We start from the raw sequence: 55117 nt of genomic DNA, 5'->3' as shown, positions 1-55117 counted from the left end.
GTGCTGGAAGTCCGCGAGCAGGGCGGGGGTGTTGCGCACCGCGCGAGGGGTGACTCGGTGCGCCAGGCAGAAGTCCGCGAGCGCGCCCGCGACCTCGCCGACGTTCCACTCGACCGGGTGCAGCCGGTGGGAACCGTTGGTGATGTGGGTGGTGCCGATGTTCTTGCCCGCGGGGAGCAGGTTCTCGACGCGCTGGGGGATGAGCGCGCCGAGCGGGATCTCGAACGGGCAGCTCGCGACGTCGAGGTAGTTGTCGCCGCCGGTCGAGGGGTGCAGGTCGATGCGGTACATGCCGACACCCACGGCGTCGGCGTGCTGCACGGCGCCCTTGTCACCGCGCACGGCGAGCGACAGGTCCTGCTCGACGATCGTGTACTCGGTCCTCATCCGCCGCGACTCGCGGATGTAGGGCGCCTGGGCCAGCCCGTCCGCGCTGCCCGTGACGTCGCCGCGCAGCCGCAGTCCGGGAAAGCCCGTGCCGCCGTCCGGGCGCGGTGCCTCGGTCTGCAGCCAGTACAACACCGACTTCGACAGCTCACGGGCCGCCGCGATGTGCGCTTCCGCGTCCGGGACGTCGATGACCGGCGACTCGAAGTAGTCGATCATCGGCCAGTTGACCAGGCAGATGTCGCTGTCGTAGGCGCCCTCGACGAAGTTGCGGCGCGCGGCGATGCGGCGGAACGTCCACAGGTTGCTGTCGCCCGCGCTGAGCCGCTGGTCGGACAGCACGCTCAACGGGTCGTCGTCCGGGTTCGGGGTGAACGTGCGCTCGGCGATGTCGAGCGTGCGCGGGTCGGGGGAGCGGAACGACAGCATCCGGTCGCCCCAGTACTCCGGCTGGTACTCGCGCCAGAAGTCGTAGCGCGCCGGCCTGTCGATCGTGTGATCGCCGTCGACGTGGTCGATCGCGAAGCACACCGACATCGCCTGCATGTTCGCCGGCTGGGCGGTTTCCGGTGCGCTGGGCTCGCCGGTGTCCAGTGTGGACTCGAAACCGGTCACGTACTCGGTGCCGGACAACGGCAGCAGATCGCCGGTCTCGGTGGCGTCGAGGATGTACGGCGCGGCCAGCTCGACCTCGGAGCCGTGGTGCTCGACGGTGACCGACACGATCCGGTCGCCGTCGGTGCGCGCGGAGACAGGCCTGGCGGGCTGCAGGACGGTGAGCCTGCCGCTGCCGCGGTACGGCGCGAGCATCTCGTCGATCACGGCCACGGCGACGCGGGGCTCGTGGCACAGGCGGCTGACGTTGCCCGCGCCGGGGTTGAGCTCGCGCCACGCCCGCGCCCTCGGGGTCAGCGGATAGTTGCGGCGGTAGTGGTCGCGGATGCCGTCGCGCAACGCCCGGTAGCTGGCCGTGACGCCGAAGCGCTCGACCCAGCTGTGCTCGTCCGGTGGCACGGCCTGGCTGGTGAGCTGCCCGCCGAGCCACTCGAACTCCTCGGTGAGCACCACCCGGCGGCCGGCGCGCAGCAGCGCGAGGGCTGCGGCGACGCCGCCGAGTCCGCCGCCCACGACGACGACATCTGTGTTGTGCGACAACAGGTTCCTCCAGATCAACGGCGGGGCGCGCCGAGGGTGGTGCCTTCGACGAACTCGCAGGCCAGCAGCTCCCGCGGGGTGGTGCCGCGTTCCAGCACCTCGGTCAGCGCCTGCACCGCCCGCCGCCCCATCTCGCGGCGGGGGATGCGGAAACCGGTGAGCGCCACGTCGTCCGGCGCGGGCCGGGTGGCGGCGCCGAGCATGAGCACGGACAGGTCGCCGGGGACCGACAGGCCGCGCTCGCGGGCGGCGAGCACGATCGCGGCACCGTCGGAGACCTCCTCGGACAGCACGGCCGTGATGCCCGCGTCCCTCAGCCGCTCGAGCCCGGCGAACGGCAGGTGCGTTCCCCGAACCCCGTGCGCCGCAACGGCTTGCTTGAAGCCGCGCAGCCTGTCGGCCGACGACTCCGCACCCTTTCCGGCGCCCACGTAGGCGAACTCGCGGTGGCCCAGCGCGACCGCGCGGTCCACCAGGTCCCGCACGGCCGAGACGTAGTCGGCGCCGACGTGCGGCACCGGGCCGCCCGCGTCGTCGCGCCGGCCGATCGACACGAACGGGATGCCCTCGCTCACGAGTTGGGCCAGGTCGTCGCGGTCGACGGAGCGACCGAGCAGCACGCACCCGTCGGCCAGCCGGATCCTGCTGTCGTCGCTGAAGATCCGCCGCTTCCCACCCGCCTTGGCGCTCGTGAACAGCAGCAGGTCGCACCCGACCTCCTCCGCCTGCTCCTCGATGCCCTCTAGGAACGGCTGGTAGAAGTCGGCGCGGGTGCTCGGGAAGACGGCCTCGTAGGTGAAGACGCCGAGGATGCGGTTGCGCTGGTCGTGCAGCCTGCGGGCGATCGGGTTCGCGACGTAGCCCGTCCTGCGGATGACCTCCAGCACCCGCGCACGGGTCTCCGGCGCGATCCGGACGCCACCGTCGGTCCGGTTGTTGAGCACCAGCGACACGGTGGCCTGGCTGACGCCGGCCATCCGGGCGATGTCCTGCTGGGTGAGCCTCTTGGCCATGACCACCTGCCAATTCGAATTGGCACGGAGTCTGCGACAGCACCCGTGCTGCCGTCAACCCTGTAATAATTCGAATTAGCATCTTGACGGTCCGCCACTGCGGGAGCGAGGGTGCTCCGCCAAGGAGGTAGGCCCGTGAACGCATTCAGCCGTCGCAGCCTGATCACCGGTGCGACCGCGGCAGGACTGCTCGCCGCGCTGCCCGCCGGAGCGCTCGCCCTGCCGGCGCCCCCGCCCGTCACCCCGGACCGCCGCGCCTTCGCGCCTGACGAACAACGGTTCGCGTCGTACCTGACGGCCGTCGCGCCGATGGTCGCCGACACGGACTCGACCGGCTTCTTCGGCGGTGGCTGGTGGCGCAACCCGAACGCGTCGTACAACGCCCGCGTCCAGGAGCACGTCTACACGCTGGCCTGGTTCGCGACGCAGTCCCGTACGTGGAACCCGTACCGCGGCAACGCCAGGGTGATCGCCGCGCTCGACGCCGGGCTCGGCCACTACCTGGGGCTCCAGCACGCCAATGGCTCGTGGCCCGAGTACTCGCGCGACCAGTACTCGCTCGCGGCGACCGGGTTCGCGATGGGCTACCTGAGCAAGACCAACGCGCTGCTCCGGCGCGCCGGCGTGCTGCCGTCGCGGCAGGCGCAGATCTCCGCGGCGCTGCGCAGGGCGATGACCTGGTTCCTCGACGGCTCCAACGGCGTGGTCTGGCAGTCGCCGCTCACCTGGGCCAACCAGACGACGTCCGGGCTCGCCGGTGCCGCGCTCGCGTTGCGGCAGGACCCGGACGCGCAGCTGAGCCGCCGGCTGACCGAGGCGTTCGCGCGCCTGGCGCGGGTGGGCCAGAGCCCCGCCGGCTTCTTCCACGAGGAGTCCGGCGCGGACACCAACTACAACTTCGAGGTCATGCTGCCGGAGCTCGCCGACGCGTGGCGGCAGTCGGGCGACCCGAACCTCGTCGCGATGACGAGGAAGTACACCGACTGGCTCGGCTACAACCTGCTGCGCGAGCCGGACGGCTCCGGCTGGTTCGCGAACATCGCCACGAACTCGCGCACGTCGTCCCGGTTCTACGCCGACGTGCGGCCCGACCCCGAACGGACCGCGCTCAACGCCCAGTTCGTCTCCGAGGTGCCGGACCTCGCCGCGTTCGTGTCGAGTCGCGAGGACCTGGCCGTCGCGCGCACCGCCTGGGCCGCCTCGTCGGCGCCGGTGCCCGCGTTGGTCAAGCAGGACACGTCACCGCGGATCCTCGCGCACGCGATCTACGGCGAGCGCTACCCGAGCCGTGCGCAACGGACAGCGGCGATCGCGCGGTTGCCGTACCAGCGCGCGCATTTCACCGAGCGCCGCAGCGACCAGGGGCAGGACTTCCTGTTCGTCCGCCGGCCGAAGTGGTACGTCGGCGGCTACTTCGGCACGCGGCGCGCGACCTCGTTGGCGCGCACCGGTTTGACGTTCCTGTGGCACCCGCTGGCGGGGACGCTCGTGCAGTCGGTGAACAACAACAGCCATGCGTGCTGGGGCACGGTGTTCCCCGGTCAGGTGGTCGACTCGAACGGGCCGCAGCAGGCGGAGTTCCTCGGGGGAGAGCCCTACCGGTTCCGCTACCGCACGGCGTCCGGCTCGGTGGTGACCGAGGTGACCGTCGGCGACCGGATCGTGCGCTCGGTGCGCGCGCAGTCCGCCGCGACCGAGCAGATCCCTTTGGTGGTACGGGATTCCGACACCCTCGCGCTGGACTCGCGCGGCCTGACGCTCACCCGCGGCAGGACGGTGGTCCGGTTCGACTGGGGGCGGCCGCTCGAGCCGCGGCTGCGGACGGCCTCGTCGATCACCTACCCGGGCCGCCGGATGGAGATCCTCACCGTGCCGCACGACGGGGAACTAACACTCGTGGTCACGGCGCGTTAGTCCACAGAGGACGGACGGTTTCACTCTTATGTCGCAACGTCAACGCGCATGTTCTCGCAGGTCGCGGGGTATTCGATGATCCCAAACCCCAGGTCCCCCGTCCGGGTGGAATGACCGGACGCGTGCGGCCTCCGCGCGGTCGTGAGGAGTGGTTGTCATGGCACACCTGCGTCGTCTCGTCGACGTTCGAACCGGTGACGAGTTCGATCAGCCTGTTCCCTTCGGCCTCGTCTACCCGGTGTGCAACGCGGACGGTTCCGCACCGCCCAGCCAGCGCGGCCGCACGTGGGAGCACCTGGTCGCCTGCGACCGCGAGCTGCGACAGGTCTCGTGAAATCCGTGTGAAGGGGCACTCGATCGGACACTGCTGACGCGCGGAGCAGGAGTTGCCGCACGCCCAGGCGTACCAGCGCGGCCGTGAGGACGCCTCGCGGGTCGGTGCCGGACCCGTCGTGCGGGAGCCGGTGACCGCGCCGGTGCCGGTGGCGAGCCGGACGCCTACCGGCGCCCAGGTGTCGCGGACGACCCGGGTGCTCGGCACGCGGAGGCCCGGGAAACGCTGAACCCCTGAATCACGAACGAGGCGCGTCCCACGGGGTGCGCCTCGTTCTCATGCGAGCTTCGGAAGGGCGTGGAGGTCGTCGGGCAGCGGCTTCACGTGGTGCGGGCGCAAGCCGGCACACCGCCGTGAGCCGGACGCCGAGCCGGCCGTGCAGCTCGAAGATCCACTGCCGCGCGCTCTTCTCGCGCCAGGTCGCACGTGTGCCCGCCACCGTGGCGGGGTTCGCCGAAGTGCCGGTTTCGGGGCGCTCGAAGGGGGTACTCGGGCCCGAATGCGTCAAGCAGTCGGCGCCGACACCCCTCGGCTGTGAAGGCGGGAGCTGACCGTGACCACCGAACTCGACCCCGCGTCGATGCACCACCTGCGCACCACCGCGATGCAGAAGCTCGACAACGCCGTCTGCACCGCACTGGCCAACGTCGAGGGTGATGCCGCGCGAAGAGGTATCAAAGAGGCGCTCGCGGCGTGCACGGACGCGGGCGCCGTCGTGTCCCCGCAGGTGCTGGGATGTGTCACGGCCGCGGACGAGCACCTGCGCTACAACGAGCGGATGGAGGCGCGGATGCTGCTGACCGTCGCCCACCGCCTGCTGTCGCGCGTGCGGCCGCCGATGGTCGTGCCCGGTCCGTCCGCTCCGAGGGACGTCGTCCTCGGCCGATGATTGGCCCGCCGCCACCCCGGGTATCTCGAACGGGCGTTCGAGTGAAAGGGGACGGATGTGAACCGCACGCCGGAGAAGGACCCGCAGGACTGGACGACGGGCGACGAGCCCATGACCGGTCCACAGGAGTCGTACCTGAGCACCCTCGCCCAGGAAGCGGGGGAGGAGGTGCCGGCCGAGCTCACCAAGGTCGAGGCGTCCCAGCTCATCGACCGGCTCCAGGAGAAGACGGGCCGCGGCACCTGATCGCGTCCCGTTTGCTCTGCGTGATCGCGGGTAGCCGCACGAAGTGGACATCAAGCACGAAGAAGTGACCCAGACCGAGTCGTCGCTGCTGGCCAGCTTCCCGGACTACCTCGGTGCCCAGCGGCTCGTGGACCGGATGTCGGACGACGGCTTCCCGGTCGAGAGCGTGCGGATCATCGGCGACGGTGTCCGGACGGTCGAGCAGGTGACGGGGCGTTTGACGCGTGGCCGCGCCGCACTGGCGGGCGCGGCCAGCGGCGCCTGGTTCGGTGTGTTCATCGGCCTGCTGTTCGGGCTCTTCACGACGGGCACCGCGTGGGTGTGGTTCGTGCTCATCAGCCTCGTGGTCGGTGCCTTCTGGGGTGCCGTCTTCGGGTTCGTGGCGCACTGGAGCACGCGTGGCCGCCGTGACTTCGCGAGCGTCATGACGCTGCAGGCGAAGCGCTACGAGGTGCACGTCGACCGGGCGCGGGTCGCCGAGGCAGCGAAGTACGTGCTCTGACCCATGCAGACCTTCTTGCCGTACCCGGACTTCGCCGCGTCAGCCCGCGTGCTGGACCGGAGCCGGCTCGGCAAGCAACGGGTCGAGACCATCCAGGTCCAGCGCGGGCTGGTGGTGCCGGGCTACGGCTGGCGCCACCACCCCGCCGTGAAGATGTGGACGGGCCACGAGGAAGCGCTCGTGCGCTACGGCCTCGACGTCTGCGCGGAGTGGCGGCTGCTGGGGTTCACCGACTCCTGCGAGGCGACGATGCGCGCGGACCTCGCCCGCGCCAGGGGCATCACGGTCGTGCGCACGCAGGACGAGCTGGCTGCCGCGGGGGAGCTCCCCGGCTGGCTGGGTGACCCGGACCTGCACCTCAGCCACCAGTCCGCGCTGGTGCGCAAGGACCCCGGGCACTACCGCCGGTTCTTCCCGGACGTGCCGGACGACCTGCCCTACGTCTGGCCTCCGACGCTCACCCGCACGGTGAACCCGTCGGCCTCGCGTCCCATGGACACGTAGTCGCACGTGCGGTGCAGGATCCACAGCCCGAGCCCGGCGGACAGCGTCTCGGTGGTCGGCACCAGACCCGCGAGCGGATCGGACGGCCCCTGCCCGCGATCGGTCACCGCCACCAGGACCCGCGCGCCCTCCGCCCACAGCCGGAACCGGACCGGCGCGACACCGTGCGTCAGCCCGTTCGTGACGACCTCGCTGGCCGCGTAGACGACGTCGTGCGCTTCGTCCTCGGACAGGCCCATCCCGTCGATGGCCGCTCCCACGGCCTCGCGCACCGCGCCCGCGGTCGGGTCGACGAGCTCGAGCCGCGGAACGCCCCGTTCGAGCACGTCCGGGACCGGCGCCGACGCGGGCAGGCCCTCCCGGTAACCGGGGTTGACCTCGTGCGTGCCGGGGGAGGTGGCGATGTTCGGGTGCGTGTGGACCACGTCGGCCAGCACCTCGGCCGGGGTCGTCCTGGTGTCGTACGGGCACAGCCCCCACACCGGGAACTCGGCGTACGCCTGGTTCGCCGCCGCCTCGTACCGCGCCCACCAGTCCCAGCGCGCGCCGACGCCGGGATGCGGGACGTCCCCGACCACGCGCATCTGCCGCGCGCCGTCCGCGGTGTGCTCGCGGAAGAGGTCGCGGAAGGTCGCGATCGACTCGGACGGCCGGGAGTACTGGTTCGCGCCCGGCCGGTACAGCACGGCGGTGTCGCCCAGCGCGGCGCGCAGCAGGGCGGTGTTCCACTCCGAGCACGCGACCACCGACGGCTCCCCTGCGCGCAGGCCGTCCTCGAGGAACGGGACGGCGTGAGCGAGGAAGTCGTCGTCGGAGCCGTAGAAGGCGGTCTCGTGGAAGAAACCGGTCACGACAACGCATGCTACGCGCGCTTTCCCCAGGCCATCCCGGGCAACCGGCACTTCGCGGATGTTCGGACCGTCGCGCCGCGGTGACCGGTGCACTGCGCTACGGTCGTCGAGGGTTGAACAGCCAGCCTTTCTGACGGCCGATCGCGCCGTCAGTTGGAGGATGCCGCGTGCCCACCGACGGTCGAGTTCCCTTCCACACCGCCCGCGAGAGCGTGGGCGCCGCCGTCCTCGTGCACATCGCCGGCGAGATAGACCATTCCACAGCCCCTGAACTGGCCGAATGCCTCGGCGAGGCGGTCAGGGCCGTCACCGCCCCCGCCCCCGTCGTGGTCGACCTGACCGCGGTGCGGTTCCTCGGTGCCCAGGGCATCGGCCTGCTGCTCGACCACCAGGACCACTGCGTGAGCCGGGGCAGCGAGTTCGTGGTGGTCGCGAACACGGCGGCGGTGCTGCGGCCGCTGCGGGCTCTGGAGCTCACGACCACGCTGGGCGTCCGGTCGTCGGTGCCGGACGCGATGGCGAGTCTTTAGCCGCGTTCGGACGCGCTGCGCAGCACGCAGAACTCGTTGCCCTCGGGATCGGCCAGGACCGCCCAGCCGGTCCCGTCGGGGTTGCGGTGGTCGCCGACGAACGTCGCGCCGAGCCCGAGCAGCCGCTCGACCTCCTCGTCGCGCGTGGTGTCCGGGCGCAGGCAGAGGTGCAGGCGGTTCTTGACGGTCTTGGGTTCCGGCACCTGGTTGAAGAACAGCACCGGGCCCTCGGCCATCAGCACCTCGGTCTCGTGGTCGCCGGGCTTGTCGTCGGGGTGCATCGGGCGACCTGTGACCTTGCTCCAGAACAGGGCGAGCTCGTAGGCGTTCGCGCAGTCGATCGCGACGTTCTGCAGCACCGATGTCATGCGCGCCAGCGTATTCGGCGTGCTAGAGCATCGGGGGCATGAGCCGGTAGCTGTCGGAGTAGTAGTCGCCGGTGCGCGTGCGGGAGCCCTCGTGGTCGTCCGCGTCGTACTCGGGCGCGTTCTTGATCTGCTCCTTGGTGCGGTCGACGTGGACCTTGCGTTCGGCGTGGTCCACGTGGCGCACGGTGCCGACCGGGAGCACGACCTTGCGGCCGAAGATCCACGGTCCGGTGTCGACCATCAGGCAGTCGTGCGGCACCTTCGCGTTGTCCTCGTCGACCTTGCCGATGCCGCCGTCGGTGGCCTCGACCTCGTAGCCGATCAGGCCGGTGTCGGGGCGGTCGTCGAGGTCCTGCCGCGGTTCCTCGGTCCACGAGGGGTCGCGCCAGACCCATGGGATGAACGGGATCGGTTGCACGTCCGCCTCCTTCAGTCGTTGCGGGTGACGCCGTCGACCACGAGCGACAGGCCGATGCCGAGCATCCAGACGTCCTTGGCGAGGCCGATGCCCTGCTCGGTCGGCCAGATGCTGCCTTCCCGCCGCATGCCGGGGGTCTTCGCGTAGAGGCCGAGCAGCGCTCCGGCGAACCCGGTGAGCACGGCGCCCGCGACGGCCGCCGGCACGACGGGCAGCAGCAGTGCGGCACCCGTCGCGATCTCGCCGGCGGCCAGCAGCTTGGCGAATCTGCGGGCGTCGATGCCGCGCAGCACCGGGTACGTGCTCGACGCCCAGCCGTGCAGCTGTTCGGCCGTCTCCTGGTCGGCGCCGCGCTTGCCGAGTCCTGAGTGGAGCACGAACGCGCCGGTGACGACGCGGGCGGGCAGTTGCCGCAGCAACGAGCGGCTGACCATGTCCTGACCTCCTCGGTGGCTGGGGCCACCGAGTACCCGCTAGACCTTGCCGAGGAACGTCTTCATCATCCCGATCTGCGCGGTGCGGGACTTGTCGATCCGGTCGGCCAGGGCCTTGACCTCCTGGTTCGCGCCGCTGCCCGTCTCCCACCGCGCCATCTGCACGGCGTCGTCCTGGTGGGCGATCATCACGTTGAGCAGGCGCTGGTCGAACTCCGCGCCGCGCAGCGCGGACAGGCGCCCGACCTCCTCGGGATCGGACTCGCGCATGCCGCCGTGGCCCGCGTGGGAGTCCGGCGGTGCCGTCAGGGGCTCGCCCCACGACGTCAGCCAGTTCCTCATCGTCTCGGCCTCGGTCGCCTGGGTCTGCTCGATCGCGGCCGCCAGCATGCGCAGGTCCTCGTTCTGCGCGCGGTCCTTCGCGAGCGCGACCATCTCCACTCCCTGCTGGTGGTGGGGGAGCATCATCTGCAGGAACATCACGTCCAGCGGATCGCCGCGCAACACGGCGTCCGGCTGCGTGGTGGCGCAGCCGGACACCATGAAGGCGAGCACCAGCAACAAGAACCGCATCAGAGGCGTCGCCACAGGGCGGGCGTGTTCGGCGGTTCCCAGCCGGCGAGGGCGGTGTGCGCGAGCTGGCACTCGTAGTTCACGCCGCCGTAGGTGACGCGGTTGCCGACGGAGTACGTCGTGCCCGCGGCCCAAGTGCCACCGGCCGGCGGGGGAGTCGTCGTGGTGGTCGTGGTCGGCGGGGGCGTGGTGGTCGTCGTGGTCGGGGGCGGCGTGCTGCCGCCGCCGAAGTCGACGTCCGAGCACGTGTAGAACGCCTCGTTGCTGCCGACCACGCGCTGCCAGATCGAGTAGATGATGTGACGGCCAGAGCGGCCCGGCAGGTTGAGCGTCCAGTTCGTGAACGTGGACGGGTTCTGGTTGTTGAACGTCTGCAGGTGCACGAGGTCCGACCAGCGCAGCGGCATGGTCGGGTTCCAGCCGTCCCTGGTGATGTAGAACTCGAAGTTGCTGTTCGAGTGCGGTGCCGACGCGTGGTAGGTCACGGTCAGCGGCCCGGCGGAGACGCGCTTGGCGGGCCAGTCGGCGCGCTGCAGGTCGAGCCCGCGGTACTTGTCGCGGCCCGCGCTGCACAGCTTGCCGTCGGGGATGAGCTGGCGGTGGCGCCCGCCCGCTTCGAGCAGCGACACCTCGTTCCAGTCGTAGTAGGCCTGCGTGCCACCCGCGGCCACGGCCGCCTTGCACGCGTCGGACTTCGGGGTCTCCGGACCCTCGTTCTTGCACGTGTACACCCGGCTGGCCGGATCGGACATCGTGCCGTGGGCGATCGCGGGCGTCGTGGGGACGAGGAACGCGACGACCACCGCGGCGGTGGACGTGAGGCTCGCTAGGGCAAGCCGAGTGCGTGTCTTCACTGCGCCTCCTGGCAGGCGGAGGTGGCGACCGCTTCCGCAGGGGGAGGTGGTCGCGTGACGGGTCGGCGGCCCTGTTCACAAGCGTAAACAAGTGGTTGAACCATTTCATGCGACCAATCGGACGAATCACCCGTCGTGCCGATGAGTCCCGCTGGAGTGGTACGGGGTGTTCTTCGGCCGCGCGGCGGACGAGGTCATCGGCGAGGAACACCTCTGGCAGGTGGGGGAGAACGCGTACGTCGTCCTCGACGCCCGTGACGTGCGGGCGGCGCGCGTGGGCGGCTCGATGCTCACGTTCGGGGTGGCGATGAGCGAGTTCGACGGGGCGTTGGAACGGCTCGCGGCGCACGGCGTGGATCACGGGCCCGTCGAGACGTACTCGAACGGCGTGCGGCACGTCGAGGTGCTCGACCCGGACGGCAACAGCCTCTCGCTGGCCGCGCTGCCGTGAGGGGATGGCCGTAGAGTCGGGCAGATGAGCGACGAGAACGTGCTGGGCCGCATCGGCGAGCTGGTCGACGAGGAGCACAAGCTGCGTCAGCAGCTCGCGTCCGGCGAGATCTCCACGGACGAGGAGCACGCCCGCCTGCGGTCGCTCGAGGAGGCCCTCGACCAGTGCTGGGACCTGTTGCGGCGCCGCCGGTCGGCGCGGTCGCAGGGCGGGGACGCCGAGGACGTGCCGGCGCGTTCGGTCGGCGAGGTCGAGGGCTACCTGCAGTAGGTCAGGCCTTGGTGTCGCGGAAGATGACCCACCGCATGCCGCTGTACATGAACGCGGCCTCGCACGCGCCCGCGACGATCCGCGACAGGTGGTACTGCAGGCCGAGTTCGGTCAGCGCGCTGCCGACGCCGAGGATGAACGCCAGGTAGTTGATCGTGATGGCGACGGCGTAGAGCCCCGCCTGCGGGCCGACGGGCGCGTGCGAGCGGAAGTTCAGCGCCCGGTTGAGGACGAAGCTCAGTCCGAACGCGAGCACGTAGGCGATCGTGAACGCGAGCGGCACCGGCAGGCCGAGGCCGCTGCGGAACGCCGTGAGCAGCAGCAGGTCGACGCCGAACGTGAACCCGTTGATCAGGGCGAACCCGAGGAAGCTCGGCGCGACGACGCGGGACAGGCGCCCCGGCAGCCACCCCACCACGACCTCCATCAGGTCGTGGAACCTCGCGCCGAGGTCTCTTCCGCTGTCGCTCAAGGTGGGCGTCCCGCCGGTCATGGTCACGACAGTGCCACGGCCGGGAGGGACGGAAATCGCGAAAGACCTGGTGGGCTCCAGGCCGTCCCCAGGAGTTCAGCGGGTGTTCAGGTGGTTGAACCTCCGCCAACGGGTGGGGCTCATCCCGTGCAGCTTGCCGAACGTCCGCGCGAAGTAGCCGGCGTCGGTGATGCCGACCCGGCGGCCGATGTCGCCGACCGGCAGGTCCGTCCCGGCGAGCAGGCGGCGGGCCTGGACCATCCTGCGTTCGGTGATCCACTCCTGCACCGTGCGGCCGGTCCGCCTGCGCACCGTCGAGGTCAGGTGGCCGGGGGAGATGCTGACCGCGGCGGCGACCTCGCGCAGCGACAGCGGTTCGGCGTAGCGCCGCTCGATCACGTCGAACACCTCGGCCAGCAGCGGTTCCGCGTTCTCGCGCAGGTCGCCGACGACGTCCGCGGCCAGCCTCGACACCCCGACCAGCAGCAGCGTGAGGTGCGCCGACACGGCCTCGCGGTAGCCGTCGCGGCCGTGCTGGAGCTCGTCGTGCAACGCCTCAACGCGCGAGGTCCACCCCGGCCGTTGCTCCGGCGGGACCTTGAGCCGCAACGCTCCGGTCGCGCCGCCGTGGACGAACGGGAACAGCAGCGGGTGGGTGCGCCACGCGAGATGCGTGCCCGGCGTGTCCCTGCCGAGCGCGTCGGCGGTGAAGAAGACGCCCCAGCCGTGCGCGCCGAGCAGGTCGTCGCTGCGAGCCCTGCCCATCACGTCGCCGGGCGCGATGACGAACAGGTCGCCCGCCTCGACCTCCCTCGCCTGCCTGCCGTGCCGGACCACACCGCCCGCCGTGCCGAAGTAGGCGATGCCGGGGAAGTCGTGCGAGTGCGCCTCGTGCGCACCGTCGAAGTCCGCGCCGTGGCCCAGCCGGAGCGCCATGACGGGCAACTCGCCGGGGGCGGGCCGCCAGGCGTACCGGGCGGGCTCGTCGCCCTTCAGGGGCGTTCGCTGGGTTCGCACCGTCAAATCGTCCCATTCGAACCGTGGATCGACACAGAAATCCATGCGTTGCCGAGGACACAATCAGTTCATGACCGAAATATCGTCCCAGGAGCGCGACTACCTGCCCGGCATGGGCAAGCACTACCTGATGCCGTTCTACGACCTGCTGCACCGCGTCTCCGGTCTCGCCGCCGTGCACGACGACATGGTCGGGCTGGCCGGTCTCCGTGCCGGACAGCGCGTGCTCGACGTCGGCTGCGGCACCGGGAACCTGTTGCGGGCGACGGGGAAGCGGCACCGGGACGTCGAGCTGGCCGGGGTGGACCCCGACCTGAAGATGCTGGCGCGCGCGGAGGGCAAGCTGCGCCGGGCGGGACTGGGGGCGAGGCTCGACAGGGGGTTCGCGCAGGAGCTCGCGTTCGCCGACGACTCGTTCGACGCGGTCTTCTCCAGCCTGATGCTGCACCATCTCGACGGCCCGTCGAAGGGGGAGATGCTGGCGGAGGTCCGGCGGGTCCTGAAGCCGGGAGGGGTGCTCGTGCTCGCCGACATCGCACAGCACGGTCACGTCGCCGAGGGGATCGCCGCGGCGGGGTTCACCCTGGAACTGACCCGGACCCGGAAGCTGCGGATGTTCGGCGAGGTCGGGATCGAGGTCGCGAAGGTCCACTAGGGACAGGTCCATTGTCGACCGATTGAACGGGCACGATGTTGCTTTGCTACCAAGTGAATTGAATTCGTCAACGAAGTTGCCGAAGCCGTGCGGGTGAGAGCGCGCTCCCATCTATGCTGCGCGCCGTGACAGATGCGACGGGAAGTCTGGTGGCGCAGCGCTACCGGCTCGTTCAGGTGATCGGCACCGGCGGCATGGGCCGGGTGTGGCTCGGCCGTGACGAGGTCATCGGCCGTGAGGTGGCCATCAAGGAGCTGCTGCTGCCCGCCGGGCTCGACGCGCAGCAGCGGGCGTTGCTGTGCCAGCGCGCCATGCGCGAGGCGCAGCTCGCCGGCCAGCTCAACCACCCCGGCATCGTCACCGTGCACGACGTCGTCGAGTACAACGGCACCCCGATGATCGTGATGGAGTTCGTCCGCGGCGGGTCGCTGTCCGACGCGATCAAGGCCCAGGGTGCGCTGCCCCCGGACCAGGTCGCCTACGTAGCCACGTCGATGCTGAGCGCGCTGCGCGTGGCGCACCAGGCCGGCATCGTGCACCGGGATCTCAAGCCCGCCAACGTGTTGCTGTCCGGCGACCGCGTGGTGATCACCGACTTCGGCATCGCGCGGCTCACCGGCGACGTCCCGCTCACCACGGACGGCTCGATCGTCGGCACCCCGGCCTACATGGCGCCCGAGCAGGGCACCGGCGCGCCGATCACGCCCGCGACGGACCTGTGGTCGCTCGGCGCCACCCTGTACGCCGCCGTCGAGGGCAGGCCGCCGTACCAGGGCCAGGACTTCATGACGACCCTGTCGATGCTGCTCACCCAGGACCCGCCGCCCCCGCAGCGCGCAGGGCACCTCGCGTCGCTGCTGGGCGCGTTGCTGCGCAAGAACCCCGCCGAGCGCGCCACCGTCGACCAGGCCCTCGCGATGCTGGCCGGCGCACCCGTCGTGCTGCCGGTGGTGGCCAAGCCCGGCGTCCGCAGGCGCACGGCACTGCTCGCGGGCGTCGGCGCCGTCGTGGCCATCGGCGGCGGCACGGCCTGGTGGCTCAGTTCGAAGAACGACACCAGCGGTGACGGGGCCCAGCTGCCGTCCACCGGTGACAACAAGGCGGCGGCGGACAAGGAGGGCGGCTCCGAGCAGTCGACCACGTCGCCGGTGACCGAGCCGGGAAGCCCGGAGGAGTTCACCGAGCACGTCCAGCTGGTCGACCACAAGGCGTCGGTGTCGTCGGTCGCGTGGAGCCCGGACGGCAAGATCCTCGCCAGCGCCGAGGACGGCCTGGGCGACGGCGGCGCGCTCGTCCGCATCTGGGACACGACGACGAACAAGCTCATCGGCACCGTCCAGAACCCGGACGGCCCCGGCGGCGCCTCGGCGTGCGCGGTCGCGATCAGCCCGGACGGCAAGGTCCTCGCCGCGGGCGGCAACCGCACCGGCGACTTCACCACGTACCTGTGGAACATCGCCGACCGCTCGATGATCGGCGGCCTCGACGACAGCCGGTCCATCATGAAGACCCTGCGCTTCCACCCGGACGGCAAGACCCTCGTCGGCGTCACCCACACCGGCCGCCTGCTGGTCTGGGACGTCGCGACCCGCAAGGTCAAGATCGGCCTGACCGAGGCCCGCGGCAGCAGCGAGCTGTCGTTCACCCCGGACGGCAAGCTGCTGGCCTACGCGGGCACCAAGTACCAGGAGATCAGGATCGTCGACCCGGCCACCGGCAAGACGGTCAAGACCATCACCGACTCCACCGGCGACGGCGGCTCGTTCTCGCCCGACGGCAAGACCCTGGCCGTCGTCGACGGCGACGGCAAGAACAGCATGCAGCTCTGGGACGTCGAGTCCGGGCAGAGCAAGGCGGTCTTCCCGCGCGCCGACGACGACCTCACGCTGTCGAGCGCCCTGTTCCACCCCGACGGCAAGACGGTCGCGGCGTGGGGGCAGGGCAACTTCGTCCAGCTGTGGGACGTGAAGTCGAGGAAGATCCGCGCCACCGTGATCGGTTCGGGTGGGCAGATCCAGACGGTGGCGTTCTCGCCCGACGGCAAGCGGATCGCGGCGGGTGGCGACGACAAGACCGTGCGGATCTGGAAGATCTAGCGGCTTCGGAACGGACATCGCTCCGAAGCCGTGCCGTCAGAGCCCTTCCAGCTCGAACACGTCGATCCCGTGGCGTTCCAGCGTGTCCGCGAACGCCTCGATCACGTGGTCCAGGATCCACTCGCAGCGCGCCTTCAGCACCGACCCCTCCGGCGTCCTGAACGCCGGGAGGGTCGCGGTGAGGCGCACAGCCGTCGGCCACTCGTTGTCGTACTGCCACAGCTCGGCGGCCGGGGTCAGGAAGATCCCGGCCTCCTTGACCACCCCGGGGTGAGTCGCGCTCGGCGTCCTCGCGGCCAGCACGAGCCAGCCGGACGCGATCCGCACCTTCTGGCCGCCGACCGTGTCGTGCAACGTGTGCTCGGCGGGAACCTGGTGGTTCGTCAGAAGGACGACGACCTTGCGCGCCCACTCCGAGATCGTCGCGGCCCGCGCGGCCCACGTCTCGGCGGCCGCCTCGTCGTCGAGCCTGCGCTGCTTCATGAAGGTCACAAGGTCGTCCACAACTGGTGAACATAGCGTCATCGTCCCGACACGAACGGCATTATCGCAGGAAACGATGACTTCTCCCTCGTCGATCCTGTCCATCTCGGTCTACTTCGGACTGTTCGGCGCGGCGGTCCGGCCGTGCTCGCCGCTGCTCGCGGTCGTCACGCGCGGCCGGTTCCACCTGCGCCGCACCGACGACGGCGTCGCCGAGCCGATCCTCGACGAGGACGGCAACCCGAGCGGCACGCGGTACGACTGCGTGGTGTGCGGGGAGTCCTACGAGCGGCCGGAGGTGGTGGCGAGCGCGCAGGGCGGCGAGATCTGCTCGCCGTGCCTGAGCGCCGACCGTGAGGGGCGCCACGTGCTGCCGGCGACCTGACCGGCGTGGCTGCGCGGGCGAGGTCCGTCCTGATCAGACAGACTGCGGGTCATGCAGGAATGGGCCTTGCTCGCGGTCACGGCCGTGCTGATCATCGTGGCGGTCTCCTACTTCGCCCCCAGGCTCGGCGTGGCGGCACCCGTGCTGCTCGTGCTCGTCGGCATGGGCTGCAGCCAGATGCCGGGAGCACCGCACCTGGTCGTGGAGCCCGAGTGGATCCTGACGATCGTGCTGCCGCCGATCCTGTACTCGGCGGCGGTGAACGTGCCGGTCGTCGACTTCCGCCGTGACTTCAGGTCCATCGGCGCGCTGTCGGTGCTGCTCGTGGCCGTGTCCGCGTTCGGCACCGGCCTGCTGATCTGGTGGCTGCTGCCCGAGATCGGCTTCGCGGCGGCACTGGCGCTGGGCGCGGTGATCAGCCCGCCGGACGCCGTGGCCGCCACGTCGATCGGCAAGAAGCTCGGCCTGCCGCCCAGGCTCGTCACGATCCTGGAGGGTGAGGGCCTGGTCAACGACGCGACGGCGCTCGTGCTGCTGCGCACGGCCGTCGTCGCGATCACCGCCAGCGTGTCGTTCGGCAGCGCCCTCGGCGACTTCGCGTACGCCGTGGCCGTGGGCGTGGCGATCGGTGCCGCGGTCGGCATCGTGTCGGTGTGGACGCGGTCGCGGATCCAGGGCCAGCCGGTGCTGACCACCGCGATCTCGTACGTGGTGCCGTTCCTCGCGTTCATCCCGGCCGAGGAGGTGCACGCGTCCGGCGTGATCGCCGTCGTCGTGGCGGGCCTGATCACCGGTCACCAGAGCGCGCGCAAGTTCACCGCGCACGACCGCATCTCCGAACGCACCAACTGGCGCACCATCCAGCTGCTGCTGGAGAACGGCGTCTTCCTGCTGGTGGGCTTCGAGCTCACCTCGGTCGTCGGCGCCGTGGCGGACGACGGCCTGGCGCGCACGCTGGTGATCGGCGTCCTGGCCACGCTGGCGCTGGTCGTGCTGCGGGCGGCGTTCATGATCCCGGTGATAGCCCTGCTGCGCCGCCAGCAACGCCGCGCGGACGCGTTCACCGGCAAGCTCGACGCCTTCGCGGACAGGTTCACCGCCCGTGGCCCCCGGCCCGGCGAGGAGAAGCGCTACGAACGCGGCATCCGCATGCTGCAACGCAAACAGGCCGACGTGGCCTTCTACGCGAGCGAGGGCCTGAGCTGGCGCGGCGGCGCGGTGCTCGCCTGGTCGGGCATGCGCGGAGTGGTGACGGTGGCGGCCGCCCAGACCCTGCCCGAGGACCTGCCGCACCGCGACGAGCTGATCCTCATCGCCTTCACGGTCGCGATCCTCACCCTGGTCGTGCAGGGCGGCTCGCTGCCGCTGGTGATCAGGTGGCTGGGCATCCGCGGCAACGACGAGGAGCACGAACGCCGCGAGTACGCCCGCCTGGCGAGCGAGCTCGTGACGGCGAGCCGGACGTTGCTGGAAAGCGACGCGCTGTGCCGCGAGAACGGCGAGCCGTTCGACGAGCACCTGCTGGAGCAGACCCTCGAACGGGTCGTCGCCATGAGCGAGAACATCGAGAAGAAGCTGAGCGAGGAGGCCTCGGACCTGGCGCTGCGCCAACGCCTCGAACTGCAGCGGATGATGGCGGACGCGCAGCAGAACGCCCTGCTGGACGCACGGGCCAGCGGTACCTACGCCTCGCACACCCTCGAGAAGGCGCAGAACTTCATCGACAGCCAGAGCGCCCGGTTCCTGTGATCAGAAGGGGTCGCCGCCGACCTTCGCCCGCACGTCCACGGTGCTGCGCGGCGACGCCCCGAGCGTCAGCCGCGACACGATCTTGTACCGGTCTCCGCGGTAGATCGAGTGCACGTACTCGACCTGCCGCCCCTGCGCGTCCGTCGTCAGCCGCTCGAACAGCAGAGCCGGTGCCAGTTCGGGAACTCCGAGCAGCGCGGCCTCGGACTCGTTGACCACGGTGGGCTCTATCGACTGCACTGCCTCGGACACGTGCACGCCGTGCTCGCGGAGCCGTTCGTAGAAGTCGCCGGATTCCATGTCGTGCAACGTCAGTCCGGGCGCGACGGCGGCGGGGACGTGCAGGTATTCCAACGCCATCGGCTCGTCGTCGACCAGCCGCAGCCGTGCGATGTAGTGGATGTCGGCGGCGGGTGAGAGGTGCAGGCGGCGGCCGACCCGTGCGCCGGCCGGGATGCGGGCGTGTTCGAGCACGCGGGACGACCACGTGCCCGAGGCCTGGGGCAGGGACATGGAGCCGGTGCCGGAGACCATCTCCTGCGTGATCTTGGCGCGGGCCACGAAGGTGCCGCGGCCGTGCTGGCGGACCAGCAGGCCGGTGTTGACCAGTTCCTCCACGGCCGAGCGGACGGTGGGACGCGACACGGAGAGCCGTTGGCACAGCACGCGTTCGGCGGGGATCGGGGCGCCTGCCGGATGGGTCTCGATGAGTTCCAGCAGGTAGTCGCGGACCTGCTCGCGCTTGAGGATCGCTTCGGCCATGCCCCTCCGCTCGGTCGGCGGCCAGTATGGCATACCACTGGTAAGTAACCAGTCCGAGTGAGCGCGCGGCCAGCCTGGTGGAGATCGGGACCGCTCGCACGCGTCCAAGCAGGGGATTGACCTGACAAGTGGTCTATGCCACTTTCTATCCACTCCATCGGACCTGACCAATTGGTCACATCCCAGCGAGAGGTGAGTCGTGTCGCGCTCCGCTGCCTTACTCGTCCTGGCCCTCACGTTGTCCGCCTGCGGGACGTCCGCCGGTGGGGGAGGTGAGAAGCAGGAGATCACCGTGTGGCTCATGAAGGACACGGCCACCGAGGAGTTCGTGTCGAAGTTCGAGAGCGAGTTCGAGAAGGAGCACTCGAACCTCGACGTGAAGATCCAGATCCAGGAGTGGAACGGCATCACGCAGAAGGTGACCAGTGCCCTGGCCAGCACCGACCCGCCCGACGTGATCGAGGTCGGCAACACCCAGGTCGCGCAGTACGTGGCCAGCAAGGGCGTCACGGACCTCTCGGACAAGAAGGCCGAGCTGAAGGGGGACGACTGGATCCCCGGCCTGTCCGAACCCGGTGCCGTCGACGGCAAGCAGTTCGGCGTGCCGTTCTACGCGGCCAACCGGGTCGTGATCTACCGCAAGGACCTGTTCGAGGCCGCGCAGGTCACGCCGCCCAAGACGCGCGAGGAGTGGCTCGCCGCCACCGCCAAGCTCGACCAGGGCGAGCAGCAGGGCATCTACCTGCCCGGGCAGAACTGGTACACGCTGTCCGGGTTCGTCTGGGACGAGGGCGGCGACCTCGCGAAGCAGGACGGCGGCAGCTGGAAGGGCTCGCTGAACACGCCGGAGGCCTTGGCGGGCATGGACTTCTACCAGCGGCTCCAGGCGCTGGGCGACGGCCCGAAGGACTCCGACGAGGCCAAGCCGCAGCAGACCGACGTCGTCGCGGGCGGCAAGGTCGCGCAGTTCATCGCGGTGCCCGGTGCGGCGAAGCTCGTGGAGAAGGCCAACCCGGAACTCGCGGGCAAGATCGGCTTCTTCCCGATCCCCGGCAAGACCGCGGACAAGCCCGGCGCGGTGTTCACCGGCGGCTCCGACCTGATCATCCCGCTGGCCTCCAGCAGGCAGGAGGGCGCGTACGAGGTCGTCAAGGCGCTCGCCGGCGAGAAGTGGCAGGTCGAGCTCGCGAAGGCGATGAACTACGTGCCGAACCGCAAGTCGCTCGCGGCCTCGGTGGGCGGTGACCCCGGCACGGCGGCCATGGCGCAGGGCGCCGCCAACGGGCACGCCACCCCGAACTCGCCGAACTGGGGTGCGGTCGAGGCGCGCAACCCGATCAAGGAGTTCCAGACCGCGGTCCTGACCGGCACCGATCCGAAGACGGCCGCGGCGAAGGCCGACGAAGTGATCACCCAAGCGCTGAACTCCGGCAAATGACGATCCTCGCCGAGAGGCCGGTGCAGGCGACTGCACCGGCCCCGCCGAAGCGCCGCAGGCGGCCGGTGCTGCCGTACCTGCTGATCGCTCCGACGCTCCTCACCACCGCGTACCTGCTGTTCTACCCGCTGGTGCGCAACGTGATCATCTCGCTGCAGGAGTACGGGCTGCCGCAACTCGTGCGCGGCGACGCGAAGTTCGTGGGGTTCGCGAACTACGCGAAGGTGCTGTCCGACCCCGAGTTCTGGTCCGTGGTCAAGCGGACGCTGTGGTTCACCGCGATCAACGTCGTGCTGATCATGGTGCTGTCCACCCTGGTCGCACTGCTGCTCGTGCGGCTCGGCCGGTGGCTCCGGCTGCTGGTGATGGGCGGGCTCGTGCTCACCTGGGCGACGCCGATCATCGCGGCGACCACGGTGTTCCAGTGGCTCTTCCAGTCCCGGCTCGGGATCGTGAACTGGGCGCTCGTGTCGCTGGGCTTCGAGGAGTACCGCGACTACACGTGGTTCGCGGACGGCGACGCGACGTTCGGCATCCTCGTCACGCTGATCGTCTGGCAGTCGATCCCGTTCGCCGCGCTGTCGCTGTATGCGGCGATGGTCACCGTGCCACAGGAGCTGTACGAGTCGGCGCGCATCGACGGCGCCGGCGCGTGGCGGGTCTTCACCACCATCACGTTCCCCGTGCTGCGCGCCATGTTCGGGCTCATCACGTGCCTGGAGGTGATCTGGGTCGTCAAGGCGTTCGTGCAGATCTGGGTGATCAGCCAGGGCGGACCGGGCCAGGCCACGACGACGCTGCCGGTCTACGCCTTCCAGGTCGCGCAGTCGTTGCAGCGCTACGACCTCGGCGCCGCGGTGTCGATGCTCATGGTGCTGCTGCTCGTGCTCGCTCTGCTCGCGTACTTCCGCCAGCTCTACCAGCAGGAGCAGGATTCATGATCGGCCGGATCTCGCGCACCACGGCGGCGCTCGTCATCTTCGTGATCTCCGTGTTCCCCGTCTACTGGATGGTGCTCACGGCCTTCAAGCCCACCAAGGACATCCAGAGCGCGACACCGACGTTCCTCCCGATCCCGATCACGTTCGACCACTTCGGCACCGCGATCGCCGCGAAGGGGTTCTTCTCCTTCTGGCGCAACAGCCTCCTGGTCGCGGGCGGCGCGGTGCTGCTGGCGTTGCTGGTCGCCCTGCTCGCGTCGTTCGCGATCGCGCGCCTGCGGTGGAAGGGGCGCAGGGCGTTCGTGCTCATGGTGTTCATCGCCCAGATGACGCCGTGGGAGGCCTTGCTCATCCCGATCTACGTGATCGCCCGCGACACCGGCATGCTCGACACGCTGTGGATCCTCACGCTGGTCTACTTCATGATGACGCTGCCGTTCACCATCGTGACGTTGCGCGGGTTCCTCGCCGCCATCCCGGTCGACCTGGAGGAGGCGGCGCAGGTCGACGGCTGCACGCGCGGCCAGGCGTTCCGCAAGGTCGTGTTCCCGCTGCTCGCGCCCGGCCTGCTGGCGACCTCGCTGTTCGGGTTCATCACCGCGTGGAACGAGTTCGCCTTCGCCAACGTGCTGATCATCAAGGACCAGGACGACCGCACGCTGCCGGTCTGGCTCTCCTCGTTCAACAACACCTTCGGCACCGACTGGGGGGCCACCATGGCCGCGTCGACGCTGTTCATGCTGCCCGTGCTGCTGATCTTCATAGTGTTGCAGGGCCGGGTCACCACCGGCATTGTCGGAGGGGCGGTGAAGGGGTGATCGTCCCGCTCCCGACGAGGATCGTGCGCCGCAGCAAGGGGTTCACGCTCGACAGCGACACGAGTGTCCGGGTCACACCGGGTGCCGAGCCGGTCGCGCGACTCCTCCGCTCACTGCTCCGGCCCGCCACGGGTCTCCCGTTGCCGATCAACGACCAGGGCCAGGTCCTGATCGCGCTCGACGCCAAGCTCGTCGGGCTCGGCGCCGAGGGGTACGCGCTGACCGTCAACGAGCACGGCGTCATGCTGCGCGCGGCGACGAAAGAAGGCCTGGCGCACGGCATCCAGACGATCAGGCAGCTCCTGCCCGTGCAGGCGCTGAGGTCGTCCCGGGTGTCCGATGTGGACTGGACGCTGCCCGGCGTCGACATCCGCGACGTGCCCAGGTTGCCGTGGCGCGGGTTCATGCTCGACGTCGCCCGGCACTTCCAGCCGGTGCCCGTGGTCCGCCGGTTCATCGACCTGATGGCGTTGCACAAGCTCAACGTCCTGCACCTGCACCTGACCGACGACCAGGGCTGGCGCATGCCGGTGCCCGCACACCCGCGGCTGACGTCGGTCGGCGCCTGGCGCACCGAGACCAACGGCGACGGCGTCCCGCACGGCGGCACGTACACCCGCGGCGAGCTGGAAGGCCTGGTGGCCTACGCGGCCGAACGCGGCGTCCGGATCATGCCGGAGATCGAGATGCCCGGCCACGCCCGCGCCGCCCTGGCCGCCTATCCGGACCTCGGCGTCGCGCCGGAAGCGCTGTCCGTCTGGACCCGCTGGGGCATCAGCGACGCGGCGTTCGGCCTGCACGCCCTGGGTTTCGTCCGCGAGGTGCTGGACGAGGTGCTGGACGTGTTCCCCGGCGAGCACGTCCACCTCGGCGGCGACGAGTGCCTGCTGCCGGAGGACGTGCACGGTGAGTTCCTCCGCCAGGTGAGCGAGTACGTGCTCGACCAGGGCCGCATCCCGGCCGCCTGGGAACCGACCGGCGACCCGCGCTCGGTCGTGATGCCGTGGAAGGACGAGACCCAGGCCGCCAGGGCGTTGGAGCGGGGCCAGCCGGTCGTGATGACCCCGCACACCTCCACCTACCTCGACTACCCGCGCTCGGACGGCGCGCACGAACCACCCGGCCAGCCCGGGTACGTCGTCACCAGCCGCGACGTCTACCACGTGCCGCTGCCCGACGGCGTGCTCGGCGCGCAGTGCCAGCTGTGGACCGAGCACGTCCGTGCGAAGGACCACCTGGAGTACCTGGCGTTTCCCCGACTGGCAGCGCTGGCCGACACCCTCTGGTCCCAGCGCCCCGAGTGGGAGGGCTTCACCACCAGGATGCGCCTCCACTCGTCCCGGCTCGCCGCCCTGTCCATCCCTGCCGAAATGAGGAGAGAACGTTGCGAGCACTCCTAGCCGCGTCCTGCGCGGCGCTGGCGGTGGCCGCACTGGCCGTCGCACCGAACGCGTTCGCCGCCGACGCGATCACCGCCCAGTACCGGACCAGCGCGTCCGGTGCGACCACCGACCAGGTCGAACCGTGGTTCAAGCTGGTCAACTCCGGCACGACGAGCGTGCCGCTGTCCGAGGTGAAGATCCGCTACTACTTCAAGAGCGAGACCCCGGACGTGGGCTACCGGTTCGCCTGCTCGTGGGCCGTGCGCGGTTGCGGCAACGTGACCGGCCAGTTCGGCACGCTCACCGGCGGCCCGGCCGACCGCTACCTGGAGGTCGGCTTCACCTCCGGCGCCGGCACGCTGAACCCCGGCGCCGACTCCGGTGACCTCCAGCTGCGCTTCTACCGCACCAACTGGGGCTCGATCACCCAGACCGACGACTACTCGTTCCGCGCCGACAGCAGCTACTCGGCGTCGAACAAGGTGACGGTGTACCGCGGCAGCACGCTGCTGTGGGGCACCCCGCCCGGCGGCACCCCGCCCACGACCACGACGACCAGCTCCACGCCGCCGAACCCCAACGGCCCCAAGATGTTCGACGACTTCGCGTACAACAACTCGAGCGACTCGCGGATCAGCCAGCGCGGCTGGACCGTCCGCTCGGGCGCCGGCGGCCCCGGTGTCCCCGGCGCGGAGTGGGACGCCTCGCGCGTCACGTTCCCGACCGTCGACGGCCAGAAGGTCCTGCGCCTCGACTCGTGGAACAACGGCTCGGCGGCGAAGCAGACGGAGCTGTTCCACCAGCGCAAGTTCTTCGAGGGCACCTACGCGGCGCGCGTGAAGTTCAGCGACGCGCCCGTCTTCGGCCCGGACGGTGACCACGTCGTGCAGACGTTCTTCACCATCACCCCGCTCGACGCGCCGATGGCCCCGAACTACGGGGAGATCGACTTCGAGTACCTGCCGAACGGCGGCTGGGGCGAGCAGGGCAACATCATGTACGAGACCACCTGGGAGACCTACCAGAACGAGCCCTGGGTCGCGGACAACATCCACAACGAGCAGCGCCAGAGCTACAACGGCTGGCACGACCTCGTGTTCCAGGTCGCGAACGGCCGCGTGAAGTACTACATCGACGGCAACCTCGTCGCCGACCACGGCGACAAGTACTACCCCGAGACGCCGATGTCGATCAACTTCAACCTGTGGTTCATCTCGGGCGGCCTGCAGGGCAGCAGCGCCGAGCGCGCCTACCAGCAGGACGTCGACTACGTGTACTTCGCCAAGGACCAGGTGCTGAGCCCGGCCCAGGTGAAGACGGCGGTGCAGGACTACCGCACCGCGGGCGTCACGCACGTCGACAACGTGTGATCCCCGGCGGGCGCCCCGGAACTCCCGGGGCGCCCGCTCTTTGGCAAGATCGCGCACGTGCGCGTGCTGATGCCCCTGCCCGACCACGGCTTCGACGTCACCGAGGTGGCCGTGCCGTGGCGCCTGCTGACCGACGCGGGCCACGAGGTGGTCTTCGCGACCGAACGTGGTGGCCCGGCGCAGGCGGATCCCCTGCTGCTCACCGGTGTCCTCTTCGGACAGCTCGGCGCCGGGGAGGAACCGAAGCGGTTCCACACCCAGCTCCTGGAGTCGGCGGCCTACCGCGCGCCGATCGCGTGGGAGGCGATCGATCCCGCCGGGTACGACGGACTGGTCCTGCCGGGCGGCCACGCACCGGGCATGCGCCAGTACCTGGGTTCACCGTCGTTGCAGGGCACAGTGGCCGCGTTCTGGGCGCTGGACCGCCCCGTCGGCGCGATCTGCCACGGACCGCTGGTGCTGGCGCGGGCGGGCGTGCTCGCCGGTCGCCGCACCACCTGCCTGCCGAAGTACATGGAGCGCTCGGCCTTCTACCTCACGGCGTGGCGGCGCGGGCGGTACTACCGCACCTACCCGGCCTACGTGCAGAACGAGGTGGTGGCGTCCGGGGCCGTGTTCGAACGCGGCCCCGTCGAACTGACCCGCCGCGGCACGGCGACGGACGACGCGCCGGCGTTCGTGGTGCGCGACGAGAACTACGTGTCGGCCCGCTGGCCGGGTGACGCGTACCTGTTCGCCAGGACGTTCGCCGGCCTGCTGGGCTGAGCTCAGGAGGCGGTGACGGTCTCGCAGTTCACCGGCTGACCGGGCCCGCCGGTCGCGGCCGCCAGTTCCTTCACACCGTCGAGCAGGATGCGGCACGACAGCACCTGGTCGCCCTTCGGCGTGGCGGAGACCTGGGCCTTCTCGCCCGCGTTGATGATGACCTCGACCGTCCACGGCAGCGGGTTCTCGGCGGTGACGGTCTGTGGTGTCTCCTTGCGGTTGCGGTCGGGCGACTTCGCGTACGTGAGGTCCACGAGCGTCTGCGCGGGTTCGGCCTCGACCTCGTAGGTGATGGCCCACGCCTTGCCGACGAGCGTGTTCCAGCCGCCGAAGTGGTTCACCAGGGCGACGGTTCCGCCACCGACGACGGCGAGCACGGCAAGGACCACCACGAGCGTCTTCATAGGACGGACGGTAGTGGTGACCGCGTGCACCGGCATCGTTCGGTGGAGTGACTCTCGGGTCATCCCGCGGAACTAGGGCCTGTGTCGAGGTTCGATCCGCGACAGCCGAGCCCGGGGCGGCCCCTGGCGGAACGCCCGTGGTCGCCCTTGCCCACGACGAGCTCCAGACGGCCGCGGGACAGCTGGTCGACCGTCGCGTGGTCCTCGGCGATCCGCAGCGGGTCGTGGATCGACAGCACGGACACGCCGGTCTGGACCCGCACGCGGCTCGTGGTCGCCGCGATGGCCCCGGGCAGCACGGAGACGCCGCTGCTCAGGAACGGTCCCGCGTGCCGCTCACCGAGTGCCACGGCGTCGTGGCCGAACTCCTCGGCGTACCGGGCGGACGTGAGGGCCTGGGCGTAGCGCTCGTCGGTGCGGACCTGCCGCCCGGTGACAGGGGTTCGTGAGGTTCGGCAGGATGTCCAAGACCTGGAACTCCATCTGGTGACTCCGCGGTGAGGACGGATCACGCCGTCCGCGGCGCTCGTCCCGGCGGAACTCAGCGGGGACGGCCCGCGTTCCCCGCACTCAGCCGTCCCGGCATCGTGGTCACTTGAGCAGCAGGCGCACCGTCAGCTCGAGGCGGTTCGCCACGTCCGTGGCCGTGGCGCGGCGCGTCACCCAGGCGACCAGGTTCGACAGCCACACGTCGCTGATCACGCGGGCGATGGCCTTCTGCTCGTCCGTGGACGGTTCGTCGCTCATCGCCTTGGTGAACATGGACTCCATCAGCAGCGATACCCTGTCGATCTCGGCGCCCGCGGAGGCGTCGGCGAAGGTGAACGCGCGCGTCATCGCCTCGGTGAGGTGCGGGTTGCGCTGCAGGCCGCGGGTGATGCGGCCGAGGACGAACAGCACGCGCTCGTACGGCGACTCGCCGGGAACGGTGGTGCGGTCCATCTTCTCCTGGGCGCGCTCCAGTTCCACGGCGAGGCTCGACACGAGCAGGTGGACCTTCGAGGGGAAGTAGCGGTACAACGTGCCCAGCGCGACGTCCGCGCGGTCGGCCACGGCGCGCATCTGGACCGCGTCGAACCCGCCCTTGGACGCCAGCGCGATGGTCGCGTCGACGATCCGCTTGCGACGCTCGCGCTGCGCGGCGGAGCTGAGCTCGTCGCCCGCCATGAGCGCGTCCGTGCGCGACTTCGAAGGTGACACGGAGATGATCCTCCTGAAACGTGTTGCAGCTGCCTCCGCATCATACTCGATCGGTTTCCCGGCCATGATCTGTTGCTCGAAATAGAACACGTTCTATAAACTTCTTCACGTCCTGTGAGGAGGCCGCATGCCGATCGCCACGACCGGGGAACAACGAGCGCTGCGCGACAGCGTGGACGCCGCCAAGGGTGAGTGGGCCGATCTCGTCCGGGTCGGGTTCTTCGAGGTGACGCGGGAGGGCGGCACGGTCGCCGATCTCGCGGTGATGCTGGAGCGCGCGGCCGAGAACCTGGTGCCGGGGCCGTTGCTGCCGACGGCGCTGGTGTCGGTGCTGCTGCCCGATTTCGAGGGGATCGCCGGGTTCGGGTTCTCGTCCCGGCACGTGGTCGGCGCCGCCGAGGCGACGCACCTGTTGCTCGGACCGGACAGGTGGTCGCTGGTCGCGGCGGACCAGGTCTCGGTGACGCCGCTCGAGGCCGTGGACCACACGCGTTCACTCGGGTCGGTCGTGGTCAACGGACCTGGGCAGGCCGTCGCGGACCCGACGGACCTCGCGATCACGTTGATGGCGGCCGAGGCGAGCGGGGTGGCGGCGTGGTGCCTGAACACCGCTGTCGAGTACGCGAAGCAGCGTCAGCAGTTCGGGCGTGTCATCGGGTCGTTCCAGGCGGTGAAGCACCTGTGCGTGGAGATGCTGTGCCGGGCGGAGCAGGCCTCGTCGGTCGCGTGGGACGCGGCACGATCCTTCGGTGAGGACGAACACCCGCTGGCCGCCGCGGTGGCGGGTGCCGTCGCGTTCGACGCGGCGGTCCGCAACGCCAAGGACTGCATCCAGGTCCTGGGCGGCATCGGGTTCACCTGGGAGCACGACGCCCACCGCTACCTGCGGCGGGCGTTGGCGTTGCAGCAGCTCGCGGGAGGCGTGGCCTTCTGGCGCCGGCGGGTGGCGGACCTGGCGCTGGCGGGTGAACGCCGTTCACTGGCTGTCCGGGTCGAGTCCGATCCGGACGTGCGGGCGTTCGCGGAGCAGATCGCCGGACTCGACGCCGCCGGGCAGCGGGAACGGCTGGCGGACAGCGGGTTCCTGGTCCCGCACTGGCCGGCGCCGTACGGCCAGGACGCCGATCCGGCGCGGCAGATGGTGATCGACGACGAGTTCGCGCGCGCAGGGGTGCGCAGACCGGACCTGGTCATCGGCGGCTGGGCCGGGCCGACGATCCTGCACCACGGCACGCCCGAGCAGCAGGAGCGGTTCGTGCCGCCGACGTTGAGCGGCGAGCTGACCTGGTGCCAGCTGTTCAGCGAACCGGAGGCGGGGTCGGACCTGGCGTCGTTGCGCACCAGGGCCGTGCGCGTGGACGGCGGCTGGAAGCTCACCGGGCAGAAGGTGTGGACGTCGCTCGCGCACCAGGCCGACTGGGCGATCTGCCTGGCCCGCACGGACTCCGGCGTGCCGAAGCACAAGGGCATCACGTACTTCCTGGTCGACATGCGGTCGCCGGGGGTCGACGTGCGGCCGTTGCGGGAGATCACCGGCGACGCGCGGTTCAACGAGGTGTTCCTCGACGACGTGTTCGTGCCGGACGACTGCGTGGTCGGCGCCGTGAACGACGGCTGGCGCCTGGCCCGCACGACGCTCGCCAACGAGCGCGTCGCGATGGGGTCGTCGCTGGGCGAGCCGCTGGAGCAGGTACTGAAGTCCCCGGCGGCTCACGACCACGCCGAACGGCTGGGTGCGTTGGTGGCGCAGGGACTCGCGGTGTCGGTGCTGGACCTGCGGGCGAGCCTGCGGGTGCTGAGCGGGCAGGGGCCGGGCGCGGAGTCGAGCGTGCGCAAGCTCCTCGGCGTGCGGCAGCGGCAGGACGTCGCCGAGTTCGCGGTCGAGCTGCTCGGGCCGGACGGTGCCGTGGACAGCGGCGAGATGTACGAGTTCCTGCTGTCGCGGTGCCTGAGCATCGCGGGCGGGACCACGCAGGTGTTGATGAACCTGGCAGGCGAGCGGATTCTCGGTCTACCCAGGGAAATCTGACGCAGTGAGCCCTGGATGGATTTCCAGCTCGACGAGACCCAGCGGGAGTTTTCGCGGAATCAGGAGCCCTGATGGATTTCCAACTCGACGAGACCCAGCGGGAGATCGCGCGGTTGGCGGCCGATGTGCTGGGCAGGGAGAGTGGCACACCCTGGAAGGCGTTGGGGGAGGCGGGACTGCTGGCCCTCGCCGTGCCGGAACGGCTCGGCGGTGACGGGCTCGGCGTGCTGGAGACGGCCGTGCTGCTGACCGAGGTGGGCCGGCGGGCGGTGGACGTGCCGGCGCTGGCCACGCTCGCGTTGGGCGTGCTGCCGATCGCGCGGTACGGCACGGACGAGCAGCAGGACGCGTTGCTGCCGTTGGTGACCGAGCAGCACGCGGTGCTGACGGCGGCGTTGAGCGAGCCGTCGCGGCCGTTGCCCGCGGTGCCGGAGACGACGGCGGGCCCGGACGGCATCCACGGCGTGAAGATCAACGTGCCGTACGCCGCCGAGGCGCGGCGGATGCTGGTGAGCACGAGCAGCGGTGTGTTCGTCGTCGACCCGGCGCAACCGGAGGTGTCCGTCCTGGACGGAACCGTGCGGCTGGAGGGGGCGCGGGGGGAGATCCTAGAAGGTGCGGACGAGGGGATCCGCCGGTTCGCCCTCGCCGGTGCCTGCGCGGTGGCCGACGGCGTCCTCGCCGGAGCGCTCGACCTCACCGTGAAGCACGTCGGCACCCGCCACCAGTTCGGCAAGCCCCTGGCCACCTTCCAGGTCGCCGCCGCGCTGGTCGCGGACGTCTACATCGCCTCCCGCACCCTGCACCTCGCCGCGCTGACGGCCGCCTGGAGCCTCGACGACCACGACCTCGACACCGCCGCGTACTGGCTCGCGGCGGAGGCGTTGCCGGCCGTGCACACCTGCCACCACCTGCACGGCGGCCTCGGGCTCGACATCACCTACCCCCTGCACCGCTACTACGGCACGGCCAAGGAGCTGACGCGGTTCGTCGGCGGAGTGGAGCACCGCTTGGGGGCCATCGATGTTCATTGACCTCACCACCGAGCAGCTGAAGCTGCGCGACGAGCTGCGCGAGTACTTCGCGACCGTCATGACGCCCGCCGAACGCGAGGCGATGCTCACCGAACGGCACGGCGAGACCTACCGCGAACTGGTCCGCAGGCTCGGCCGCGACGGCAGGCTCGGCGTCGGCTGGCCGCGGGAGTACGGCGGGCTGGGGTTCGGCCCGGTCGAGCAGCAGATCTTCGTCAACGAGGCTGCGCGCGCCGACGTGCCGCTGCCGTACGTGACGCTGCAGACCGTCGGGCCGACGCTGCAGTCGTACGGGACGCAGGAGCAGAAGGACTTCTTCCTGCCGAAGATCCTCAGCGGCGACCTGCACTTCGCCATCGGCTACACCGAACCCGACGCGGGCACCGACCTGGCGGCGTTGCGCACCAAGGCCGTCCGCTCCGGCGACGGTTACGTGGTCAACGGCCAGAAGACGTTCACGACGGGCGGTCACGACGCCGACTACGTGTGGCTGGCTTGTCGCACCGGGGCGCCGGACTCGCGGCACAAGGGCATCACGATCCTCATCGTGGACACGGAGGACCCCGGCTACTCGTGGACGCCGATCATCACCTGCGACGGCGCGCACCACGTCAACGCCACCTACTACAACGACGTCCGCGTGCCCGAGTCCCGCCGCGTCGGCGAGGAGGACAAGGGCTGGCGGCTCATCACCACCCAGCTCAACCACGAACGCGTGATGCTCGGCCCGTCCGGCCGCATCGGCGCGCTGGTGGAACGCGTCCACGGCTGGGCTGCGGAACGGCAGCTGCTGGACGAACCGGACGTGCGGCGGGCGCTGGCCGAGGCACGGGCCGTCCACCGCGTGAACGAACTGCTCAACTGGCAGGTCGCGAGCGGTGAGCTGGAGGTCGCGGACGCCAGCGCCACCAAGGTCTTCGCCGCCGACCGCACCCAGCGCGTCGGCCGGCTGCTGGAGGAGGTCGTGGGACGGCACGGCGCCCCGGCGGACCTGGTGCACTGGCTCGACGTGCAGGCGCGCCGCAACCTCGTGCTGACGTTCGGCGGTGGTGTGCAGGAGATCCAGCGCGAACTGATCGCGAACATCGGGCTCGGACTACCGCGGGTGGTGCGATGATCGACATCGAGAAGGAGGCCGCCCGCATCGCCGAACAGGGCGAATGCGCACCGCGGCTGGCACGCGACCCGGTCAACCAGCCGATGATCAACAACTGGCTGGAGGCCCTCGGCGACGAGCATCCCGGCTACGACGGCGTCGCGCCGCCCGCGATGGTCCAGGTGTGGACGATGGCCGGACTGCACGGCCAGCGGACGCTCGACGACCCGCTCGGTCAGATGATGACGATCCTCGACGAGGCCGGGTACACGTCCGTGGTCGCGACCAACTCCGACCAGACCTACCACCGGTACCTCGAGGTCGGCGAGCACCTCTCGGTGACGACGAGCCTGGAGGACGTGACCGGGCCGAAGCGGACCGGGCTGGGGGAGGGGTGGTTCGTCACGACCCGGAGCACGTGGTGGGTCGGGGACGAGGCCGTGGCGGAGATGCGCTTCCGGGTGCTGAAGTTCAAGCCCGCGCAGAAACCCGGACCACGACCCGAGGCGCCGAAGGCACAGGCCATCCGCCCCTCCGTCAACCGCGACACCGAGTACTTCTGGGAGGGCACCCGGCAGCACGAGCTCCGCATCCAGCGCTGCGGCGGCTGCGGCCTCCTGCGCCACCCGCCGGGTCCGATGTGTCCCGAATGCGGTGCCACCAAACCGAAGTACCTCGTCTCCGACGGCAACGGCGTGATCTACAGCTACGTCGTGCACCACCACCCGCAGGTGCCGGGCAGGCAGACCCCGTTCGTCATCGCCCTGGTCGAACTGGACGAGGGCGTGCGCGTGCTCGGCGAGTTCGACGGCGAACCCTCGATCGGGCAACGGGTCGAGGTCGTGTTCACGAAGGTCGACGAAGAGTTGACGATGCCGAGCTGGAGGCCCCGTGCGGATCGGTGATTCCCTGCCCGAGTGGCACGTCGAGGCCACGCCGACGTTCGTGATCAGCACCGCCCTGGCCACCCGCGACTTCCAGGACGTCCACCACGACCGGGATCTCGCGGTCCAGCGCGGGTCGAAGGACATCTTCATCAACATCCTCACCACGACCGGGCTCGTGCAGCGCTACGTCACGGACTGGGCGGGCCCGCAGGCGCTCGTGCGGCAGGTGAACATCCGGCTCGGCGCGCCGTGCTTCGCCTACGACACCCTGAAGTTCTTCGGCCAGGTCGTCGGACGCGAGCAACAGGACCTGACCATCGAGGTCGTCGGCCGGACCGCGCACGGCGACCACGTCACCGGAACCGTGAAGATCGAGGTGCCCGCGTGAACGCCGCCATCGTGGGGATCGGCGCGACCGACTTCTCCAAGGACTCCGGCCGCAGCGAGCTCCAGCTCGCCGCGGAGGCCGTGAGGGCCGCGCTCGAAGACGCCGGGCTGACACCGTCCGATGTGGACGGCCTGGTCAGCTTCACCATGGACACCAACGCCGAGATAGCGGTGGCGAGAGAACTCGGCATCCCGGAGCTCACGTTCTTCAGCCGGGTGCACTACGGCGGCGGGGCGGCGTGCGCGACCGTCCAGCAGGCCGCGATGGCCGTGGAGACCGGGGCGGCGGAGGTCGTCGTGTGCTACCGGGCCTTCAACGAACGGTCCGGGCACCGGTTCGGGCAGGTCCAGACCGCGGCCGCGGCGAACATCGACAACAGCTGGTCGTACCCGATGGGGCTGGGCACGCCGGCCGCGATGGTCGCCATGTTCGCGCAGAGGTACATGCACGAGTACGGGGCCACGTCCGAGGACTTCGGCCGGATCGCGGTGATCGACCGCAAGCACGCCGCCACGAACCCGCACGCCTGGTTCCACGAGCGGCCGATCACGCTGGACGACCACCAGTCGTCGCGCTGGATCGCCGAACCGCTGAGGCTCCTCGACTGCTGCCAGGAGAGCGACGGCGGGGTCGCGCTCGTGGTCACCTCGGCACAACGTGCCAAGGACCTGCCCAACAAGCCCGCCCACGTCAAGGCGGCGACGCAGGGCAGCGGCGCCGACCAGTTCACGATGACCAGCTACTACCGCGACGACCTGACGCGTCTGCCCGAGATGGGCGTGGTGGCGCGCGGACTGTGGGAGAGGTCGGGCATCACGCGGTCCGATGTGGACGTGGCCGTGCTCTACGACCACTTCACCCCGTTCGTGCTGGTCCAGCTCGAAGAACTGCGCTTCTGCGGCCGGGGCGAGGCCAAGGACTTCATTCGCACTGGCGCGCTCGAACTCGACGGCGACCTGCCGCTCAACCCGCACGGCGGCCAGCTCGGCGAGGCCTACCTGCACGGGATGAACGGCATCGCCGAGGGGGTGCGGCAGATCCGCGGCACCGCGGTGAACCAGGTCGCGAACGTCGGCCACGTCCTGGTCACCGCCGGCACCGGCGTCCCGACCAGCGGTCTAATCCTCGGCCAGCTGTAGGACGGCGTCGGAGAGCACGGGACGGTCCCCGGCCGAGGTCGACACCACGAGCCGGGTACCGTCCCGCCACACCCGCGTCGTCAGCGTCTCGCCGGGGAACACCACCCCGGCGAACTTGGCCGAGAACGACGACACCTGCTCCGGCCCGTCCAGCAGCGCGTCGATGACGGCCTTGCACACCACTCCGTACGTGCACAGCCCGTGCAGGATCGGCGCGTCGAACCCGGCCCGCGAGGCGAACTCGGGATCGGCGTGCAGCGGGTTCCGGTCACCACAAAGCCGGTACAGGTAGGCCTGCTGCGGCAGGGTCGCGGTCTCGATCAGGAAGTCCGGCTCGTGGGCGGGCACCTCCACCCTGCCGGACGGTCCGCGGTCGCCGCCGAACCCGCCCTCACCGCGGGCGAAGATGCTGGACCGGGTCGTGAACAACGCCGTCCCGTCCGGTGCCACGGCAGTGGCCTCCTGCACGATCACCGCGGCCTTGCCCTTGTCCCACACGTCGGAGATCCGCGTCCGCAGCACCGCCTCCCCGGACGCGGGCAGCGGCGAGTGCACGGCGATCTCCTGCGTGCCGTGCAGCACCCGCGCGAGGTCGATGTCCACACCGGGGAACGACACGACCGGCGCCGCGGTCTCGTGGAAGCGGGGCGCCACCACGCCGAACGTCGGCAGCACCCGCAGCCCCCGCTCGTAGACGTACCGGAGTTCCGTCGCCCCCAGCGCGAGGTGGTAGAGCAGCACGTCCGACTCGGTCCACGAGAACTTGACCTCGGGAAGCTCCGCGCCGACGGCGACGGAAGGATCGATCGGCATCAGGCGCCCCTCACTCGTAGGTGATCTTCACGTTGTCCGTGACCGGAACCGACTGGCACGCCAGCACGATGCCCTCGGCGATGTCCTCGGAGTCGAGCACGTCGTTGTTGAGCATCTTGACCTCGCCCTCGACCAGCCGGCAGGCACACGCGCTGCACGCGCCCTCCCGGCACGAGTAGGGCGCGTCGAGTCCCCTCTCCAGCAACAGGTCCAGCAGCTTCGTCCGGGCGGGCCACGGAAACCGGTGCCGCTCACCGTCCAGCGACACCTCGACGACGGCGTCCGGCCGTCCGTCCGCGATCGGCTCCTCCGCGCCGAACGGATCGCTGGACAGCGACACGAACTTCTCGACGTGCACGACCGGAACGTCGTGCAGTGCCTTGCGCGCGGCCTCCATGAACGGCACCGGCCCGCACACGAACGCCTCGTCGCAGGGGCGGACGAACGCCCGCAGGCCGTGCGGCAGCCCCTGCACCGATTCGAGCCAGTGCACGACGGTCAGCCGGTCCGGGTGCGCGCGAGCCAGCTCGGACAGTTCGCCGGCGAAGATCACCGAGGACTCGTCCCGGTTGGCGTAGAAGAGGAACACCTGCCCGGAGCCGCCGTGCAGCACGGCCCTGATGATCGACATGACCGGCGTGATCCCGCTGCCCGCGGCGAACGCGAGCAGCGACCCGTCCAGCGACGAGGGCGTGAACACCCCGGCCGGTGCCAGCACGTCGAGTTCCATGCCGGCCCGCAGTTCCGAACACATCCACAGCGACCCGTACCCGTCGGGCGTGCGCTTGACGGTGATCTTCAACGGTTCGCCCGGCGCGCTGGACAGCGAGTAGCAGCGCGCCACCTCGCCCGCCCGCACGGTCAGGAACTGGCCGGGCCGTGGTGAGAAGTCCGCGCCTGACAGCACGAACGAACGCGCGTCGGCGGTCTCCTCGATCACGGCGTCGACCCGCAGCCGGTGCACCTCAGCCATCGGCGACCTCCAGCGTCCCCTCGCGCACGGCCTTCTCGATGCTGTCGCGCAACCGCAGGCAGGTCGGCACCAAGGCGGCCCGCGCACCGCACAACTCGGGGCAGTTCCTGGTGTCGGAGAGCCACTGCACGCTGGTGTGCTGCGGGCTGTTCTTCTTCACCAGCACCCGGTTCCCGCAGTCGCAGCCCACGGGAACCATGCCGCCCTTCAGGAACTCGTCGCGCTCGCTCACGTCGCCTGCTCCTGGGGCTGCTGCCTGGCCAGGTTCTCGGCGACCTCCTTCTCCCACACCTCGATCGCCCTGCTCGTGTCGACCTCGAACTCGAAGCGCCGCACCATGTCGTCGCTGACGTCCTCGACGTCGACGTAGAACTGCTCGTACCAGCGCCGGAGCTGGTAGACCGGACCGTCCTCCTCGCACAGCAACGGGTTGTCGACGCGCGACTTGTTCTGCCAGATCTCGACGTCCTGCAGGAACCCGACCCCGATGCCGCGCGCGAACTTCGCCGCGATCTTGTCGGCGTGCTCGTCGTCCACGCCCGGCAGCTTCTTCACGATCGCGCCCCACTGGAGCTTGAACGACGTCGGCGAGATCGGGTAGTGGCAGTTGATCAGGACCGTCTCGATCTCGAGGCCCTTGTAGTCGTTCCACAGGTAGTCGATCATGTACGACGGCCCGTAGTACGCGGCCTCCGACCGGACCTCCACGTCTCCGGTGTAGTTCGAGCCCATCGCCACGTCCGGACGGCCGCGCGTGGTCAGGTACTGCGAGGCGACGTGGCCCTCCATCACGTTCTTGAAGTAGATCGGGAACGCGAAGTGGATGTAGAAGAAGTGGGCCATGTCGACGACGTTGTCGATGATCTCGCGGCAGTTCGCGTTGTCGATGACGACGGAGTCCCAGGTCCAGTTGCTCCACTCGGTCGAGAACGCCGCGTCGATGCGCGGGATCGTGACGTGCTCGGGCGGCGGGTTGCCCTGCGGGTCGTTCCACACGAAGAGCTGCTTGTTCTCCTCCAGCGTGATCCACGACCGGGTGCGCGCCCGCAGCGGGACGCGCTTGGCGTAGGGGATGTCGACGCAGCGGCCGTTGCCCGCCCAGCGCCAGTCGTGGAACGGGCAGGCGAGGGTGTTGCCCTTGACCGTGCCCTGGGTGAGGTCGCCGCCCATGTGCCGGCAGTACCCGTCGAGCACGTTGATCTCGCCGTCCTCCGAGGCGAACACCACGAGCTTCGTGCCGAACGCCTCGACGGCGTGGGGCTTGCCGTCGCGGAAGTGGCTCGCGAGGCCGAGGCAGTGCCAGCCGCGCGCGAACCGGGCCGGGGGCGCGCCCGCGTCGATCGTCCGCACACCGTCCTGCGTCATCGCTCTCCTCCAGTGATGTCGAGGCCGGCGAGGTATCCGAACGTCATCGCCGGTCCGAGGGTGGCGCCCGCGCCCGCGTAGGTGTGGCCCATGACGGAAGCGCTGGTGTTGCCCGCCGCGTACAGGCCCTCGATCACCGAACCGTCCTCGCGCAGCACCCGCGCGGAGGCGTCGGTGCGCAGGCCGCCCTTGGTGCCGAGGTCGCCGGGCACGATCCTGACCGCGTAGAACGGTCCGGTGGTCAGCGGCGCCAGGTTGGGGTTGGGCTTGGTGCGGGGATCGCCGTAGTAGCGGTCGTAGGCACTGTCGCCGCGGTGGAAGTCGGTGTCCTCGCCGGCGACCGAGAGCGTGTTGAACCGCCGCACGGTGTCCACGAGTTCCGGCAGATCGGCCTGCTGCGCGAGTTCTTCGAGGCTGGGAGCGGTGAGGACGGAGTCCTTCCACCGCCGGGGGAGCGGACGCCGTGGCGGGATGCCGCAGAACGGGTAGCGGCCGCGGTAGGAGTGGTCGAACACGAGCCAGGTGTCGCCGGTCATCGCGTTGACCACGTCGATGTAGGGCGCCGACTCGTTGACGAACCGGCGGCCGGTCTTGTCGACCAGCACGCAGCCGGGCAGCGACCGTTCCGCCAGCAGGAAGAACGGGCCGCGCGGCAACGGGACGGACGGTCCCCACCAGGCGTCGTCCATCAGCCCGACGGCCGCGCCGGCGCGTTGGCCTGCCTCGATGCCGTCACCCGTGTTGGCCTTGGCGCCGACCGTCCACTCGGTACCGATGTTCTGGTGCTGCTTGCGCATCTGCTCGTTGTGCTCGAAGCCACCGCACGCCAGCACCACGTGCTTCGCCAGGATGAGCTTCTCCCCGACGAGCACTCCGGCGACGCGGCCGTTCTCGTGGTGAAGGTCGGTCATCGCCGTGTTGAGCCTGATCTCGACGTTCAGTGCTTTCAGACCGGCACGCAGTCCCGCGGTCAGGGCCTGGCCCATGGTGAGGCGGCGGCCCGGCAGGAACCGGCGGACGAACACCTTGGCCGCGGTGGCGATTCCGCGCGGGTGCCGTCCGATCAGCGTCAGCCAGCGGTAGTCGGTCTGGGTGATCACGATGCCCGCGGGCGTCGGCACGTACGGCGGTTCGAGGTCCTCGACCTCCTCGCCGAGCAGCTTCGTCTTGAACGGCAACGGCTCGACCGACCGGCCGCGCGGCTGCCCGCCAGGCGCCTCCGGGTAGTAGTCGGAGTAGTCGCGGACCCAGCGGAACTCCAGCGGTGTGTGCGCGCGGACGAACGCCAGCATGGCCGGTCCCGCGTCCAGGAACGCCTGGCGCAGCTCGGCGGGGACCTCGGGCGCGATGTGCCCCAGGTAGGTGCCGGCCCGCTCCGGTGAGTCGCTGACGCCGCTGGCGGCGACCACGGCGTTGTTCGGCACCCAGATGCCGCCACCGGACCTCGCGGTGGACCCGCCGTAGTGCGCGGCCTTCTCGATGATCAAGGTCCGCAGGCCGTGTTGAGCGGTGCAGAGCGCGGCTGTCATGCCCGCCGCGCCGCTGCCGACGACGATCACGTCGTACATCGCACCTCCCGGAAGCTAAGACTAGAACAGGTTATAGTTCTGAGGCGGTTTGGCGCTATGGTGTAGGAGTTCCAGGCAAGTCGACTCACCAAGAACCTGTTTCTGGCCAAGAGCCTGTTCCAGGAGGGTTGCGTGGAGGTCACCGCGGACGTCGTCGTCATCGGCTTCGGCGCGGCCGGCGCGTGCGCCGCCGTCGAGGCCGCCGCGTCCGGTGCGTCCGTGGTGGTGCTGGACCGGTTCGGTGGCGGGGGCGCGACCGCGTTGTCCGGCGGGGTCGTCTACGCGGGTGGCGGGACGCGGCAGCAGGTCGAGGCGGGCGTGCCGGACTCGGTCGACGCGATGTACTCCTACCTGCGGCACGAGGTCCGCGACGCCGTGTCGCCGGAGACCCTGCGGCGCTTCTGCGAGGACAGCGCGAAGATGTTGGCCTGGCTCGAGGACCAGGGCGTCCCGTTCGACGCGCGGCTGTCGCCGTTCAAGACCTCGTACCCGACCGACGACTACTACCTCTACCTGTCCGGCAGCGAGGACGCCTGGCCCGACCCGGCGCCCCGCGGGCACCGGACCAGGGCGAAGGGCACGTCGGGCAGGGAGTTCTTCACCCGGCTGGCCGAGGCGACCCGGCGCGCGGGCGTGCGGATCATGCCGCAGACCCGCGCCGTAGAGCTGGTCCAGGAGAACGGCCGCGTGACGGGCGTGCGGTGCCGTGCGCTCACCGGTCTTCCGCGCGTCCTGCACAGCGCGTTGTCCAAGGCGGGCGCCAAACCGTGGCTGTACTACCCGCCGTTGGGCAGGAGGCTGTTCGGGCTGGCCGCACGGCTCGAACGGTTCAGCCGGCCGCTGGTGATCACCGCCGGGCAGGGCGTGGTCATCGCGGCCGGCGGCTTCATCGCCGACAGGGCCCTGGTGCACGAGCACGCACCGGCCCACCGCGGCGGACTCGCGCTCGGCACGCCGGGCGACGACGGCGGCGGGATCCGGCTCGGCGTCGCCGCCGGGGGGAGGACCGCGCGGATGGACAGGATCTCGGTGTGGCGGTTCGTCACGCCGCCCAGTGCCTTGCAGCGCGGTGTCCTGGTCGACTCGGCGGGACAGCGCTTCGGTGACGCGAGGTTGTACGGCGCCGCCAACGGGAGCGAGATCGTCGCGCGGGGCGGCAAGGCCTGGCTGCTGGTCGACGACGAGATCCTCCAGGTCGCCCGTGCCCAGGTCCGCACCCAGACCGCGCCGTTCCAGCGCTGGCAGGTCCGCCACCTGCTCGGCCGTGGCCTCGTCACCGCGCCCACGATCGAGGAAGTGGCCAGGAAGGCCGGTATCGCGACGCCCGAGCCGTTCGGGACGCCGCCCTATTCGTTGATCAACGTGTCGGTGCGCGCGGGGTTCGGTTACCCGTGCCCGATGCTCACGCTCGGCGGGCTCGTCGTGGACGAGGACACGGGCCAGGTGCAGGGGGTTCCGGGGCTGTACGCGGCCGGCCGGTCGGCGGTCGGCGTGTGCTCGGAGTCCTACGTCAGCGGCCTCGCGCTCGCCGACTGCGTCTTCTCCGGTCGCCGGGCGGGAAGTCACGTCGCGAAGGAGGCCAGGTGCTGACGATCCAGTCCAGGGAGGCGGCCGCCGAACTGCTGCGCACGGCGGAACGCGACCGCGTGCCCATCAAACCGCTGGTGGAGCTGTATCCCGAGATCGACGTCGTCGACGCGTACGAGATCCAGCTGCTGAACGTCCGCCATCGCAACCGCGACGTCATCGGGCACAAGGTCGGCCTGTCGTCGTTGGCGATGCAGCAGATGATGGGCGTCGACGAGCCCGACTACGGCCACCTGCTCGACGACATGCAGCTCGCCGGCACCGCGGACGCCTCGGCGTACCTCTACCCGAGGGTGGAGGTGGAGATCGCGTTCCTGCTGGCCCGCGACCTGCCGGGCGAGGGGTGCACCGTGCAGGACGTGCTGGAGGCGACCGAGTTCGTCGTCCCCGCCATCGAGTTGATCGACAGCCGGATCGAGAACTGGCGGATCGGCCTGCAGGACACCATCGCCGACAACGCGTCGTCGGCCGGGTTCATGCTCGGGTCGGAGCGCGTGCGTCCGTCCGAACTGGACATCGGCGCTGTCGCGGCCACGTTGCGGCGCAACGGCGAGGTGGTCGCCGAAGGGCGGGGTGACGCCGTGCTGGGCGATCCGGCGATCGCCGTGGCGTGGCTCGCGGCGAAGGTCGCGGGCTTCGGCGTCCGGCTGCTGGCGGGCGACATCGTGCTGCCCGGGTCGTGCACCCGTGCCATCGACGCCAGGCCCGGCGACGAGTTCCACGCCGAGTTCGCCGGACTCGGCTCCGTCGACCTGAAATTCGAATGAGGTGACTGGGTGAAGGCGGCCATCGTCGGCTCCGGCAACATCGGCACCGACCTGCTCTACAAGCTCCTGCGCTCGGACGCGCTGGAACCGCGCTGGATGGTGGGCGTCGACCCGGCCAGCGAGGGGCTGCGGCGCGCGGCCGACCTGGGGCTCGAGGTCTCGGTGGACGGCGCGGAGTGGTTGCTGCGCCAGGACGAACTGCCGGACGTCGTGTTCGAGGCGACGTCCGCGGCGGTGCACCGGGCCAACGCGCCGCGCTACGCCGAGGCGGGCGTGCGGGCGATCGACCTGACACCGGCCGCGGTCGGGCCGTACGTCGTGCCGCCGGTCAACCTCGGTGAGCACGCGGACGCGCCCAACATCAACCTGATCACGTGCGGCGGTCAGGCCACGATCCCCATGGTGCACGCGGTGTCCCGGGTCGTGCCGGTGTCGTACGCCGAGATCGTCGCGAGCGTCGCGTCGGTGTCGGCGGGGCCGGGCACGCGGGCCAACATAGACGAGTTCACCCGCACGACCAGCCGGGGCATCGAGGAGATCGGGGGTGCCTCCAGGGGCAAGGCGATCATCGTGCTGAACCCGGCCGACCCGCCGATGATCATGCGCGACACGATCTTCTGCGCGATCCCCGAGGACACCGATCCGGACCCGATCACCGACTCGATCGCGCGCATGGAGACGGACATCCGTTCGTACGTGCCGGGATTCCGGTTGTTGCGCGAGCCGCAGTACGACGCCGGTCGCGTCGCGATCTTCGTCGAGGTCGCCGGAGCGGGCGACTTCCTGCCCGAGTACGCCGGGAACCTCGACATCATGACGGCCGCCGCGACCAAGGTGGGGGAGGAGATCGCCAATGCAGCTGCGGCTCACCGACACGTCACTGCGTGACGGCTCGCACCACAAGCGACACCAGTTCACGGCGGACGACGTGCGCTCGATCGTCGCGGCACTCGACGGCGCCGGGGTGCCGGTGATCGAGGTGACGCACGGCGACGGGCTGGGCGGGTCGTCGTTCAACTACGGCTTCAGCCACACGCCGGAGCAGGAGTTGATCAAGATCGCGGCCGAGACCGCGACGCAGGCCAGGATCGCCGTGCTGATGCTGCCGGGTGTCGGGGTGAAGGACGACATCCTCATCTCCCAGGACAACGGCGCGTCGATCGTCCGGATCGCCACGCACTGCACCGAGGCCGACGTGTCCGTGCAGCACTTCCGGCTGGCACGCGAACGCGGGCTGGAGACCGTCGGGTTCCTGATGATGGCCCACTCGCAGCCGCCGGAGGCGCTGGCGAAGCAGGCGCGGATCATGGCCGACGCGGGCTGCCAGTGCGTCTACGTGGTCGACTCGGCCGGAGCCCTGGTGCTGGAACAGGTCTCCGAGCGCGTCGAGGCGTTGGTCGCGGAACTGGGGAAGGACGCCCAGGTCGGCTTCCACGGGCACGAGAACCTCGGGCTGAGCGTCGCGAACTCCGTCGCCGCGGCACGGGCGGGTGCCGAGCAGATCGACGGCAGCGTGCGCGGATTCGGTGCGGGAGCGGGGAACACGCCGCTGGAGGCGTTCGTCGGCGTGTGCGACAAGCTCGGTTTCGAGACGGGCGTCGACTTCTTCAAGATCGTGGACGCGGCCGAGGACGTCGTCCGGCCCGTCATGCCCGACGAGTGCCTGCTCGACCGGATGGCGCTGATGATGGGCTACGCGGGCGTCTACTCCAGCTTCCTCAAACACGCCTACACGCAGGCACAGCGCTACGGCGTGTCCGGCGCGCAGATCCTCGTCCGCGCGGGCGAGCGCAAGCTCGTCGGCGGGCAGGAGGACCAGCTGATCGACATCGCACTGGAGCTGAGCAGGGAGAACGTCCGATGAGCGAGGAAATCCTCGGCAAGGTGCGGGAACTGCTGCCGACGCTGGCCGAACGCGCGGGCGAGGCGGAGGAGCTGCGCAGGGTGCCGCCGGAGACCATCAAGACGTTGCAGGAGACCGGCTTCTTCCGGATGCTGCAACCCGCGCGGTACGGCGGCTTCGAGTCGCACCCGCTCGACTTCTACACCGCCGTGCGCCTGATCGCGAGCGCGTGCGGCTCGACGGGTTGGGTCGCGTCCGTGCTGGGCGTGCACCCGTGGCACGTCGGGCTGTTCGACGACCGCGCGCAGGCCGAGGTCTTCGGCGAGGACCAGGACACGCGCATCTCGTCCTCCTACGCGCCGACGGGCCGGGCGAAGGCGGTCGAGGGCGGGTTCCGGTTCAGCGGCAGGTGGAGCTTCTCGTCCGGCTGCGACCACGCGACCTGGGTGCTGCTCGGCGGGCTCGTCATGAACGACGAGGGCAAGCCGGTCGACTTCCGCACGTTCCTGCTGCCGATCGCGGACTACACGATCAACGACGTCTGGGACACCGTCGGCCTGCGCGGCACGGGCAGCAACGACATCGTGGTGGACGACGTGTTCGTGCCGGAGTACCGGGCGCTGAGCATGGCGAACACCGCGCGCTGCAAGTGCCCCGGCCAGGAGGTCAACCCCGGCCCGTTGTTCCGCATGCCGTACGGGACGATCCACCCGTACGCGGTGACGGCGCCGATCATCGGCATGGCGACCGGCGCGTACGCGCTGCACGTCGGCGCGACCCGCGACCGCGTCCGGGCGGCGTACCTGGGCGAGAAGTCGGTCGACGACCCGTTCGCGCAGGTCAGGATCGCGACCGCGGCGGCCGACATCGACGTGGCGTGGTGGACGCTCGAGAAGGACATCACCGAGGAGTGGGCGCACGCCGTCGCCGACACGAAGATCCCGCTCGACCTGCGCCTGCGGGCCCGGCGCGACCAGGTGCTCGGCAGCGGGCGGGCGCTCGGCGCGATCGACCTGCTCTTCGAGAGCGCGGGCGGCAAGGCGATCAACGCCGGACTGCCGTTGCCCCGGTTCTGGCGCGACGCGCACGCCGCACGGGTGCACGCGGGCAACGACCCGGAACGCGTGCTCGTGCTGTACGGCAAGAACGAGCTCGGCATCCAGGTCCGCGACGGGCTCTTCTGAGGGGGCGTTGATGAGCGTGCGGTTGCACTACCACGAGGCGGGCGCGGACAACGCCGAGACACTGGTCATGCTGCACGGCGGCGGGCCCGGTGCGTCGGCGCTGTCGAACTTCCGCGCGAACATCCCGGTGTTCGCGAAGTCGTTCCGGGTGCTGGCGGTCGACATGCCGGGCTACGGCCAGTCGGACAAGCCGGCCGAGCACGACCAGTACTTCTCCTTCGCCTCCAGGGCGTTGCTGGACCTGCTCGACGAGTTGGGAGTGGAGCGGGCGCACGTCCTGGGCAACTCGCTGGGCGGTGGTACCGCGGTCCGATTCGCTCTCGACCACGGGAAACGCGCGGGCCGGCTGGTGCTGATGGGGCCGGGTGGGTTGTCGCTCAACGTCTTCTCGCCCGACCCGACCGAGGGCGTGCGCAAGCTCAGCGCGTTCGCCCGCACGCCCACGCGGGAGAAGATCGAGGAGTTCCTGCGGATCATGGTCTTCGACCAGTCGCTGATCACCGAGGAGCTGGTCGACGAACGGTTCGAGGCGGCCCGGCAACCGGAGTCGCTGCGCGCGATGGCGGCCTTGGGCAGGTCGTTCTCCGGTCCCGACTTCGAGCAGGGCATGCTCTGGCGCGAGGCCTACAAGCTGCGCCAGCGGGTTCTGCTCGTGTGGGGCCGGGAGGACCGGGTCAACCCGCTCGACGGCGCGTTGCTGGCGACGAAACTGATCCCGCGGGCACAGCTGCACGTGTTCGGAGGGTGCGGGCACTGGGCGCAGCTCGAGAAGTTCGACGAGTTCAACAGGCTCGCCCTCGATTTCCTGACGGAGGCGTGATGGGCATCCGGTCGCTGGGGTATCTCCGGATCGAGGCCACCGACCTGGACCGGTGGCGCGAGTTCGGGTTGAAGGTCCTCGGCATGGTGGAGGGCAGGGGTTCGACACCCGGCGCGCTCTACCTGCGGATGGACGACTTCCCGGCACGGCTCGTGATCGTGCCGGGCGAGGAGGACCGGTTGCAGGCCTCCGGCTGGGAGGCGGCCACCGAGGCCGAACTCGAAGAGGTCGCGAAACGCCTGGCCTCCGCCGGTGTCTCGTACGTCGAGGGCTCGGCAGAAGATCTGGCCGAACGGCGCGTCACCGGGCTGATCCGGTTCGAGGACCCGTCCGGGAACACCTTGGAGGTGTTCCACGGCGCGGCTTTGGAGCACCGGCGCGTGGTGTCGCCGTACGGGCACCGGTTCGTGACGGAGGAGCAGGGGCTCGGGCACGTCGTGCTGTCCACTTCGGACGACGAGGCCGCGCTGCACTTCTACCGCGACGTGCTGGGGTTCCGGTTGCGCGACTCGATGCGCCTGCCACCGCAGTTCGTCGGCCGCCCCGCCGACGGACCACCCGCGTGGCTGCGGTTCTTCGGCTGCAACCCGCGCCACCACAGCCTCGCGTTCCTGCCGATGCCGACGCCGAGCGGGATCGTGCACCTGATGGTCGAGGTCGAGAACACCGACGACGTGGGCCTGACGCTGGACCGCGCCCTGCGGCGCAAGGTGCCGATGTCGGCGACCCTGGGCCGGCACGTCAACGACCTGATGCTGTCGTTCTACATGAAGACGCCCGGTGGCTTCGACGTCGAGTTCGGCTGCGAGGGACGGCAGGTGGACGATGAGGACTGGATCGCACGCGAGAGCACGGCGGTGAGCCTGTGGGGACACGACTTCAGCGTTGGCCACCAGAAATAATGCGGTCAGAGGTAACGGCCCGCTACCGCTCGGTTCTCGGCCACTTCTGCACCGGGGTGACCGTGGTGACGGGCATGTCCCCGGACGGTCCCGTCGGGTTCGCCTGCCAGGCGTTCGCCGCTCTGTCGCTGGACCCGCCGCTGGTGGTGTTCTGTCCACAGCGGACTTCGCGGAGCTGGACGGCGATGGCGTCGTCCGGCTCGTTCTGCGTGAACGTGCTGGCGGAGGACCAGCGGGAGATCTCCACGGTGTTCGGCAGGGCGGGCGCGGACAAGTTCGCCGGGGTGTCGTGGACGCCGTCGGCCACCGGCGCTCCGGTGCTCGACGGCGCCCTCACGTGGGTCGACTGCCAGGTGTCGGTGGTGCACGACGCCGGCGACCACCACATGGTCGTCGGTTCCGTGGTCGAGCTGGGTCCGGTGCGCGAGGCGCAGCCGCTGCTGTTCTACCGCGGCCGGTACGCCTCGCACGCCGAGCTGGACCCGCGCGGCTGGTCCGGCGAGGTGCTCGACACCCTCCTGACGTGGCAGCGCCAGTCAGAGTGGAGCTGACGCGGTGACCTGCCAGCACGCGGCGGGCACCCGCACCTCGTCGCCGTGCACGAAGCCGTCGAACGCGCTCCGGACGCCGGCCAGCATCCCCGGGCGGTCCTCTGCGGGCACGGCGGCGAGCGCGCGGGAGATGGGGCCGAGGTTGCTCAGGTACGTGGCGAGCAGGTTCTCGGGGATCGTGCAGGTCCGATCGACCGGCTCGACGTCGATTCCCGTCCAGCCCGCGTCCGCGAGAACGGCGCGGGTGTGTCCGGGGTCGGCGAACGCGTGCGGGCCGGGACCGTTCAGGTCGGGTGCCGGTGCGTCCGGTGCCAGCGTCGCCGCGACTTCGGAGGCGGTGGTCATGAACGGGTTCTCGTCCCTGCCGCGCCAGGTGATGAAGCACAGTTCGCCGGTGCACGCCTTCAACAGGTTCGCGAACGCGGCGGTCGGGTCGTCGAAGAACATGACCCCGAACCGGCTCACCACCAGGTCGAAGGTCCGGTCGAACGTGTGCACCTGCGCGTCCGCCCGGACGTATTCCGCCTTGCCGTGCGCGCGAGCGGCTTCGAGCATCGACTCGGCGATGTCGACGCCCACGCAGGCCGCCCCGGTGGCCTCGGCGATCGCCCTCGTGACGGCACCCGTGCCGCACCCGACGTCGAGAACGCTGGTGCGCGGGCGCCGGGCCGCGGCGTCGACGAGCACGTCCTGGAAGGGCCGCAGCATCAGACCCACGATGTCCTGCGCGTTCGCCCAGCCCTGCCCCGCGGCGTTCCACAACTCGGCCTGGGCGCTGTTGGATGTCATGGTCCTACCGTCCTACTTCAAGTCGGCTTGAGGTCAAGTGTCGTGGATTCCGCTGAGATCGGCATCGGCGAGGTGGTCCGCCGTTCGGGCGTGCCGGCCTCGACCCTGCGCTACTACGAGGAGCGCGGCCTGATCGCCTCCGTGCGACGGCAAGGCCTGACGCGCGTGTTCACCCCGGCCGTGCTGGAACAGCTGGCGTTGATCGCGGTCTGCCGCACGGCGGGGTTCTCGCTCGACGAGATCACGCTGATGTTCTCGCCCGACGGCCGCCCGTCGCCGAACCGCGAGATGCTCGCCGCGAAGGCCGACGAACTGGACGCGACGATCCAGAAGCTGGCGTTGATGCGCGACGACCTGCGGCACGCGGCGGCGTGCCCGGCGCCGACGCACCTGGAGTGCCCCAGGTTCCGGAGCCTCCTAGGCCACCCAGATCCGCGGGGCCAGTGAGGCGGCGGCCTGGTACGGGGACACGTTGGTGTGCACCACCTCCAGCGGCCACCTCTCCTCCAGCGTGACCCGGAGCCGTCCGGACAGGCCCGCGTACACCCCGAGCACGTCGGCGTCGTCGGTGTGCAGCAGGTACGTCCACTTCGCGGTGTCCGGAGCGCCGGGCAACGGGTCGCGCCACGCGCGCCGGAGCACGCGGCCGCCGTACCGCGCCGCCTCGTCGGCCAGCACCTGGTCGGCCCTGGCCGGGTCCGGCGCGTCCGCGGGACCGGTGGGGCTGAAGCGGTAGGCGAGCGGCGGTAGCTGGTCGATGATGCGCACAGCGGCCAGGTCGGGGTCGTCCGAGGCGGACCGGATGAGGTCGTGCTCCTCCCGCGTGATGCCGATGTCCTCGTTCGCCAGGGTGAGCAGCAGCGTCGCCTCCGCCAGCGCGGGCTCCCCGGCGAAGTAGTGCACCCGCACCGAGTTCAGCGCGTCGTCGTCCAGCCGGCCCGCGAACCGCGCGCACAGGTCCGTGACCACCGCGTAGGTCTTGACGTCCACCTGTCAGATTTTGGCCTTGAGGCGTTCGAGGTGCACGACAGGGCTGCCGAACAGCTGTCCGCTGCCGTGCGCCCGCTTCAGGTAGAGGTGCGCGTCGTGCTCCCACGTGATCGCGATGCCGCCGTGCAACTGGACCATCTCGGCCGCGACCTCGAACAACGCCTCCGAGCAGTACACCTTCGCCACCGCCGCCGAGATCTCGTCGGTGACCGCTCCCGCGGCCGACCTCGCGGTCTCCACCAGAACGTGCATGTCGGCCATGCGGTGCTTCAACGCCTGGAACGAGCCGATCGGCCTGCCGAACTGGACCCTGGTCTTGGTGTACTCGACGGTGAGCTCCAGGGCTCGCGCGGCCGTGCCGACCTGTTCGGCGCACAACGCGGCCAATGCGATGTCGCGGATTTGCGGATCCCACGGACCCAGGCGGGTGGCGCCGCTGGGTGTGACGGTGGCGAGGCGGCGGGTCTGGTCCATGGTCGGGGTGTGCTCGCGGGCGGCGCCGGGGTCGACCTCGTACAGGTCGGTGCCGTCGGTCGCGAGGACGATCTCGGCGGTGTCGCCGTTCAGCACGTAGCGCGCTGGACCGTCGAGGTCGTACTCGGTGCCGTGCCAGGGCCAGATGAGCGTGGCGACCGTCCCGTCCGCGATCCGCGGCAACAACCGCTCGCACGCCTCCTCGTTCTCCGCGGCCAGCAGCGCCTCGACGGCCAGCATCGACGCCAGCAGCGGCGAGGGCGTGAGGGTGCGGCCGAGCTCTTCGAGCGCGATGGTGGTCTCGGCTCGTGTCGCGCCCGAACCGCCGTATCGCTCGGGGATCGGCAGCACGCCGATGTCGGTGAGCCGGGCCCACAGGTCCTTGTCGTAGCCGTGCGGGGTCTCGATGGCCGCGCGCACGTCCGAGTGCTTCTCCAGCAGGCTGCGGACGGCGTCCCTGAGAGCCAGTTGTTCCGGTGTCACAACGCCTCCAGCACACGTGCTCGGTGCATCGACGGACTGCCCCACGCCGTGCGCAGGGCTCGGGTCTGCAGCAGGAACCGCCCGAGCCCGTGCTCGGCGGTGTACCCGATCGCCCCGTGCACCTGCAACGCGACGCGAGCGGCCTGCCACGCGGCGTCGGAGGTGGCGACCTTGGCGGCGGACACGTCCCGCGCGCTCATGGTCACGGCGGCGCCGAACACCAGCGGCCGGGCGAGCTCGAGTCCGATGAGGACGTTCGCGAGGTGGTGCTTGACCGCCTGGAACCGGCCGATCGGCGTGCCGAACTGGGTGCGGGCCTTGGCGTGCTCGGTGGTCATCTCGAGCAGGGCGCGGCCGAGGCCCAGGAGCTGGGCGGAGGTGGTGAGGACGCCCAGATCGAACGCTCTGGCGGTGGGCGCGCCGGTCGCGATCACCGGGCCGGGGGTGAGTTCGACCAGGCGGCGCGTGGGGTCGACGGAGTCGAGTTCGGTGGTGGGAGTGCCCTCGCGGAGGGTCTCGCCGTCGACCAGGAGGTAGCGGTCGGCTTCGAGGGCGTGGGGGAGCAGGGGAGGGAACGCCACGGAACAGCTCGATCCGCCCGACGACCCGATCAGCGCCGGAACCACCGCGAGCGTCTCCACCAGCGGTCCCGCCACCGCGTGGTGCCCCACCTCCTCGAACAGCACCACCAGGTCGACCGGGTCCGTCACCTCGTCCACCCCGAGCGACGCCAGGTCCGTCCCGCCCGCCCCCAGGAAGTCGTGCAGCACGGAGGCGAAGTCGGTCTGCTCCGCCGAGAGCGTGAACATCATCGCGGCAGCCCCAGGAGTCGTTCGGCGATCACGTTGCGCTGGATCTCGTTGGTGCCCGCGTAGATCGGCCCCGACAACGAGAACAGCCACCCGTCCCGCCACCCCGGCGCCACCTCGCCCAGGAGGTCGAGCGCCGTCTCGTGCAGGGCGACGTCCAGCTCCGACCAGAACACCTTCGTCACGCTCGCGGCCGGTCCGCTCAACGGCGAGGCCAGGGCACCGAAGGTGTGGAGGCGGTAGGCCTGTGCGCCGATCCACGCGTCGACGACGCGGTCGCGCAGGGCCGGGTCCGGGTTCTTGCGGTAGAGCTCGACCAGGCGGGAGGCCGCGGCGGTGAAACGGCCCGGTGAGCGCAGGGTGAGGCCACGCTCGTTGCCCGCGGTGCTCATCGCCACGCGCCAGCCGTCGCCGACCTCGCCGACGACGTCGTGGTCCGGCACGAACACGTCGTCCAGGAAGATCTCGGCGAAGCCCGGCTCGCCGTCGAGCTGGTCGATCGGGCGCACGGTGACGCCGTCCGAACGCAGGTCGAAGAGCAGGTAGGTCAGGCCGCGGTGGCGTTCGCCGGGGCCGGTGCGGAACAGGCCGAACGCGCGGTCCGCGAACGCCGCGCGGGAGCTCCAGGTCTTCTGGCCGCGCAGCAGCCAGCCGCCGTCGCAGCGGGTGGCCGTGCTGCGCAACGACGCCAGGTCCGACCCCGCCTCGGGTTCCGACCAGGCCTGCGCCCACACCTCGTCGGCGCGGGCCATCGCGGGAAGGATCCGCGCGCGTTGCTCGTCGGTGCCGTGCGCGAACAACGTCGGCGCCAGCAGGAAGATGCCGTTCTGCGACACGCGTCCCGGCGCGCCCGAGGCGTGGTACTCCTCCTCGAACACCAGCCACTGCAGCAGCGAGGCCTCCCGGCCGCCGTAGACCGCGGGCCACGACACCACCGACAGCCGCTCGGCGGCCAGCGAACGTTCCCAAGCGCGGTGTTCCTCGAAGCCCCCGGCGGTGTCCATTGAGGACAGTGAACGCACGTGTGCGGCCAGCCAGGCGCGCACCTCGGCCTGGAACGACAGGGTCTCCGCATCCAACGAGAGGTCCATCAGCCGGAGGCCTTCTTCATCGCGCGGGCGTCCATCCCCGCCAGCGCGTCGGAGCTCACCTCGGCGTTGTGCGCGTGCGCGAAGTGGTGCAGCCCGAACACCGAGTCCATGCCGGCGCGCAGGCCCATCAGGTCCTCGGACTGGTTGACCGCCTTCTTGGCGAGCGCCAGCCCGAACCGCGGCATCGCCGAGATCCGACCGGCCAGCTCGAACACGGACGACTCCAGCGAGGCACGCGGCACGACGCGCGAGACCATGCCCCACTCGTAGGCGCGCTGGGCGGAGAACCGGTCGCCGGTGAAGAGCACCTCCTTGGCGGCGCGCGGCCCGAGCACCCACGGGTGGGCGAAGTACTCGACGCCCGGGATCCCCATGCGCACCACGGGATCGGCGAAGAACGCGTCCTCGGAGGCGACGATCAGGTCGCACACCCAGGCGAGCATCAGGCCGCCGGCCACGCACGCGCCCTGCACCATCGCGATCGTCGGCTTCGGGATCTCCCGCCACCGCCGGCACATGCCGAGGTAGACCTCCATCTCGCGGGCGAACCGGAGGTCACCGCCCTCGCGGCCGACGTGGTCCCACCACATCACGGCCCTGCGCTCGAAGGAGACGTCGACGTCACGGCCGGGAGAACCGATGTCGTGGCCCGCGGAGAAGTGGTCGCCGGCGCCCGCCAGGACGATCACCTTGACCTCGTCGTCGTCGACCGCGCGGGTGAAGGCCTCGTCCAACGCGTAGGTCATCGCCGAGTTCTGCGCGTTGCGGTACTCGGGGCGGTTCATGGTCACGACGGCGACCGCGTCCCGCCGCTCATACGAGACTGTCACGCGTTCTCCTTGCGCAGTTGGGTTTTGAGGACCTTGCCCATCGCGTTGCGGGGGAGTGCCGGCACGAACTCGACCGCGCGCGGCACCTTGTAGTTGGCCAGCCGTTCGCGGCAGAACGCGATCACGTCGGACTCGCTGAGCGAGGACCCCGGCGCCGTCACGACGAAGGCGAGCCCCACCTCGCCGAGCCGCGCATCCGCCCTGCCGACCACGGCCACCTCGGCGACCCCGGGCAACCGGGCCAGTGCCTGCTCGACCTCGGCGGGGTAGACGTTGAACCCGCCGCAGATGTACATGTCCTTGAGCCGGTCGGTGATGGACAGGTAGCCGCGGGAGTCCAGCCGTCCGACGTCACCGGTGTGCAACCAGCCGTCGGCATCGACGGCCTCGGCGGTGGCGACCGGGTCGTCGAGGTACCCGAGCATCACGTTGGGGCCGCGCAACAGCACCTCGTCCCGTGCGCCCAGCCGCAGTTCGAACCCCGCCATCGGCGCCCCGCAGGTGTCCGCGACCGTCTCCGGCGAGTCACCCGGACGGCACATCGTGGCGACCACTGCCTCGGTCAGCCCGTACGCGGTGAGCACGGTCAGCGAGAGCTCCGCCCGCATCCGTTCGATCAGCACCACCGGAACGACCGCGGCGCCGGTGACGGCGAGCCGCAGGCTCGACAGGTCGAACGAGCCGCGGTCCGGGTGGTCGAGGAGCGTCTGGAAGATCGTCGGCGGCCCCGGCAGCACGGTGATCCGCTCCCGCTCGACCAGCCGCATCGTCTCGACGACGTCGAACACCGGCTGCGGCACGATCGTCGCGCCGGTGAGCAGGCAGGCGAGGATCCCCGCCTTGTACCCGAAGGTGTGGAAGAAGGGGTTGACGACCAGGTACCGGTCCGCGGAGGTCAGCTCGCCACAGGCCGCCCAGGCCTCGGCCACCCCGATCGACTGCCGGTGCGCGCTCATCGCCCCCTTGCTGCGCCCCGTCGTGCCGGAGGTGAACATGACGTCGCACAACGCTTCCCCGGAAAGCTCGGGCAGATCGACGTCGGCCGGAACCCACGTGGCCGGCAGTCGCACCACCGCGGGCAGTTCCGGGGACAGCGCACGGAGTTCCGCCTCCCGGTCGCGGCCGAGGAACTCGCCCTCCACGACCAGCACCCGAGCGGCACTGCGGCGGAGCACGTCCAGCGTCTCCGTCGCGGTGAACCGGGTGTTGATCGGCACGAGTGCGGCGCCCGCCCGCAACGCCCCGAGCGCCGCGACCACCCACCGCGCCGAGTTGGGCGCGCACAGGGCCACCCGATCACCCGGACGGACGCCCGTCCCCACGAGGGCGCGCGCCGCGTCGAGCACCGCCGAGCGGAGCTCGAGCCAGCTGAGGCGGACCTCCCCGTCCACCAACGCCTCCGCGTCGATGTACGAAGCAGCAGCGCGGTCGAGCACGGCTGAAACCGTTTGCCTGCTTGGATCTACGGCCACAACGCCCTCCAAAGCAAGTGCTTGGTAGGTTAGAGTATGGCCCATGGAGTCCTTCCGGCGCGAGGTGCGGGAATGGTTGTCCGCCAACCTCGTCGGTGAGTTCGCTGAGCTGCGCGGCCTGGGTGGACCGGGTCGCGAGCACGAGGCGTTCGAGGGCAGGCTGCGGTGGCACCGCCACCTCGCGCGGAGCGGGTGGACGTGCCTCGGCTGGCCCGGCGATCGCAGCGTGGAGGAGCAGGTGGTCTTCCACGAGGAGTACGCGGAGGCCGACGCGCCGGCGAAGGTCGACATCGTGGGCGAGGGCCTGCTCGGCCCGACGCTCCTCGCCTTCGGCACACCGGAGCAGAAGGCGCGCTTCCTGCCGAAGATCCGCGCGCTCGACGAGCTGTGGTGCCAGGGCTACTCCGAACCCGGCGCCGGCTCGGACCTCGCGTCCGTGCAGACCAGGGCCACCCTGGACGGCGACCGGTGGGTGATCAACGGCCAGAAGATCTGGACGTCGAACGCGCACTACTCGGACTGGATCTTCGTGCTGTGCCGCACCGAACCCGGTTCGCAACGGCACCACGGCCTCTCGTACCTGCTCGTGCCGATGAACCAGCCCGGCGTCGAGGTCCGGCCGATCCGCCAGCTCACCGGCACGTCGGAGTTCAACGAGGTCTTCTTCGACGAAGCGGTGACGGCGCGCACCAACGTCGTGGGCGAACCCGGTGAGGGCTGGAAGATCGCCATGGCCACCCTCGGCTTCGAACGCGGCACGGCGATGCTCGGCCACCAGGTGGGCTTCCGCCGCCAGCTCGACGCGATCATGGCCACGAACCCGGACGACGAACGCCTCACCAGGGCGTGGCTCGAACTGCACGTGATGCGTTCGCACACCATGAGGACCCTGAACGACGAACCGGGCCCGGAGGCGTCCGTGCTGAAGCTGTTCTGGGGGAGCTGGCACCGCCGGCTCGGCGAGCTCGCGATGGACTCGCTCGGGCCCGAGTCGATGATCGACGACAACGAGTGGCAGCGCCTGTTCCTGTTCAGCCGCGCGGAGACGATCTACGGCGGCTCGGACGAGATCCAGCGCGAGATCATCGCCCACCGCGTCCTGGGACTGCCGCGATGACCGGCCACGACCTGCTCCGGGACAAGGTCGTCGTGGTCACGGCCGCAGCGGGCACCGGCATCGGCAGCGCGACCGCCAGGAGGTGCCTCGAAGAGGGCGCCACGGTGGTCATCAGCGACTGGCACGAGCGCCGCCTCAAGGAGACGCACAAGGCTCTCGGCACCGCCCACGCCGTCCCGTGCGACGTCACCGACGAGCAGCAGGTGCAGCACCTGGTCGACGAGACGGTCGAGCGCTACGGCCGCATCGACGTGATGGTCAACAACGCCGGTCTGGGCGGCGAGAAGTCCGTCCTGGACATGACCGACGACGAGTGGGCGAAAGTCCTCGACGTCACGCTGAACGGCACCTTCCGCTGCACCAGGGCCGCGTTACGCCGAATGGTCGTCCAACGAAGCGGTGTCGTCGTTAACAACTCCAGTGTGATCGGCTGGCGCGCCCAGAAGGGTCAAGCCCATTACGCCGCAGCGAAAGCGGGCGTCATGG

At 70.4% G+C, this 55117-nt stretch carries 64 protein-coding genes (2 of these 64 only partly in view); 37 read left to right on the top strand and 27 right to left on the bottom strand.

Translation table 11 applies throughout. The annotated features are described in order from the left end of the window. Positions 1-1542, bottom strand: partial view of an FAD-dependent oxidoreductase gene (locus ND450_RS13110; RefSeq protein WP_253326411.1) — the 5' portion only. Its footprint begins 54 nt before the window's first position; 1542 of the gene's 1596 nt are visible here — the first part of the coding sequence; its start codon is at positions 1540-1542; the stop codon falls past the left edge of the window. 14 nt (positions 1543-1556) lie between these two features. After that, entirely contained in the window at positions 1557-2555 is a 999-nt protein-coding gene (locus ND450_RS13105; RefSeq protein WP_253326410.1) for a LacI family DNA-binding transcriptional regulator, read from the bottom strand. Positions 2556-2690: 135 nt separating this feature from the next. On the opposite strand from ND450_RS13105, the gene ND450_RS13100 reads away from it, so the two are divergent. From ND450_RS13100 to ND450_RS13070, 7 genes are all read left to right on the top strand, one after another. Beyond that, a complete protein-coding gene (locus ND450_RS13100; protein ID WP_253326409.1) occupies positions 2691-4469 on the top strand; it encodes a hypothetical protein in 1779 nt (592 codons plus the stop codon). A gap of 157 nt (positions 4470-4626) precedes the next feature. Further along, entirely contained in the window at positions 4627-4803 is a 177-nt protein-coding gene (locus ND450_RS13095) for a hypothetical protein (RefSeq protein WP_177229953.1), read from the top strand. 52 nt (positions 4804-4855) lie between these two features. Beyond that, the gene (locus tag ND450_RS13090; protein ID WP_253326408.1) at positions 4856-5032 is read left to right on the top strand and encodes a hypothetical protein; all 177 of its coding nucleotides are present in this window, start codon (positions 4856-4858) and stop codon (positions 5030-5032) included. Positions 5033-5356: 324 nt separating this feature from the next. Next, positions 5357-5692 (top strand): hypothetical protein, encoded by a 336-nt coding sequence (locus tag ND450_RS13085; RefSeq protein WP_253326407.1) that lies wholly within the window; start codon positions 5357-5359, stop codon positions 5690-5692. A gap of 57 nt (positions 5693-5749) precedes the next feature. Further along, the gene (locus tag ND450_RS13080; protein WP_089921306.1) at positions 5750-5938 is read left to right on the top strand and encodes a DUF3072 domain-containing protein; all 189 of its coding nucleotides are present in this window, start codon (positions 5750-5752) and stop codon (positions 5936-5938) included. A 43-nt stretch (positions 5939-5981) separates the two neighbouring features. Then, entirely contained in the window at positions 5982-6440 is a 459-nt protein-coding gene (locus ND450_RS13075) for a general stress protein (RefSeq protein ID WP_253326406.1), read from the top strand. A gap of 3 nt (positions 6441-6443) precedes the next feature. After that, complete coding sequence (locus ND450_RS13070; protein WP_253326405.1) at positions 6444-6944, top strand: MSMEG_6728 family protein; 501 nt, start codon at positions 6444-6446, stop codon at positions 6942-6944. Here the strand turns inward: ND450_RS13070 and ND450_RS13065 are convergent. Beyond that, positions 6878-7795 carry a sensor histidine kinase gene (locus ND450_RS13065; RefSeq protein WP_253326404.1) on the bottom strand — a complete coding sequence of 306 codons (918 nt, stop codon included), beginning with the start codon at positions 7793-7795 and terminating at the stop codon, positions 6878-6880. The genes ND450_RS13070 and ND450_RS13065 overlap by 67 nt on opposite strands. A gap of 167 nt (positions 7796-7962) precedes the next feature. Here ND450_RS13065 and ND450_RS13060 point away from each other — a divergent pair, with 167 nt between their 5' ends. After that, positions 7963-8325: an anti-sigma factor antagonist gene (locus ND450_RS13060; protein ID WP_253326403.1), complete on the top strand. Its 363-nt coding sequence runs from the start codon at positions 7963-7965 to the stop codon at positions 8323-8325. Here ND450_RS13060 and ND450_RS13055 read toward each other — a convergent pair. From ND450_RS13055 to ND450_RS13035, 5 genes are read right to left on the bottom strand one after another with little or no spacing between them, the layout of a single operon-like run. Then, positions 8322-8693, bottom strand: coding sequence for a VOC family protein (locus tag ND450_RS13055; protein WP_253326402.1), 372 nt, complete (start codon positions 8691-8693; stop codon positions 8322-8324). The genes ND450_RS13060 and ND450_RS13055 overlap by 4 nt on opposite strands. A gap of 22 nt (positions 8694-8715) precedes the next feature. Continuing rightward, a complete protein-coding gene (locus ND450_RS13050) occupies positions 8716-9111 on the bottom strand; it encodes a PRC-barrel domain containing protein (RefSeq protein WP_253326401.1) in 396 nt (131 codons plus the stop codon). A gap of 11 nt (positions 9112-9122) precedes the next feature. Next, positions 9123-9545 (bottom strand): hypothetical protein, encoded by a 423-nt coding sequence (locus ND450_RS13045; RefSeq protein ID WP_089921294.1) that lies wholly within the window; start codon positions 9543-9545, stop codon positions 9123-9125. A gap of 39 nt (positions 9546-9584) precedes the next feature. After that, positions 9585-10118, bottom strand: coding sequence for a DUF305 domain-containing protein (locus ND450_RS13040; RefSeq protein ID WP_253326400.1), 534 nt, complete (start codon positions 10116-10118; stop codon positions 9585-9587). Next, complete coding sequence (locus ND450_RS13035) at positions 10118-10972, bottom strand: lytic polysaccharide monooxygenase (RefSeq protein WP_143091725.1); 855 nt, start codon at positions 10970-10972, stop codon at positions 10118-10120. The genes ND450_RS13040 and ND450_RS13035 overlap by 1 nt, the downstream gene beginning before the upstream one ends. Before the next feature lie 166 nt (positions 10973-11138). On the opposite strand from ND450_RS13035, the gene ND450_RS13030 reads away from it, so the two are divergent. Next, positions 11139-11423 (top strand): VOC family protein, encoded by a 285-nt coding sequence (locus ND450_RS13030; protein ID WP_253326399.1) that lies wholly within the window; start codon positions 11139-11141, stop codon positions 11421-11423. 24 nt (positions 11424-11447) lie between these two features. After that, complete coding sequence (locus ND450_RS13025; RefSeq protein WP_253326398.1) at positions 11448-11693, top strand: DUF2630 family protein; 246 nt, start codon at positions 11448-11450, stop codon at positions 11691-11693. Position 11694: 1 nt separating this feature from the next. Here ND450_RS13025 and ND450_RS13020 read toward each other — a convergent pair whose 3' ends face one another. Beyond that, complete coding sequence (locus ND450_RS13020; protein WP_253326397.1) at positions 11695-12186, bottom strand: GtrA family protein; 492 nt, start codon at positions 12184-12186, stop codon at positions 11695-11697. Between the two features lie 75 nt (positions 12187-12261). Next, positions 12262-13182, bottom strand: coding sequence for an AraC family transcriptional regulator (locus tag ND450_RS13015; protein ID WP_253326396.1), 921 nt, complete (start codon positions 13180-13182; stop codon positions 12262-12264). 70 nt (positions 13183-13252) lie between these two features. Between ND450_RS13015 and ND450_RS13010 the strand changes: the two genes are divergently transcribed. Together ND450_RS13010 and ND450_RS13005 are read left to right on the top strand one after the other, a co-directional pair. Next, entirely contained in the window at positions 13253-13837 is a 585-nt protein-coding gene (locus ND450_RS13010; protein ID WP_253326395.1) for a class I SAM-dependent methyltransferase, read from the top strand. Positions 13838-13962: 125 nt separating this feature from the next. After that, positions 13963-15933 carry a WD40 repeat domain-containing serine/threonine protein kinase gene (locus ND450_RS13005; RefSeq protein ID WP_253326394.1) on the top strand — a complete coding sequence of 657 codons (1971 nt, stop codon included), beginning with the start codon at positions 13963-13965 and terminating at the stop codon, positions 15931-15933. 36 nt (positions 15934-15969) lie between these two features. Here ND450_RS13005 and ND450_RS13000 read toward each other — a convergent pair whose 3' ends face one another. Continuing rightward, positions 15970-16437, bottom strand: a complete 468-nt coding sequence (locus tag ND450_RS13000; RefSeq protein WP_253326393.1) for a hypothetical protein — start codon at positions 16435-16437, stop codon at positions 15970-15972. 55 nt (positions 16438-16492) lie between these two features. Here ND450_RS13000 and ND450_RS12995 point away from each other — a divergent pair, with 55 nt between their 5' ends. Beyond that, positions 16493-16801, top strand: a complete 309-nt coding sequence (locus ND450_RS12995) for a hypothetical protein (protein ID WP_253326392.1) — start codon at positions 16493-16495, stop codon at positions 16799-16801. A 51-nt stretch (positions 16802-16852) separates the two neighbouring features. After that, entirely contained in the window at positions 16853-18550 is a 1698-nt protein-coding gene (locus ND450_RS12990; RefSeq protein ID WP_253326391.1) for a sodium:proton antiporter, read from the top strand. On the opposite strand, the gene ND450_RS12985 is transcribed toward ND450_RS12990, so the two are convergent. Next, on the bottom strand, positions 18551-19312 hold the full coding sequence (locus tag ND450_RS12985; protein ID WP_253326390.1) for a GntR family transcriptional regulator: 762 nt from the start codon (positions 19310-19312) through the stop codon (positions 18551-18553). Between the two features lie 199 nt (positions 19313-19511). On the opposite strand from ND450_RS12985, the gene ND450_RS12980 reads away from it, so the two are divergent. Genes ND450_RS12980 through ND450_RS12955 form a run of 6 tightly spaced genes read left to right on the top strand, consistent with a single transcriptional unit; the run spans position 19512 to position 26026 of the window. Next, positions 19512-20750, top strand: coding sequence for an extracellular solute-binding protein (locus ND450_RS12980; RefSeq protein WP_253326389.1), 1239 nt, complete (start codon positions 19512-19514; stop codon positions 20748-20750). Then, positions 20747-21691 (top strand): carbohydrate ABC transporter permease, encoded by a 945-nt coding sequence (locus ND450_RS12975; RefSeq protein ID WP_253326388.1) that lies wholly within the window; start codon positions 20747-20749, stop codon positions 21689-21691. The genes ND450_RS12980 and ND450_RS12975 overlap by 4 nt, the downstream gene beginning before the upstream one ends. Next, positions 21688-22509: a carbohydrate ABC transporter permease gene (locus ND450_RS12970; RefSeq protein WP_089921272.1), complete on the top strand. Its 822-nt coding sequence runs from the start codon at positions 21688-21690 to the stop codon at positions 22507-22509. Before ND450_RS12975 ends, ND450_RS12970 begins: the two co-directional genes overlap by 4 nt. Next, on the top strand, positions 22506-23909 hold the full coding sequence (locus ND450_RS12965) for a beta-N-acetylhexosaminidase (RefSeq protein ID WP_253326387.1): 1404 nt from the start codon (positions 22506-22508) through the stop codon (positions 23907-23909). Before ND450_RS12970 ends, ND450_RS12965 begins: the two co-directional genes overlap by 4 nt. Then, positions 23894-25261, top strand: a complete 1368-nt coding sequence (locus ND450_RS12960) for a cellulose binding domain-containing protein (RefSeq protein ID WP_253326386.1) — start codon at positions 23894-23896, stop codon at positions 25259-25261. Before ND450_RS12965 ends, ND450_RS12960 begins: the two co-directional genes overlap by 16 nt. 57 nt (positions 25262-25318) lie before the next feature. Then, a complete protein-coding gene (locus tag ND450_RS12955) occupies positions 25319-26026 on the top strand; it encodes a type 1 glutamine amidotransferase domain-containing protein (protein WP_253326385.1) in 708 nt (235 codons plus the stop codon). Positions 26027-26028: 2 nt separating this feature from the next. On the opposite strand, the gene ND450_RS12950 is transcribed toward ND450_RS12955, so the two are convergent. From ND450_RS12950 to kstR, 3 genes are all read right to left on the bottom strand, one after another. Further along, on the bottom strand, positions 26029-26430 hold the full coding sequence (locus ND450_RS12950) for a hypothetical protein (RefSeq protein ID WP_253326384.1): 402 nt from the start codon (positions 26428-26430) through the stop codon (positions 26029-26031). Positions 26431-26489: 59 nt separating this feature from the next. Continuing rightward, the gene (locus ND450_RS12945; protein ID WP_253326383.1) at positions 26490-26942 is read right to left on the bottom strand and encodes an LLM class flavin-dependent oxidoreductase; all 453 of its coding nucleotides are present in this window, start codon (positions 26940-26942) and stop codon (positions 26490-26492) included. Between the two features lie 79 nt (positions 26943-27021). Then, complete coding sequence (gene kstR / locus ND450_RS12940; protein ID WP_253327910.1) at positions 27022-27597, bottom strand: cholesterol catabolism transcriptional regulator KstR; 576 nt, start codon at positions 27595-27597, stop codon at positions 27022-27024. Between the two features lie 160 nt (positions 27598-27757). On the opposite strand from kstR, the gene ND450_RS12935 reads away from it, so the two are divergent. The 6 genes from ND450_RS12935 to ND450_RS12910 all read left to right on the top strand — a co-directional run bounded on the left by ND450_RS12935 (position 27758) and on the right by ND450_RS12910 (position 34203). After that, the gene (locus tag ND450_RS12935) at positions 27758-29659 is read left to right on the top strand and encodes an acyl-CoA dehydrogenase family protein (RefSeq protein WP_253326382.1); all 1902 of its coding nucleotides are present in this window, start codon (positions 27758-27760) and stop codon (positions 29657-29659) included. A gap of 71 nt (positions 29660-29730) precedes the next feature. After that, a complete protein-coding gene (locus tag ND450_RS12930) occupies positions 29731-30693 on the top strand; it encodes an acyl-CoA dehydrogenase family protein (protein WP_253326381.1) in 963 nt (320 codons plus the stop codon). Beyond that, complete coding sequence (locus ND450_RS12925) at positions 30683-31810, top strand: acyl-CoA dehydrogenase family protein (RefSeq protein ID WP_253326380.1); 1128 nt, start codon at positions 30683-30685, stop codon at positions 31808-31810. Before ND450_RS12930 ends, ND450_RS12925 begins: the two co-directional genes overlap by 11 nt. Continuing rightward, positions 31810-32694, top strand: a complete 885-nt coding sequence (locus ND450_RS12920; protein ID WP_253327909.1) for a bifunctional MaoC family dehydratase N-terminal/OB-fold nucleic acid binding domain-containing protein — start codon at positions 31810-31812, stop codon at positions 32692-32694. The genes ND450_RS12925 and ND450_RS12920 overlap by 1 nt, the downstream gene beginning before the upstream one ends. Further along, positions 32681-33064, top strand: a complete 384-nt coding sequence (locus ND450_RS12915; RefSeq protein ID WP_253326379.1) for a MaoC family dehydratase — start codon at positions 32681-32683, stop codon at positions 33062-33064. The genes ND450_RS12920 and ND450_RS12915 overlap by 14 nt, the downstream gene beginning before the upstream one ends. Next, on the top strand, positions 33061-34203 hold the full coding sequence (locus ND450_RS12910; RefSeq protein WP_253326378.1) for a lipid-transfer protein: 1143 nt from the start codon (positions 33061-33063) through the stop codon (positions 34201-34203). The genes ND450_RS12915 and ND450_RS12910 overlap by 4 nt, the downstream gene beginning before the upstream one ends. Here the strand turns inward: ND450_RS12910 and ND450_RS12905 are convergent. Genes ND450_RS12905 through ND450_RS12885 form a run of 5 tightly spaced genes read right to left on the bottom strand, consistent with a single transcriptional unit; the run spans position 34183 to position 38922 of the window. After that, complete coding sequence (locus ND450_RS12905; RefSeq protein ID WP_253326377.1) at positions 34183-35016, bottom strand: MaoC/PaaZ C-terminal domain-containing protein; 834 nt, start codon at positions 35014-35016, stop codon at positions 34183-34185. The genes ND450_RS12910 and ND450_RS12905 overlap by 21 nt on opposite strands. A 10-nt stretch (positions 35017-35026) precedes the next feature. Beyond that, positions 35027-35989 (bottom strand): ferredoxin--NADP reductase, encoded by a 963-nt coding sequence (locus ND450_RS12900; protein WP_253326376.1) that lies wholly within the window; start codon positions 35987-35989, stop codon positions 35027-35029. Further along, positions 35982-36221, bottom strand: coding sequence for a hypothetical protein (locus ND450_RS12895; RefSeq protein ID WP_371927698.1), 240 nt, complete (start codon positions 36219-36221; stop codon positions 35982-35984). Before ND450_RS12895 ends, ND450_RS12900 begins: the two co-directional genes overlap by 8 nt. Further along, positions 36218-37354, bottom strand: coding sequence for a Rieske 2Fe-2S domain-containing protein (locus tag ND450_RS12890; protein WP_253326375.1), 1137 nt, complete (start codon positions 37352-37354; stop codon positions 36218-36220). Before ND450_RS12890 ends, ND450_RS12895 begins: the two co-directional genes overlap by 4 nt. Continuing rightward, complete coding sequence (locus ND450_RS12885; protein WP_253326374.1) at positions 37351-38922, bottom strand: FAD-dependent oxidoreductase; 1572 nt, start codon at positions 38920-38922, stop codon at positions 37351-37353. The genes ND450_RS12890 and ND450_RS12885 overlap by 4 nt, the downstream gene beginning before the upstream one ends. Before the next feature lie 132 nt (positions 38923-39054). Between ND450_RS12885 and ND450_RS12880 the strand changes: the two genes are divergently transcribed. Genes ND450_RS12880 through hsaB form a run of 8 tightly spaced genes read left to right on the top strand, consistent with a single transcriptional unit; the run spans position 39055 to position 46576 of the window. Beyond that, the gene (locus ND450_RS12880; protein ID WP_253326373.1) at positions 39055-40512 is read left to right on the top strand and encodes an FAD-binding protein; all 1458 of its coding nucleotides are present in this window, start codon (positions 39055-39057) and stop codon (positions 40510-40512) included. After that, positions 40506-41276, top strand: coding sequence for a 2-keto-4-pentenoate hydratase (locus ND450_RS12875; RefSeq protein WP_089921233.1), 771 nt, complete (start codon positions 40506-40508; stop codon positions 41274-41276). The genes ND450_RS12880 and ND450_RS12875 overlap by 7 nt, the downstream gene beginning before the upstream one ends. 9 nt (positions 41277-41285) lie before the next feature. Further along, on the top strand, positions 41286-42164 hold the full coding sequence (locus ND450_RS12870) for an acetaldehyde dehydrogenase (acetylating) (protein ID WP_253326372.1): 879 nt from the start codon (positions 41286-41288) through the stop codon (positions 42162-42164). Then, positions 42130-43140, top strand: coding sequence for a 4-hydroxy-2-oxovalerate aldolase (gene dmpG / locus ND450_RS12865; protein ID WP_253326371.1), 1011 nt, complete (start codon positions 42130-42132; stop codon positions 43138-43140). The genes ND450_RS12870 and dmpG overlap by 35 nt, the downstream gene beginning before the upstream one ends. Beyond that, positions 43137-44303: a 3-hydroxy-9,10-secoandrosta-1,3,5(10)-triene-9,17-dione monooxygenase oxygenase subunit gene (gene hsaA, locus ND450_RS12860; protein WP_253326370.1), complete on the top strand. Its 1167-nt coding sequence runs from the start codon at positions 43137-43139 to the stop codon at positions 44301-44303. The genes dmpG and hsaA overlap by 4 nt, the downstream gene beginning before the upstream one ends. A 10-nt stretch (positions 44304-44313) precedes the next feature. Continuing rightward, on the top strand, positions 44314-45123 hold the full coding sequence (hsaD, locus tag ND450_RS12855; protein ID WP_253326369.1) for a 4,5:9,10-diseco-3-hydroxy-5,9,17-trioxoandrosta-1(10),2-diene-4-oate hydrolase: 810 nt from the start codon (positions 44314-44316) through the stop codon (positions 45121-45123). Continuing rightward, positions 45123-46025 (top strand): iron-dependent extradiol dioxygenase HsaC, encoded by a 903-nt coding sequence (gene hsaC / locus ND450_RS12850; RefSeq protein ID WP_253326368.1) that lies wholly within the window; start codon positions 45123-45125, stop codon positions 46023-46025. The genes hsaD and hsaC overlap by 1 nt, the downstream gene beginning before the upstream one ends. Beyond that, positions 46025-46576 carry a 3-hydroxy-9,10-secoandrosta-1,3,5(10)-triene-9,17-dione monooxygenase reductase subunit gene (hsaB, locus tag ND450_RS12845; protein WP_253326367.1) on the top strand — a complete coding sequence of 184 codons (552 nt, stop codon included), beginning with the start codon at positions 46025-46027 and terminating at the stop codon, positions 46574-46576. Before hsaC ends, hsaB begins: the two co-directional genes overlap by 1 nt. On the opposite strand, the gene ND450_RS12840 is transcribed toward hsaB, so the two are convergent. Further along, positions 46562-47365 (bottom strand): class I SAM-dependent methyltransferase, encoded by an 804-nt coding sequence (locus ND450_RS12840; RefSeq protein ID WP_253326366.1) that lies wholly within the window; start codon positions 47363-47365, stop codon positions 46562-46564. The two genes, hsaB and ND450_RS12840, sit on opposite strands and share 15 nt — an antisense overlap. A 42-nt stretch (positions 47366-47407) precedes the next feature. On the opposite strand from ND450_RS12840, the gene ND450_RS12835 reads away from it, so the two are divergent. Further along, positions 47408-47812, top strand: coding sequence for a helix-turn-helix domain-containing protein (locus ND450_RS12835; protein WP_253326365.1), 405 nt, complete (start codon positions 47408-47410; stop codon positions 47810-47812). Here the strand turns inward: ND450_RS12835 and ND450_RS12830 are convergent. From ND450_RS12830 to ND450_RS12805, 6 genes are read right to left on the bottom strand one after another with little or no spacing between them, the layout of a single operon-like run. Continuing rightward, the gene (locus tag ND450_RS12830) at positions 47783-48355 is read right to left on the bottom strand and encodes a hypothetical protein (protein ID WP_253326364.1); all 573 of its coding nucleotides are present in this window, start codon (positions 48353-48355) and stop codon (positions 47783-47785) included. The two genes, ND450_RS12835 and ND450_RS12830, sit on opposite strands and share 30 nt — an antisense overlap. A 3-nt stretch (positions 48356-48358) precedes the next feature. Continuing rightward, positions 48359-49312 carry an acyl-CoA dehydrogenase family protein gene (locus tag ND450_RS12825; protein WP_253326363.1) on the bottom strand — a complete coding sequence of 318 codons (954 nt, stop codon included), beginning with the start codon at positions 49310-49312 and terminating at the stop codon, positions 48359-48361. Beyond that, positions 49309-50124, bottom strand: a complete 816-nt coding sequence (locus ND450_RS12820) for an acyl-CoA dehydrogenase family protein (protein ID WP_253326362.1) — start codon at positions 50122-50124, stop codon at positions 49309-49311. Before ND450_RS12820 ends, ND450_RS12825 begins: the two co-directional genes overlap by 4 nt. After that, a complete protein-coding gene (locus ND450_RS12815) occupies positions 50121-51212 on the bottom strand; it encodes an acyl-CoA dehydrogenase family protein (RefSeq protein WP_253326361.1) in 1092 nt (363 codons plus the stop codon). Before ND450_RS12815 ends, ND450_RS12820 begins: the two co-directional genes overlap by 4 nt. Next, a complete protein-coding gene (locus ND450_RS12810; RefSeq protein ID WP_253326360.1) occupies positions 51212-52042 on the bottom strand; it encodes an enoyl-CoA hydratase in 831 nt (276 codons plus the stop codon). Before ND450_RS12810 ends, ND450_RS12815 begins: the two co-directional genes overlap by 1 nt. Beyond that, on the bottom strand, positions 52039-53559 hold the full coding sequence (locus ND450_RS12805; protein ID WP_256557498.1) for a FadD3 family acyl-CoA ligase: 1521 nt from the start codon (positions 53557-53559) through the stop codon (positions 52039-52041). The genes ND450_RS12810 and ND450_RS12805 overlap by 4 nt, the downstream gene beginning before the upstream one ends. Between ND450_RS12805 and ND450_RS12800 the strand changes: the two genes are divergently transcribed. After that, the gene (locus ND450_RS12800; RefSeq protein WP_253326358.1) at positions 53558-54631 is read left to right on the top strand and encodes an acyl-CoA dehydrogenase family protein; all 1074 of its coding nucleotides are present in this window, start codon (positions 53558-53560) and stop codon (positions 54629-54631) included. The two genes, ND450_RS12805 and ND450_RS12800, sit on opposite strands and share 2 nt — an antisense overlap. Continuing rightward, positions 54628-55117, top strand: the 5' portion of a protein-coding gene (locus ND450_RS12795; RefSeq protein ID WP_253326357.1) for an SDR family oxidoreductase. The gene runs 254 nt beyond the window's last position; the window shows 490 of its 744 coding nt (coding positions 1-490); it begins with the start codon at positions 54628-54630; its stop codon lies beyond the right edge, outside the window. Before ND450_RS12800 ends, ND450_RS12795 begins: the two co-directional genes overlap by 4 nt.

Origin of the sequence: Lentzea sp. HUAS12, assembly GCF_024125735.1 — a bacterium.
Taxonomy (GTDB): domain Bacteria; phylum Actinomycetota; class Actinomycetes; order Mycobacteriales; family Pseudonocardiaceae; genus Lentzea; species Lentzea albida.
Note: the sequence above shows the minus strand (reverse complement) of the source record. Positions and strands in the feature narration are given on the sequence as shown.

Coding starts and splice junctions, on each gene's coding strand:
- ND450_RS13105 (WP_253326410.1), bottom strand. CDS start 2,555: ATGGCCAAGAGGCTCACCCAGCAGGACATCGCCCGGATGGCCGGCGTC.
- ND450_RS13095 (WP_177229953.1), top strand. CDS start 4,627: ATGGCACACCTGCGTCGTCTCGTCGACGTTCGAACCGGTGACGAGTTC.
- ND450_RS13070 (WP_253326405.1), top strand. CDS start 6,444: ATGCAGACCTTCTTGCCGTACCCGGACTTCGCCGCGTCAGCCCGCGTG.
- ND450_RS13055 (WP_253326402.1), bottom strand. CDS start 8,693: ATGACATCGGTGCTGCAGAACGTCGCGATCGACTGCGCGAACGCCTAC.
- ND450_RS13045 (WP_089921294.1), bottom strand. CDS start 9,545: ATGGTCAGCCGCTCGTTGCTGCGGCAACTGCCCGCCCGCGTCGTCACC.
- ND450_RS13040 (WP_253326400.1), bottom strand. CDS start 10,118: ATGCGGTTCTTGTTGCTGGTGCTCGCCTTCATGGTGTCCGGCTGCGCC.
- ND450_RS13025 (WP_253326398.1), top strand. CDS start 11,448: ATGAGCGACGAGAACGTGCTGGGCCGCATCGGCGAGCTGGTCGACGAG.
- ND450_RS13020 (WP_253326397.1), bottom strand. CDS start 12,186: ATGACCGGCGGGACGCCCACCTTGAGCGACAGCGGAAGAGACCTCGGC.
- ND450_RS13010 (WP_253326395.1), top strand. CDS start 13,253: ATGACCGAAATATCGTCCCAGGAGCGCGACTACCTGCCCGGCATGGGC.
- ND450_RS12995 (WP_253326392.1), top strand. CDS start 16,493: ATGACTTCTCCCTCGTCGATCCTGTCCATCTCGGTCTACTTCGGACTG.
- ND450_RS12990 (WP_253326391.1), top strand. CDS start 16,853: ATGCAGGAATGGGCCTTGCTCGCGGTCACGGCCGTGCTGATCATCGTG.
- ND450_RS12985 (WP_253326390.1), bottom strand. CDS start 19,312: ATGGCCGAAGCGATCCTCAAGCGCGAGCAGGTCCGCGACTACCTGCTG.
- ND450_RS12975 (WP_253326388.1), top strand. CDS start 20,747: ATGACGATCCTCGCCGAGAGGCCGGTGCAGGCGACTGCACCGGCCCCG.
- ND450_RS12970 (WP_089921272.1), top strand. CDS start 21,688: ATGATCGGCCGGATCTCGCGCACCACGGCGGCGCTCGTCATCTTCGTG.
- ND450_RS12950 (WP_253326384.1), bottom strand. CDS start 26,430: ATGAAGACGCTCGTGGTGGTCCTTGCCGTGCTCGCCGTCGTCGGTGGC.
- kstR (WP_253327910.1), bottom strand. CDS start 27,597: ATGGCGGGCGACGAGCTCAGCTCCGCCGCGCAGCGCGAGCGTCGCAAG.
- ND450_RS12935 (WP_253326382.1), top strand. CDS start 27,758: ATGCCGATCGCCACGACCGGGGAACAACGAGCGCTGCGCGACAGCGTG.
- ND450_RS12930 (WP_253326381.1), top strand. CDS start 29,731: ATGGATTTCCAACTCGACGAGACCCAGCGGGAGATCGCGCGGTTGGCG.
- ND450_RS12925 (WP_253326380.1), top strand. CDS start 30,683: ATGTTCATTGACCTCACCACCGAGCAGCTGAAGCTGCGCGACGAGCTG.
- ND450_RS12905 (WP_253326377.1), bottom strand. CDS start 35,016: ATGCCGATCGATCCTTCCGTCGCCGTCGGCGCGGAGCTTCCCGAGGTC.
- ND450_RS12900 (WP_253326376.1), bottom strand. CDS start 35,989: ATGGCTGAGGTGCACCGGCTGCGGGTCGACGCCGTGATCGAGGAGACC.
- ND450_RS12890 (WP_253326375.1), bottom strand. CDS start 37,354: ATGACGCAGGACGGTGTGCGGACGATCGACGCGGGCGCGCCCCCGGCC.
- ND450_RS12885 (WP_253326374.1), bottom strand. CDS start 38,922: ATGTACGACGTGATCGTCGTCGGCAGCGGCGCGGCGGGCATGACAGCC.
- dmpG (WP_253326371.1), top strand. CDS start 42,130: ATGCAGCTGCGGCTCACCGACACGTCACTGCGTGACGGCTCGCACCAC.
- hsaA (WP_253326370.1), top strand. CDS start 43,137: ATGAGCGAGGAAATCCTCGGCAAGGTGCGGGAACTGCTGCCGACGCTG.
- hsaD (WP_253326369.1), top strand. CDS start 44,314: ATGAGCGTGCGGTTGCACTACCACGAGGCGGGCGCGGACAACGCCGAG.
- hsaC (WP_253326368.1), top strand. CDS start 45,123: ATGGGCATCCGGTCGCTGGGGTATCTCCGGATCGAGGCCACCGACCTG.
- hsaB (WP_253326367.1), top strand. CDS start 46,025: ATGCGGTCAGAGGTAACGGCCCGCTACCGCTCGGTTCTCGGCCACTTC.
- ND450_RS12840 (WP_253326366.1), bottom strand. CDS start 47,365: ATGACATCCAACAGCGCCCAGGCCGAGTTGTGGAACGCCGCGGGGCAG.
- ND450_RS12820 (WP_253326362.1), bottom strand. CDS start 50,124: ATGATGTTCACGCTCTCGGCGGAGCAGACCGACTTCGCCTCCGTGCTG.
- ND450_RS12815 (WP_253326361.1), bottom strand. CDS start 51,212: ATGGACCTCTCGTTGGATGCGGAGACCCTGTCGTTCCAGGCCGAGGTG.
- ND450_RS12800 (WP_253326358.1), top strand. CDS start 53,558: ATGGAGTCCTTCCGGCGCGAGGTGCGGGAATGGTTGTCCGCCAACCTC.
- ND450_RS12805 (WP_256557498.1), bottom strand. CDS start 53,559: ATGGGCCATACTCTAACCTACCAAGCACTTGCTTTGGAGGGCGTTGTG.